Origin of the sequence: Pseudomonas sp. BCRC 81390 (assembly GCF_030341915.1) — a bacterium.
Taxonomy (GTDB): Bacteria; Pseudomonadota; Gammaproteobacteria; order Pseudomonadales; family Pseudomonadaceae; genus Aquipseudomonas.
In genome coordinates this window covers 85,536-141,702 of the sequence record NZ_JATAAG010000066.1, presented here as the reverse complement: position 1 = coordinate 141,702, position 56,167 = coordinate 85,536, and the positions used below count along the sequence as shown (strand labels likewise).

The following is a 56,167-nucleotide window of genomic DNA, read 5'->3' as shown; positions in this document are numbered from 1 at the left end:
TCGACCCGGCTCTGCAAGCGATACAGGTAAGCGAACCCCTGTTCCCAACGCTCATGGCCGGATTTGACGTTGATGTGTCCGGCGTTGGTCAGCAGCCCCGCTTCGGCGCCCCAGGCCTGGGCCAGGTACAACGCCCGTGGCACGCTCACGGCCGGGTCGTTGTCCGAGCTGACCACCTGGCTGGGGAACGGCAGCGCCTCGGTCGGGATCGGCGCGAAGTTGCGCAAGGCGGGTGCGCAACTGGGCCGCTCGACATCCGCCGGCGCCACCAGCAAGGCGCCACGTACCCGCCGCAGCAAGGCCGGGCTGGCCTGGGCGGCCCAATGGGCGACCGTGACGCAGCCGAGGCTGTGGGCAATCAGGATCACCGGCGAGCGCTCGGCAGCGATCGCCAGCTCCAGCGCCTGCACCCAGTCCTGGCGCTGCGGGGTCAACCAGTCCTGCTGCTCGACCCGCGCGCTGTTAGGCAGGGTGCGCTGCCAGTGGCTTTGCCAATGATTGTCTGGCGATCCTTGCCAGCCAGGCACAATCAGGTAACGGATCGACTCGTTGCGCATGGGGACGCCTCCAGTGAGTTTGCGTGCTTGGAGACCAGTATAGGGCGGGAGTTATATCAGTAAAGGAATAAGAAGCTATTTATTAATAACCAAAAATGAAGTTGAATGCGCTCGGTGCGTGAGCGCGTATGGCAAAAAAATGGGCCATCCCCTGCCAAGAGATAAGGCCCATAAGCACTTGCCTGAAGAGGGTTTGCCGGGGTTCAGCGGGCGGTAATCACCGCCAGCTTGCTGATGCCCGCACGTTCGATCGCCGCCATGGCCCGTGCCACTTCGCCATAGTTGACACCGTCGTCGGCCTGCAGCTGCACACGCACTTGTGCGTCCTTGTCCTTGGCGGCCTTGAGGCTGGTTTCCAGCAGATCGGGCTGGATCTGGTCCTTGTTGATGAACAGCTTGCCTTCACCATCAATGCTGACCACCAGCGGGTCCTTCTGCTCCACCGGCGCCACGGCTTCGGTCTTGGGCAAGTTCACAGGGATCGCGTTGGTCAGCAGCGGCGCGGTGACGATGAACACCACCAGCAGCACCAACATCACATCCACCAAGGGCGTAACGTTGATTTCACTGAGGACTTCGTCATTGTCCTGGGTCGAGAAGGCCATATCAGGATGCCTCCTTCACGGGCTGGGTGAACCCGCCCTGGTACGCGTGCACGGCCGGGTGCACCAGCACGCGGAAGGCACTTTTCTGCGCCAGGCTGTAGAAGTCGTGGGCGAAGTCATCCAGGTCGGCTGCAGTGAGCTTGAGGCGGCGCAGGAAGTAGTTGTAGACCAGTACCGCCGGTACCGCGACGGCAATACCCACACCGGTGGCCACCAGTGCCGCACCAATCGGCCCGGCGACGGTTTCCAGGCTGGCAGAGCCGGCCGCACTGATACCCTTGAGCGCTTCCATGATGCCCCACACGGTGCCGAAAAGGCCGATGAAGGGCGACGTGCTGCCGATACTGGCGACCACCGCCAGGCCGGTTTCCAGCGAGCGGCGCTCACGCACGATCTGCTGGCGCAGCGCGCGCTCCAGGCGGTCCTGATGGTTGATGGCGTGGCTCAAGTCGCTGGCCTGGGTATCGCCCACAGCGATGGCGGCGTAGCCGGACTGGGCCACGCGTGCAGCCGGGCCCGGCAGTTCGTGGCTGGGCTCGGCGGCCGAGTCCAGGCTCGAGGCGGCCCAGAAGCGCTGGTGGAAGCGCTTGTCCTGATGCTTCAACCGCACGAACTGCACGGCCTTGACCAGGGCCAGGCCCCAGGTGACGACAGAGAAACCAACCAACAGCCAGATGACTGCGCTTTCAACGGACTCGAGAGGGGATGCCAGCAGGCTCATGATGATGTCTTCCTGTGTTCTGCGGAAAAGTTAGCGAAGCTTGAAATCGATCGGCACACTGACCCAGCCGGTCTGGGCCACGTCGCCTTGCTTGGCCGGGACGAAACGCCAGCGCTTGACTGCCGCCAGCGCGGCGGCGTCGAGAGCATCGCGGCCACTGCTCTTCTGTATCTGGATCTGTCCGGGCGCGCCGCTGGGCAGCACTTCGACGCGCAACAGCACGGTGCCCTCCCAGCCACGGCGTTGGGCCAACTGCGGGTACTCCGGCGCCGGGTTCTTCAGGTACGCGGCGTTCGCCGATGCCGGGGTTACCGGGGCTGGCGCGGCAGGCGCGGGCGCCGGCGGTGCCGGGGCGGCTACCGGGACCGGTGGCGCAGCTTCGACCGGCTTGGGCTGTGGCTTGGGTTGTTGCTTTACCACCGGCTTGGGCACGGGTTTGGGCTTGGTTTTGGGTTTGCTGGCCAGTTCGTCGATCACTGGCGGCGGTGGCGGCTGGACCACGGGCGGTGCCGGGGCGGGCGGCGGAGGCTCGACCACAGGCGGGGCAGGCGCGGCGAATTCGATGGTCATGGGCGGCACCTGCGGCGGCACCACCGGTAGCTCGGGCGTAGGCGCCCGGCTGATCCAGTAGGCGACGGCAGCATGCAGCGCCAGCGCCAGCAGGCCCAGCGCCAGCTTGTCGCGCTGCTTGAGCCCGCTGACAGGCGTGCGTTGCAGGCGCAGCTGGCCGAGCGGGAGGCGAAGCGTGCGCCCAAGCTCGACCAGGTCACCCGGAGCGGGGCGCCATGGCTGGTCGTAGGCCTTCATGGCCGGCTGGACATTACCCATTGATAAAACTCCCAGGGTCTCGATTCAGGTCTGACTGAATCATGGAACCAGGGGGCTTATCCCTTGAAGGAATGTTTAAAATTATACTTAGAACGTAAATGAATATCCGTTTTTTGCGCTGGCTTCGAGGCCGCGGATTCCGTGGGCTGTAGCTGGGGCGGGGAAAAGCGGTGCGTCAGACGCATGCAGCATATGCGCAGAATGCATGGGTTTTTCAGGCCTGCGAAGCAGCTCCGGCCACCCGCCAGGCATGAAAAACCCGGGACAGCGCCCGGGTTTCTCATGTTCGAAGGCGGCTCAGATATCCGCCACTTTCTGCCAGACCTTCGGCCGGAAGAACAACGTCTCGCCCCGCGCCAACCCGGTCAGGCTGTCGTGGTCCTTGACCACCTCGGCCTCGATCAGCTCGCTCTGCCCTTCTACCTTCAGGGTCACCCGCGTGGTAGCGCCCAGCGGTCGAATATCGCGCACCTCGGCGGCATGGTGCCCTTCGGTCTCGTGCCGCGACAACGACACTTCGTGCGGGCGGAACAGCACATGGTGCCCTTCGCTCAAGGCCAGGCGGTTGGAGTCCCCCAGGAAGTGGTAGACGAAATCGTTGGCCGGGTGCTCGTACACCTCGCCCGGCGAGCCGATCTGCTCGATCACGCCCTTGTTCATGACCACGATGCGGTCGGCCACTTCCATGGCTTCTTCCTGGTCGTGGGTGACGAATACCGAGGTCAGGTTGATGTCCTCGTGCAGGCGCGCCAGCCAGCGACGCAGCTCCTTGCGCACCTTGGCATCCAGCGCACCGAACGGTTCGTCCAGCAGCAGTACCTTGGGTTCCACAGCCAGCGCACGGGCCAGGGCGATACGCTGGCGCTGGCCACCGGACAACTGCTCGGGGTAGCGGTCGGACAACCAGTCCAGCTGCACCATGTTCAGCAGCTCATGCACCTTTTCGGCAATCCTGCTTTCGCTCGGGCGCTCGCCCTTGGGCTTCATGCGCAGGCCGAAGGCGACGTTGTCGAACACGCTCATGTGGCGGAACAAGGCGTAGTGCTGGAACACGAAACCGACGTTGCGGTCACGCACGTCATGGCCGGACACATCTTCGCCATGGAACACGATATTGCCCTGGTCGGGGGTTTCCAGCCCGGCAATGATGCGCAACAGGGTGGTCTTGCCGCAGCCGGACGGGCCAAGCAAGGCGACCAGTTCGCCGCTGTTGATGTCCAGGTTGATGTTGTCCAGTGCCTGGAAGCTGTTGAAGCGCTTGCTGACGTTACGAACTTCGATCGACATGAATCATTCCTCCGCGGCGCTGTGGCGCAGGCGGTTAATACGGTTCTCGCTCCACTGCTTGAGCAGCAGGATGAAGAGCGCCATGATCAGCAGCAGGCTGGCCACGCTGAAGGCCGCCACGTGGTTGTACTCGTTGTAGAGAATCTCCACGTGCAGCGGCAAGGTGTTGGTCACGCCGCGAATATGGCCCGACACCACCGACACGGCGCCAAACTCGCCCATGGCCCGCGCGGTGCACAGCACCACGCCGTAGATCAGGCCCCATTTGATGTTCGGCAGCGTTACATGCCAGAACATCTGCCAGCCATTGGCGCCGAGCAGGCGCGCAGCCTCCTCCTCTTGCGTGCCCTGCTCCTGCATCAACGGGATCAGTTCACGGGCCACGAACGGCACGGTGACGAAGATGGTGGCGAGGACGATACCCGGCAAGGCGAACACGATCTGGATGTCGTGGTCCTGCAGCCATGGCCCGAACAGGCCCTGCGCGCCGAACATGAGCACGTACACCAGGCCGGCAATCACCGGCGACACCGAGAACGGCAGGTCGATCAGGGTGACCAGGAGGCTCTTGCCACGGAAGGTGTACTTGCTCACGCACCAGGCGGCGCTGACCCCGAACACCAGGTTGAGCGGTACCGAAATGACCACCGCGATCAAGGTCAGCTTCAGCGCCGACAGTGCATCCGGCTCGAGGATCGCCTCGAAGAACGTGCCGAAGCCGTTCTTCAGCGCCTGCGACACCACGATCACCAGCGGCAGCAACAGGAACAGCGCGAATACCAGCCAGCCAAGGCTGATCAGGACGCGCCGCGACGTCGCACTGCCACGGCGGGCGGCGTTGGCGGCGGCGGTTGCATTCAGGGTTGAACTGGACATGCCGGCCTCCTTCAAGGGGTTTCGATGCGGCGCTGCAGCAGGTTGATCAGCAGCAGCAGGATGAAGGAAACCACCAGCATCAATACGCCGATGGAGGTCGCGCCGGTGTAGTCGTACTGGTCGAGCTTGACCATGATCAGCAACGGCAGGATCTCGGTCTTCATCGGCATGTTGCCGGCAATGAAGATCACCGACCCATACTCACCCACACCGCGGGCAAAGGCCAGGGCAAAACCGGTGAGCCAGGCGGGTAGCAGCGCCGGCGCCAGTACATGGCGGAACACCTGCAGCGGCTTGGCGCCCAAACAGGCAGCGGCCTCCTCGACTTCACGCGGGATGTCGGCCAGCACCGGTTGTACCGTGCGCACCACGAACGGCAGGGTAACGAAGGTCAACGCCAGGGTGATGCCAAGTGGGGTGTAGGCGATCTTGAAGCCCAGGTCGGTGGCGAACTGGCCGACCCAGCCCGAAGGCGCATACAGGGCAGTCAGGGCGATGCCGGCAACGGCGGTGGGCAAGGCGAATGGCAGGTCGATCATCGCATCGATGACCTTGCGCCCGGGGAAGGTGTAGCGCACCAGCACCCAGGCCAGCAAGGTGCCGATCAGGCCGTTGATGATCGCGGCGAACAGGGCGGTACCGAAACTCAGCTTGAGCGCGGCGATCACCCGCGGTGCACTGATGACGTTCCAGAACTGCTCCCAGGTCAGCTGCGCGGCATGCACGAACATGGCGGCCAGCGGTATCAGCACGATCAGGCTGAGGTACACCAAGGTGTAGCCCAGCGTCAGCCCGAAGCCGGGTATGACGGGGGAAATGCGACGTGACATAAATATCCCTGGTTGAACGCACGAAGCCCGGGATCAATCCCGGGCCGGTGCAGGCTTGTAAATCCTGGGGCTGCCAAGCGGCCCCCGCTTTTCCGTGGCGCTTACTGTGCCTGATAGATCTGGTCGAACACACCGCCATCATTGAAGAACTTGGGCTGTGCAGTCTTCCAGCCACCGAAGTCCTTGTCGATAGTGACCAGGTCCAGTTTCGGGAACTGCTTGCCGAACTCGGCAGCCACCTTGGCGTCACGCGGGCGGTAGAAGTTCTCGGCAGCAATCTTCTGCCCGGCCGGGCTGTACAGGTGCTTGAGGTATTCGCCGGCAATTTCGGTATTGCCCTTCTTCTCGGCGTTCTTGTCGACAACTGCCACCGGCGGCTCGGCCAGGATCGACAGCGACGGCACGACGATTTCGAACTTGTCGGCGCCACCGTCCTCCTTCAGCGCCAGGAAGGCCTCGTTTTCCCAGGCCAGCAGGACGTCGCCCTGGCCGTTGTTGACGAAGGTGATGGTCGAGCCACGGGCACCGGTATCCAGCACCGGCACGTGCTTGAACAGTTCCTGCACATAGGCCTTGGCCTTGTCTTCGCTACCCCCGGTCTTCAGGCCGTAGGCCCACGCGGCGAGGAAGTTCCAGCGGGCGCCGCCGGAGGTCTTCGGGTTCGGGGTAATCACCGACACATCCTTCTTGATCAGGTCGCCCCAGTCCTTGATGCCTTTGGGGTTGCCCTTGCGCACCAGGAACACGATGGTCGAGGTATAAGGCGTGCTGGCGTCCGGCAGACGCTTCTGCCAGTCCTCGGGCAAGGTCTTGCCGAGCTTGGCGACTTCGTCGATGTCGCCGGCCAGGGCCAGGGTCACCACGTCGGCGCGCAGGCCGTCGATCACCGCACGGGCCTGCTTGCCCGAGCCGCCATGGGATTGCTGGATCTTCACCGTGTCGCCCGGGTGGGCCTGTTGCCAGTGCTTGATGAACTCGGCGTTGTACTGCTGATAAAGCTCACGGGTCGGGTCGTAGGACACGTTCAGCAGTTCGTAGTCCTTGGCGATGGCGGAACCGGCAAAAACAGCACTGGCCAGGGCGGCGAGCGCATAACGGCGGATGGACATGGTGAAGCTCCCGATTGGCATTTTTCTAGTTTTGAAGGGGTGGCGCGTCAGCCGGTCTTGTTGCCGGGCTGTTGCAGGCGGAATTTCTCCTTGCGCTCGATCTGTACGACCTGAGCGTTGTGCACAGTGATCTCCACCGCACCGAAACGCAGGTCGCGCAGGGCGCTCTGGATTTCCCGCAGAATGGTGGCTTCGTCCTGACCGTCGATGCTACGCAGAGATGCACTCATGCTCGTTCTCCTTGGAATGAAGTTGCCGGGCTGAGGTTTGAAGGGGAATTACGCCTGGCTTGAGGCAATAGTAGTGAGGCCAGGTTATTCTTAAAAATACTGTTTAAGAATGTTTATATAACCAAACCAAAAGGACGATATTGAAAGCGACAGAAGCCCCTGTGGGAGCGGGTTCACCCGCGAATGCGGCAGCGGCTCCACCATCGCATTCGCGGGTAAACCCGCTCCCACAGGGTTTGCTGTAGGGTTTCAGGAGTTTTTCTGTGGCTCGCGGATCTTGTACCAGGCCACATACAACGCTGGCAGGAACAACAGTGTCAGCAGGGTCGCCACGATGATCCCACCAATCATGGCGTAGGCCATCGGCCCCCAGAACACCTCGCGAGCGATCGGGATCATGCCCAGGCTCGCCGCCGCCGCAGTCAACAGGATCGGCCGGCGTCGATGATTGGTGGCCTCCACCACTGCATCCCATGGCGACAAGCCCTGGGCCTCGAACTCGTCGATCTGGGTTACCAGGATCACCGAGTTACGAATGATGATGCCCGCCAGTGCAAGAATGCCGAGGATCGCCACGAAGCCCATCGGTGTGCCAGTGGGCACCAGCGCCAGCACTACGCCGATAAGCCCCAAGGGTGCCACGCTGACCACCAGGAACAGCTTCTGCACACTGTGCAGCTGAATCATCAGGAAGGTCGCCATCAGGAACAGCATCAGCGGGATCACCTTGCGGATCGGGCCTTGTGCCTTGGCGCTCTCCTCCACCGTACCGCCGGTAGCCACTTCGAAGCCCACCGGCAGCTTGCTGGCAAACTCGTCGATCTTCGGCTTCAGCTGGGCCACCAGGTCGGTGGGCTGGATGTCGCCATTGACCGAGGCCTTGATGGTGATGGTCGGCTTGCGGTCACGGCGCCACACCAGCGGCTGCTCCAGCTCGTAGCGCACGGTGGCAAACGACAGCAGCGGAATCGCGGTGCCGTTGGGGGTGAGGATCTGCAGGTTCTGCAGGGTATCCGGCGAGCCACGCTCGCTGTCCTGCGCACGGGCAACCACGTCGACCAGGTAGATGTTGTCATTGACCTGGGTGATCTGGACGCCGCTGACGATGCTGTTCATCACATTGGCCACGTCTTCCGACGACAGGCCCAGCTGGCGCGCCTTGTCCTGGGCAATTTCCACCCGCAGCACCTTACCTGGCTCGTTCCAGTCGTAGATCATCTCGCCAATGTGTTCGTTCTGGTCGAGCAAGGTGGCCAGCTCGATGGCATGCTTGCGTACCTCGTCGATATTGGCGCCGCTGACCCGGTACTGGATCGGCCGGCCCACCGGCGGGCCCATTTCCAACGACTGCACGTTGGTGCCGATGCCGACGAATTCCTCGTGCAGGATCTTCTGCAGGCGCGCCATCATGCCCTGGCGCTCTTCGAAGCCCTTGCTGACGATCACCAACTGCGCGTAATACGGGTTCTGCAGCTGCTGGTCGAGTGGCAGGTAGAAGCGGATCGCGCCCTGGCCGATGTAGGTGCTCCAATGCACCAGGTCCGGGTCGTCCTTGATCCGCGCCTCGAAGCGGTCAACCACCTTGCGGGTCTCTTCGATCGAGGCGTTCTGCGGCAGGTTGAGGTCGACGAGGATTTCCGGCCGGTCCGAGGATGGGAAGAACTGGTTCTGCACGAAGCGCTGGCAGAAGATCGCCAGGGCGAACAGCAGCACGGTGCCGATGATGGTCAGCCAGCGGTTGCGCATGCACCACAGCAAGCCGTGCTCGAAGGCCCGGCCGAGCCTTCCAGGCTCGGCATCATGTGCCTTGAGGTTGCTGCTGAGCATGTGCACGCCCAACACCGGGGCAAAGAACACCGCTACGATCCACGACACCAGCAGGGCCACGGCAATCACCGCGAACAGGGTGAAGGTATATTCGCCCGCCGAGCTGGCGTTGAGGCCAATGGGCACGAACCCGGCCACGGTGACCAAGGTGCCGGTGAGCATCGGGAACGCCGTCGAGGTGTAGGCGAAGGTCGCCGCCTGCTCCTTGCTCTCGCCCATTTCCAGCCGCGTGACCATGACCTCCACGGTGATCATCGCGTCGTCCACCAGCAGGCCCAGGGCAATGATCAGCGCACCCAGCGAAATACGCTGCATGGTGATGCCGCTGTATTCCATGAACACGAACACCATGGCCAGCACCAGCGGGATCGAACAGGCCACCACCAGGCCGGCGCGCACCCCAAGGCTGACAAAGCTCACCCCGAGCACGATCACCACCGCCTCGAACAGCGCGCTGGTGAAGCCGCCGACCGCCTGCTTGACCACCACGGCCTGGTCGGAAACGGTATGCACCCCGACGCCTATCGGCAAGTCCTCGATCACCCGGTCCATGCGTTTTTTCAGTGCTGCACCGAACACCTGGATGTTGCCCCCGGCTTTCATGCCGATAGCCAGGCCCAGCGCTGTCTGGCCGTTGTAGCGGAACATCGGCGAAGGTGGGTCGACGTAGCCGCGCTCGATGTCGGCGATGTCGGCAAGGCGGAAGAAGCGGTCGTTGATCTTCAGGTTGACGGTTTGCAGGTCCTTTTCCGAGGCGAACTGCCCGGTGGTGCGCACGGAAATGCGTTCGGGGCCCGCCTCGATCACCCCGGCCGGGGTCACTGCGTTCTGCGATTGCAGGGCTTGCATCACCTGGCGCTGGTCGATGCCCAGGGCTGCCAGCTTGCGGGTGGAGAAGTTCAGGTACAGCACTTCGTCCTGGGTGCCGATCAGCTCGATCTTGCCGATGTTAGGTACGTCACGCACTTCAGCCCGCGCCTGCTCCACGTAGTCGCGCAGCTGGCGCAGGGTCAGGCCGTCGGCGGTAAAGGCATAGATCGAGCCGAACACGTCGCCGAACTCGTCGTTGAACCCCGGGCCCTGGATGCCTGCCGGGAACTCGCCACGGATGTCCTGGATCTTCTTGCGCACCTGGTACCAGATTTCCGGGATGTCCTTGGCCTTGGTGGTATCGCGCAGGTACACGTAGACCGTGGACTCACCCGGGCGGGTGTAGCTTTTGGTGTAGTCGAGCGAGTCGAGTTCCTCGAGCTTCTTCTCGATGCGGTCGGTGACCTGGTACAGGGTCTCGTCCTGGGTCGCGCCCGGCCAGCGAGTCTGGATCACCATGGTCTTGATGGTGAACGACGGGTCTTCCTCACGGCCAAGGTTGAAGTAGGAGAAGATCCCCATCAACAGCGCAACGAACATCAGGTACCAGACGAACGATTGATGCTTGAGTGCCCAGTCGGACAGGTTGAAGCTTCCTTTCATTGCGCATCCTCGTCGAAGGTGACCTTCTGGCCAGGCTTGAGGCTGTTCACGCCCGCCGTCACCACCCGCTCACCGGGCTGTACACCGGAAGTCAGGACGATGCTCTGGTCGGTGCGGTCGATCAGGGCCACGTCGCGGGTGGCCACGGTTTTCTGTTGCGGGTCGATCACCCACACCTGGGTCTTGCCATCCCGTTCGAGCAAGGCGCTCAGGGGCAGCTCGCTGCGCGGCGTCACCGCCGAACTCAGGGTCACGCTGATGGCGGTGCCCAGGTGAAATGCCGCCGGCGTGCTGGCCAGGGTCAGGCGGGCGCGGCGGGTGCGGGTGGTGGCGTCGGCCTGGGGCTCCAGTTCGCGCAGGCTGGCCGTGGTGTTTATGGTCGGGTCGAGTTGCGAGGCAACGGTAAAGGTCAGGCCTTTGTTCAACTGCTCGGCCAGGCCAATCGGCAGGTCGATCACCGCTTCCTTCACGTCCGGCCGGGCCAGGGTCACCACGGCCTGGCCGGCGGTGACGGTTTGCCCGGCTTCGGCTTTCCAGTCGGTAATCACCGCGGCATGGTCGCTGCGCAGGGTGCTGTAGTCGAGCTGGTCACGGGCCTGGCTGACGGCCGCGCGCGCCTGTTCCAATGCGGCGCTGGTGGTTTTCAGGTTGGTCTGGGCAATGTCCAGCTGGGCCTGGGCACCAACGCCGCGGTCATACAGTTGCTGCTGGCGACGGGCATCGGCCTGGGCGTTGATCCACTGTGCCTGCACCTTGGCCAGGTCGCCTTCGGCGGCGCGCAACTGGTTCTGCTGGTCGGTGGGGTCGAGCGTGGCCAGGGTGTCTCCCGGCTTCACCTGGGCGCCCACATCCAGCCAGCGTCGGGCGATGCGCCCGGACACACGAAAACCCAGGGTACTTTCGAAACGCGCCTGGATAGAGCCAGCAAAGCGGCCCAGCTGCGATTGCACCTGCGGTTCGACCTTGACCGACAGCACCGGCCGAATCGGCTCCGGCGTTTCGTCCTCGCTGCTGCAGCCGAGCAACAGCATGCCGGCCGACAGCATCATCAGCAGGTGCCTCATAGCTCACCCCCCTTGGCCTGGGCATCGATCTTCTGTACCTGCATGCCGGGGTGCAGCAACTGCCCGCCATTGACCACCACGGTTTCGCCACCTTTCAGGCCGCTGGCGACCACAATCCTGCCGGTGAGGTAACGGCTGACTTCAACCTTGCGCAGTTCCACCTTGTCGCCCTCGCCCACCACCCACACCGCGGGTTCATGTAGAGCTTTGGTCAACGCGGACCAGGGCAGCTCGATGCTGGGCCGCCCCTCGGCATTGGTAGTGGCGGTTACCGGTGCGCCAAGCTGCATCGCCGCTGGCACGTCCCTGAGGCCGACCTTGACCTGAACCGTGCCGCTTTGCTCGGACACCGTCGGGGTGATTTCGCGGACAACGCCATGCGCCTTTACCTTGGGGTCGTCCAGCAGGCTGACGATCACCCCGGCATCGCTGGGCGGCGCCACCAGCAGCGACTCATAGACGTTGAACACGGCATCGCGGTCGCCGTCGCGGGCCAGGCTGAAGATCGGCATGGTCGCTTGCACTACCTGGCCAACCTCGGCCTGGCGCTCGGTGATTACACCATCGGCTTCGGACACCAGGGCGGTGTAGCTGAGTTGTTCATTGGCATCGGCCAATTGCGCCTGGGCGGCCTTGAGTGCGCTCTGGTCGCTGCGTAGGGCGGCCTCGGCAGCGTCGTATTCGCTCTGGCTGGTGTAGCCCTTGGGCAGCAGTTTTTGCTGGCGCACGAAGGCGGCGCTGCTCTGGGTGACCCGCGCCTGGGCAGCGAACACCTCGGCCTTGGCCGAGTCGACATTGTTCTGCAGGTCTTTCGGGTCCAGGCGCGCCAGCACCTGGTTGGCCTTGACATGGTCGCCGACATCGACGCTACGCGAGATGATCTTGCCACCGACACGGAACGACAGGTCGGTCTGTACGCGTGCCTGTACGTCGCCGGTCAGGGTGACCCTGGCGGCAAAGTCGGTCGGCTGAACCTGTTGCACGCCCACCCGGGGCAGTGTCTCGGGGACTTCTTCCTTGCTACAGCCCGTGAGCATGTACAACAGCCCCAGGCAAACGACCGACAGCGGACGCAACAACGTCATGCAGGCTCCTTGCTTGCGCACAAATGATTTGTGGGATGCGACTGTCAGCGTAGTTCAGGGTTCGATAAACAGCACTGACGAGGATCAGTTCGGCATTTTCAGCGCCTGTGCGGGCCTCTTCGCGGGCTTGCCCGCTCCCACAGGAAAAGCGCATGCCTTGAGACTTGCGCTGTACCTGTGGGAGCGGGCAAGCCCGCGAAAGGGCCGGCACAGCCAAGCACATGCTTCAGCCATATCCAGAAACCATCAGCCACCCGGCCACCCCGCTTCAGCCACTACTTTCAAAGGGAGGTTCAATTTCAAGGAAGATCACAATGCCGTTAGCCGAATCCCACCTGCTTCGCCGTGGGCGCTTTTCCGAGCCAGGCAGGCTCTACATGCTGACCACCAAAACACACCTGCGGCTGCCACTGTTCCATGACTTCGAGCACGCTCGCCTGGTGGTCAAACACCTGCGGGTGTCAGATGACATTCAGGATTGCCGGTCGTTGGCCTGGGTAGTAATGCCTGACCATCTGCATTGGCTGATCGAACCTGAAAGAAGTGGCATTGGGAACACTGATGCGCAAATTCAAATCACGCACTGCCATTGCATTGCGCAAGGCAGGTGTCAGGCACAACCCGATATGGCAACCGGGTTACCACGACCATGCGCTGCGGCGGGAGGAAAGTGTGGTGCATGTAACCCGATACATTGTTGCCAATCCGTTGAGGGCTGGATTAGTCAAGAGTGTCAGGGACTATCCACACTGGGATGCAGTCTGGCTTTGAATCGGTGTCGGGGCCTTCGCGGGCTTGCCCGCTCCCACAGGGATTATCACAAGCCTGAAGGTTGTGAAGTCCCTGTGGGAGCGGGCGAGCCCGCGAAAGGCCGGGTCAGGCCGAAGCCGTAACCTGCGCCGGGCGCTTGACCTGTGGCTGCGAAGCATTCGCCGCAGCGCCCTCTTCGATCGCCTGCTGAATCGCCTTGCGGCGACGCTCTTCGGCCTGGCGGCTGAAGTACCAGACCAGGAAGGTCACCAGCGACACCGACAGCAGGATCAGGCTGGCCACGGCGTTGATCTCCGGTTTCACACCCAGGCGCACCGCCGAGAACACTTCCATAGGCAAGGTGGTCGACCCCGGGCCGGACACGAAGCTGGCCAGTACCAGGTCATCCAGCGACAGCGCGAACGACATCATGCCGCCCGCCGCCAGCGATGGCGCGATCATCGGGATGGTGATCAGGAAGAACACCTTCCACGGCTTGGCACCCAGGTCCATCGCCGCTTCTTCAATCGACAGGTCCAGCTCACGCAGGCGCGCCGACACCACTACCGCCACATACGCCGCACAGAACGTGGTGTGGGCGATCCAGATGGTGACGATGCCGCGCTCCTGCGGCCAGCCGATCATCTGCGCCATGGCCACGAACAGCAGCAGCAGCGACAGACCGGTGATCACCTCGGGCATCACCAGCGGTGCGGTGACCAGGCCGCCGAACAACGTGCGGCCCTTGAAGCGGGTGACCCGGGTCAGCACGAATGCCGCCAGGGTACCCAGCGCCACCGCAGCCACCGCCGTGTAGCAGGCGATTTCCAGCGAGCGCATCACCGAACCCATCAGCTGGGTGTTGTCGAGCAGGCCGACGTACCACTTCACCGACCAGCCGCCCCACACGGTTACCAGCTTGGAGGCGTTGAACGAGTAGATCACCAGGATCAGCATCGGCAGGTAGATGAACAGCAAGCCGAGCACCAGCATCAGCTTGGAGAAACTGAAGCGCTTCATGCCCTGCCCTCCATTTCTTTGGCCTGGCTGCGGTTGAACAGCAGGATCGGCACGATCAGGATCGCCAGCATCACCACCGCCAGCGCGGACGCCACCGGCCAGTCACGGTTGTTGAAGAATTCCTGCCACAGCACCTTGCCGATCATCAGGGTTTCCGGGCCGCCAAGCAGTTCCGGAATCACGAACTCGCCCACCACCGGGATGAACACCAGCATGCAACCGGCGATGATGCCGTTCTTCGACAACGGCACGGTGATCTTCCAGAAGCTGTTGAAGGTGCTCGAACCCAGGTCGGAAGCGGCTTCGAGCAAGCTCGGGTCGTGCTTCACCAGGTTGGCGAACAGCGGCAGGATCATGAACGGCAGGTACGAGTAGACCACGCCGATGTAGACCGCCAGGTTGGTGTTGAGGATCTGCAGCGGCTGGTCGATCAGCCCGGTCCACAGCAGGAAGCCGTTGAGCAGGCCGTTATTGCTGAGGATGCCCATCCAGGCGTAGACGCGGATCAGGATCGCGGTCCAGGTCGGCATCATGATCAGCAACAGCAGGACCGTCTGGGTTTCCTTCCTGGCATTGGCAATGGCATAGGCCATCGGGTAGCCGATCAACAGGCACAGCAGGGTGCTGAAGAAGGCCATCTTCAGCGAACCCAGGTAGGCCGAAATGTACAGCTCGTCTTCGGTCAGCAGGCCATAGTTGGCCAGGTTGAGCACGAGCTGGACCTTGTCCTCGACGTAGCTGTAGATCTCGGTGTAGGGCGGGATCGCCACGTCGGCTTCGGCGAAGCTGATCTTCAGGACGATGAAGAACGGCAGCATGAAGAACAGGAACAGCCAGATGAACGGCACGCCGATCACCAGGTGCCGCCCCTCCGGGATGATGCGCTGGAAGGCTCGCTTGAGCTTGCGAGGTTTCATGACCGCAGTACCACGCCGCTGTCGTCTTCCCACCACACATATACTTCATCGCCCCAGGTCGGCCGGGTGCCCTGGCGCTCGGTGTTGGCCACGAACGACTGGACGATCTTGCCGCTCGGCAGCTCGACGTAGAACACCGAGTGGCCACCGAGGTAGGCGATGTCGTGCACCTTGCCGCGCGACCAGTTGTGCTCGCAGGTCGGTTGCTGGGTGGTGACCAGCATCTTTTCCGGGCGCAGGGCGTAGGTGATGTGCTTGTCTTCCACCGAGGTGGTAATGCCGTGGCCCACGTAGATCTTGCGCTCAAGCTCGGGGCTGGCAATGATCGCGTGGCCTTCGGCGTCGTCGACCACTTCACCGTCGAACAGGTTGACGCTGCCGATGAACTCGCACACCAGGCGGCTGGTAGGGGTCTCGTAGATGTCCACCGGCGAGCCGATCTGGGCGATCCAGCCCAGGTGCATGATGGCGATGCGCTGGGCCATGGTCATGGCCTCTTCCTGGTCGTGGGTCACCATCACGCAGGTCACGCCCACGCGCTCGATGATTTCCACCAGCTCCAGTTGCATCTGCGAACGCAGCTTCTTGTCCAGCGCGCCCATCGGCTCGTCGAGCAGCAGCAGCTTGGGACGCTTGGCCAGCGAGCGGGCCAGGGCCACGCGCTGGCGCTGGCCACCGGACAACTGGTGCGGCTTGCGCTTGGCATACTGGGTCATGTGCACCAGCTTGAGCATCTCGGCCACGCGGGCATCGATCTCGGCCTTGGGCATCTTGTCCTGCTGCAGGCCGAAGGCGATGTTCTGCGCCACGGTCATGTGCGGGAACAGCGCATAGGACTGGAACATCATGTTGATCGGCCGCTCGTAGGGCGGCATGTCGGTGATGTCGACGCCATCGAGGAAAATCCGCCCTTCGGTCGGGCGCTCGAAACCGGCCAGCATGCGCAGCAAGGTGGACTTGCCGGAACCGGAGCCACCCAGCAGGGCAAAGATCTCACCCTTGCGGATTTCCAGGGACACATCGTCCACGGCTACCGTTTCGTCGAATTTTTTCGTGACCCGGTCGATCTTGACCAGCACCTGCTTGGGTTGCTGGCCACCCTCGAGGGCTTTTTTATAGGCACCGGAGGCAACTGCCATGAGTGAAACTCCCAACAAGATTTTTGTGCCCGCGTGGCCTGCTGTGCAGGTGCCGCCACGGGCCTGGATTTTTACTTGCCCGACTTGACCTTGGTCCAGCTACGGGTCATCAGCCGTTGCACCTTGGGTGGCAACTCTGCATTCACGAACATCTTGTCCAGCACTTCCTGCGGTGGGTAAACCGCGGCGTCAGTCCTCACGGCCTGGTCCATCAGGTCGCCAGCCTTGGGGTTCGGGTTGGCGTAACCGACGTAATCACTGACCTGGGCGATAACCTCAGGCTTCAGCAAATAGTTGATGAAGGCGTGCGCCTCTTTGACATTCCTGGCGTCCTTGGGGATCGCCAGCACGTCGAACCAGAGGTTGCCGCCTTCCTTGGGAATCGCGTAGGCCAGGTTCACACCCTTTTTCGCTTCTTCAGCGCGGGTCCTGGCCTGGAACACATCACCCGAGAAACCTGCCGCGACGCAGATGTCGCCGTTGGCCAGGTCGGTGATGTACTTGGACGAGTGGAAATAGGTCACGTACGGGCGTACCGCCAGCAACTTCTTCTCGGCGGCCTGGTAGTCCTTGGCGTTGCTGCTGTTAGGATCCAGCCCCATGTAGTTGAGCACCGCCGGCAGCATCTCGTCCGCCGAGTCGAGGAAGGCCACGCCGCACTTGGAGAGCTTCTTCATGTTCTCCGGTTCGAACAGCACGGCCCAGGAGTCGATGGTGTCCACGCCCAGCGCGGCCTTCACCTTGTCGACGTTGTAACCGATGCCGTTGGTGCCCCACAGGTATGGCACCGCGTACTGATTGCCCGGGTCATTCTTTTCCAGGCGTTTCATCAACGCCGGGTCGAGGTTGGCGTAATTGGGCAGCAGGCTCTTGTCGAGCTTCTGGAACGCGCCCGCCTTGATCTGCTTGCCGAGGAAATGATTGGACGGCACCACCACGTCATAGCCGGTGTTGCCGGCCAGCAGCTTGCCTTCCAGGGTTTCGTTGGAATCGAATACGTCTTGCACGGGCTTGATGCCCGTTGCCTTCTCGAAGTCCGCGAGGGTGGTCGGGCCGATGTAGTCGGACCAGTTGTAGAAGTGCACCGTAGGCGCCGCTTGGACGCTGCATGCCAGCGTCAGGCCCGCACCAGCCATCAAGGCCTTGCGGAATACAGAAATGGACAAGTGGGTGCTCCTTTACAATCAGTGGCCGGGTAGCGACAGTGCTGCCGCACACGCAAAACCGGCGCGCAACTTACCTTCGCAGCTTCGATGCCGCAATCATCAATTGCCTTTTACTGGCTCTGGGCCGGGTATCCCGGCCCAGAGGTGCTGCACCGGGCTTACTTGCCCGACTTGATCTTGGTCCAGCTACGGGTGATGTCACGCTGGGCCTTGGCTTCAGGAGCAGCGATGGCATACAGCTGTTTCTTCACTTCAGCTGGCGGATAGATGCTTGGATCGCTGGTGATTTCCTTGTCCACGAATTGGGTGGCGGCAGCGTTGCCGTTCGGGAAGCGCACAGCGTTGGTGATCTCGGCCATGATTTCCGGCTGCATCAGGAAGTTCATGAACTGGTAGGCAGCGTCTTTATGCTCGGCATCCTTGGGGATGGCGACCATGTCGTAGAAGGTACCGGCACCCTCTTTCGGAATCACGTACTCAACCTTGACCTTGTCGCCGGCCTCGTGAGCACGGGCCTTGGACTGTTCCAGGTCACCCGAGTAACCGACGGCTACGCAGATGTTGCCGTTGGCCATGTCGCCAATGTACTTGGATGAGTGGAAGTAGGTGATCGAAGGACGAATCTTGAGGAACAGTTCCTCGGCGGCCTTCAGGTCTTCCTTCTTGGTGCTGTCGGTCGGCTTGCCCAGGTAGTGCAGCGCAGCCGGGAGCATTTCGGTCGGCGCGTCGAGGAAGCTCACGCCGCAGCTCTTGAGCTTGGCGATGTTCTCAGGCTTGAACACCACATCCCACGAATCGATCTTGTCCACGCCCAGCGCAGCCTTGACCTTCTCCGGGTTGTAGCCGATGCCGATCGAACCCCACATGTACGGGAAGGCGTGCTTGTTGTCCTTGTCGCTGGCATCGCCAACGGCCTTGAGCAGGTCCGGGTCGAGGTTCTTCCAGTTCGGCAGCTTGGAGCGGTCCAGTTCCTGGTATACGCCAGCCTTGATCTGCTTGGCCAGGAAGTTGTTGGACGGCACCACGATGTCGTAACCCGACTTGCCGGCCAGCAGCTTGGCCTCGAGGGTTTCGTTGCTGTCGAACACGTCGTACTTGACCTTGATACCGGTCTGCTTCTCGAACTTGGCGATGGTGTCCGGCGCGATATAGTCCGACCAGTTGTAGACGTTCAACACCTTGTCTTCAGCCTGAACAGCGGTGGCCATGGCACCCATCAGGGCTGCGGCCAGCAACGTCTTGCCCATTTTATTCATGCGTAATGCTCCGGAATTTTTATTTAGCCATCTGTTCAGTAGCCAGGACCTACGGTGCAGAGCGCGCGGCGACTGAAACAGCCGCTAGTCTGGCAAGGTACAAGGCTCTGTTTCAACAAAAGCAGGGCCTTGTAACCACTTAATGTCACACCGCTAGCCTAGCAAACGCCTAGCGAATCGCCTCCAGCGTCAAGTCGAGGCATTTGCGCGCCTTTTCCACCAGCTCATTGATCTCGGCGTGGCTGATGACCAGCGGTGGTGCGATGATCATGGTGTCACCCACCGCACGCATGATCAGGCCGTTTTCAAAACAGAACGTGCGGCAGATCATGCCTACGCCCTTGCCTTCATGACGACTACGGGTGGCCTTGTCCTTGACCAGCTCGATCGCGCCGAGCAAGCCCAGGCCGCGCACTTCGCCCACCAGCGGGTGGTCCTGCAGCTCACGCAGACGCTTTTGCAAATACGGTGCCGCTTCGCTGCGCGCCTTCTCGACGATGTGCTCGTCGCGCAGGATGCGCAGGTTTTCCAGGCCCACTGCAGCGGCCACCGGGTGTCCGGAGTAGGTGAAACCGTGGTTGAAGTCGCCACCTTCGCTCAACACCTGGGCCACCTTGTCACGGACGATCACACCGCCCATGGGGATGTAACCGGAAGTCAGGCCCTTGGCGATGGTCATCAGGTCCGGCTTGAGGTCGTAGTAGTCGGAGCCGAACCACTCGCCGGTACGGCCGAAGCCGCAGATCACTTCGTCGGCGACGAACAGGATGTCGTACTTGGCCAGGATCTCCTTCACCTTCGGCCAGTAAGTGTCCGGCGGGATGATCACGCCGCCGGCGCCCTGGATCGGCTCGGCGATGAAGGCAGCGACGTTGTCTTCGCCAACTTCGAGGATTTTCTTCTCCAGCTGCTCGGCCGCCCACACGCCGAACTGGTCCGGGGTCATGTCGCCGCCTTCGCCGAACCAGTACGGCTGCGGAATATGCACGATGCCGGGAATCGGCAGGCCGCCCTGCTCGTGCATGCCGCTCATGCCACCCAGGCTGGCACCGGCCACGGTGGAGCCGTGGTAGCCGTTGATACGGCCGATGATGGTCTGCTTCTGCGGCTTGCCTTTCAGGGCCCAGTAGTGGCGGACCATGCGCAGCACGGTGTCGTTGCCTTCGGAGCCGGAGCCGGTGAAGAACACATGGGTCATGCCTGCCGGCGCCACGTCGGTGATCGCCTTGGCCAGCTCCAGCGCCGGCGGGTGGGCGGTCTGGAAGAACAGGTTGTAGTACGGCAGCTCGCGCATCTGCTTTTCTGCTGCCTGCACCAGTTCTTCACGGCCATAGCCCACCGCCACGCACCACAGGCCAGCCATGCCGTCGAGAATCTCGTGCCCCTCGCTGTCCCACAAATGCACACCCTGCGCCTTGGTGATGATGCGCGGCCCCTTCTCCTTCAACTGCTTGTAATCAGAAAAGGGTGCCAGGTGGTGCTCGCCGCTCAGGTTCTGCCATTCACGGGTTTGCGGGTTGTTGACGCTCATGTGCCTCTCCAGTATCCGGCGGCCGCGCGGGCGGCCTCAGGGTTGATCAGACAGCGAACAGCAGGAACTCACGCTCCCAGGAGCTGATGACGCGTTTGAAGTTTTCGTGCTCGGCGCGCTTGGTGGCGACGTAGCCGGTGATGAATTTCTTGCCCAGGTACTGCACCAGCGCGCGGCTGTTTTCCATGCGCTCCAGGGCGTCCTCGATCGTCAGCGGCAGGCGCAGGTTGCGGCGCTCGTAGCCACGCCCCTGCACCGGCGCACTGGCCTGGATGCCTTCGACCATGCCGATGTAGCCACACAGCAGGCTCGCGGCGATCGCCAGGTAGGGGTTGGCGTCAGCGCCTGGCAAGCGGTTCTCGACCCGGCGGCTCTGTGGGCCGGCGTCCGGCACGCGCAGGCCGACGGTGCGGTTCTCTTCGCCCCATTCGACGTTCACTGGCGCCGAGGTGTCGGGCAGGAAGCGGCGGAACGAGTTGACGTTGGGCGCGAACAGCGGCAACGCCTCGGGGATGAATTTCTGCAGGCCACCGATGTAGTGCAGGAACAGCTCGCTCATGCTGCCATCTTCATTGCTGAAAATGTTCTTGCCGGTGGCCAGGTCGACCACGCTCTGGTGCAGGTGCATGGCACTGCCAGGCTCGCCGGTCATCGGCTTGGCCATGAAGGTGGCGGCCACGTTGTGCTTGAGTGCGGCCTCGCGCATGGTGCGCTTGAACACCAGGATCTGGTCGGCCAGGTGCAGGGCGTCGCCATGACGGAAGTTGATCTCCATCTGCGCCGTGCCGTCTTCATGGATCAGCGTGTCCAGGTCCAGCTGCTGCAGTTCGCACCAGTCGTATACGTCTTCGAACAGCGGATCGAATTCGTTGGCGGCTTCGATCGAGAACGACTGGCGGCCAGTTTCCGGGCGACCCGAACGGCCTACCGGAGGCTGCAGAGGGAAGTCCGGGTCTTCGCTACGCTTGGTCAGGTAGAACTCCATCTCCGGCGCGACAATTGGCTGCCAGCCCTTGTCAGCGTAGAGCTTGAGGACTTTCTTCAGTACGTTGCGCGGCGACAGCTCGATCGGGTTGCCCTTCTTGTCGTAGGTGTCGTGGATAACCTGCGCGGTCGGCTCGATGGCCCACGGCACCAGGAACACAGCCTTCTCGTCGGGGCGGCAGATCATGTCGATGTCCGCCGGGTCGAGCAGTTCGTAATAGATGTCGTCGTCGACGTAGTCGCCGGTCACGGTCTGCAGCAGCACGCTCTCGGGCAGGCGCATGCCTTTTTCGGCGATGAACTTGTTGGTAGGCGAAATCTTGCCGCGCGTGATGCCGGTCAGGTCGCTGATCATGCATTCGACTTCGGTGATCTTGTGCTCTTTCAACCAATCGGTGAGCTGGTCGAGGTTGTTACTCATAAATACCTCAGGAGGTAAGGTGGGCCGCGCACTGATTCTGGATGGAGTAGATTGCTAAAGCAAAAACCCCCGCGCAGAGCCACACTGGATACACTGAAAAAAGGTGCATCCGTAATGAGTTCGAAGGGCAGGAAGACGAAACGAAGGGCGGCAAGCCGCTGCGAGGGCGAGTCCGGGGCTGCCAAACGTCAATTATTGCGGCCATGGCGGCCACGCCATTGACGAAGCTTGCAAAATTGACGGAGTTACCCGACAGCACTGCGCAGGCAGTGCTTTCAGGTCGCGACAAGCGGACCATGTGACCCTCGTATTATTGTGTTCTGGGTTGAGTCCGAGCTTAGCCTTGTTCATTTTTTTACACAACACCTCCGTAAAAAATAAAACACGGCTTGTCGGAGATAGCCCTTCGAGCGGGAAATAGCGGATAATGGCTTGCCCCGATATGCAGCAAATCTGCCGTCGATGAGCCATTTCAGGGCATCATGGGGTTGGCTTGACATCAGTTTGGGTTTTCGATTGACTGGTCCTGCAAGCCCCCCTTGATTGATATTTTTAACAACAAAGGTGTTGCATCATGTCGGTACCCCCGCGTGCCGTTCAGCTTAACGAAGCGAACGCGTTCCTTAAGGAACATCCTGAGGTTCTCTACGTTGACCTTCTGATTGCAGATATGAATGGTGTGGTGCGTGGCAAGCGCATCGAGCGCACCAGCCTCCACAAGGTTTACGAGAAGGGCATCAACCTGCCTGCCTCCCTCTTCGCCCTGGACATCAACGGTTCCACCGTGGAAAGCACAGGGCTTGGCCTGGACATCGGCGATGCTGACCGTATCTGCTACCCGATCCCTGGCACCCTCTCCAACGAACCCTGGCAGAAGCGCCCGACCGCCCAGCTGCTGATGACCATGCACGAACTCGAAGGCGAGCCGTTCTTCGCCGACCCGCGTGAAGTCCTGCGCCAGGTCGTGAGCAAGTTCACCGAGATGGGCCTGACCATCTGTGCCGCGTTCGAACTGGAGTTCTACCTGATCGACCAGGAGAACGTGAACGGCCGCCCGCAGCCGCCGCGCTCGCCAATCTCAGGCAAACGCCCCCAGTCGACCCAGGTCTACCTGATCGACGACCTCGACGAATATGCCGACTGCCTGCAGGACATCCTCGAAGGCGCGAAGGAACAAGGCATCCCGGCCGACGCCATCGTCAAGGAAAGCGCCCCGGCGCAGTTCGAAGTCAACCTGCACCACGTGCCCGACCCGCTCAAGGCCTGCGACTACGCCGTACTGCTGAAGCGGTTGATCAAGAACATCGCCTACGACCATGAAATGGACACCACCTTCATGGCCAAGCCCTACCCGGGCCAGGCAGGCAACGGCCTGCATGTACACATTTCCGTGCTGGACAAAGATGGCAACAACATCTTCACCAGCGAGGATCCCGAGCAGAACGCCGCGCTACGTCACGCTGTCGGCGGTGTGCTCGAGACCCTGCCCGCGTCCATGGCGTTCCTGTGCCCGAACGTCAACTCGTACCGTCGCTTCGGTGCGCAGTTCTACGTACCGAACGCGCCAAGCTGGGGCCTGGACAACCGCACCGTGGCCTTGCGCGTGCCGACCGGTTCGCCGGACGCCGTGCGTATCGAGCACCGCGTGGCCGGAGCCGATGCCAACCCATACCTGATGATGGCTGCCGTGCTGGCTGGCGTGCACCATGGCCTGACCAACCAGATCGAGCCGGGTGAACCGATCGAAGGCAACTCGTACGAGCAGCTGGAGCAGAGCCTGCCGAACAACCTGCGCGATGCACTGCGCGAGCTGGACGACAGCGAAATCCTCAACAAGTACATCGATCCGAAGTACATCGACATCTTCGTCGCGTGCAAGGAGAGCGAGCTGGAGGAATTCGAGCATTCGATTTCCGACCTCGAGTACAACTGGTACCTGCATACCGTGTAAACGAAAACGCCGCCCCCAAGGGCGGCGTTTTTGTTTGAGATCGGTGTTGCCTGCTTCGCGGGCTTGCCCGCTCCCACAGGGTAATCACAAGGTTTGAAGCCTGCGGTGTACCTGTGGGAGCGGGCGAGCCCGCGAAGAGGCCAATACAGGCTTACAGCGGCTTCTCGAAGATTTTCGAATTGCGCTGGTAGTTGTACAGCGAAGCACGCGCCGCCGGCAGCCGTTCCACGCCACTCGGCGCAAACCCGCGCTCGCGGAACCAGTGCGCGGTGCGCGTAGTCAGCACGAACAGGGTCTTGAGCCCCGCCTGCCGCGCCCGGCCCTCGATGCGCGCCAACAGCTCATCGCCGCGCCCGCCGTGGCGATACTCCGGGTTCACCGCCAGGCACGCCAGCTCACCGGCGTCGGAATCGGCAATCGGGTACAACGCCGCGCAGGCGATGATCATGCCTTCGCGCTCGACCACACTGAACTGTTCGATTTCCCGCTCCAGCACCTCGCGTGAACGGCGTACCAGGATGCCCTGCTCTTCCAACGGGCTGATCAGCTCCAGCAGGCCGCCGACGTCATCGATGCTCGCCTCGCGCACCACTTCGAACTGCTCCTGCGAAACCAGCGTACCGCCACCACCACGGGTGAACAGCTCGGTCAGCAGGGCACCGTCCTCGGCATAGCTGACGATATGGCTGCGCGCCACCCCGCCTTTGCAGGCTTCGGCCGCAGCATCCAGCAGTTCGGCCTGGTAGTCGCTGCCCAGGCGCTGCAAATGCGGGGCGACCTGCTGTGGGCGCAGCTCGCGCACCAGCTTGCCGTCCTCGTCCAGCAGGCCTGGCTCGGCGCCGAACAGCAGCAACTTGTCGGCCCCCAGTTCAATGGCAGCACGGGTGGCCACGTCTTCGCAGGCCAGGTTGAAGATTTCCCCCGTGGGCGAATAGCCCAGCGGTGACAACAGCACGATGGAGCGCTCGTCGAGCAGGCGGCTGATGCCCTTGCGGTCGACCCGGCGCACTTCGCCAGTGTGGTGGTAGTCCACCCCTTCAAGCACCCCGATCGGCCGCGCCGTAACCAGGTTGCCGGACGCCACGCGCAAGCGCGAGCCCTGCATCGGCGAAGCGGCGATGTCCATCGACAGACGCGCCTCGATCGCCAGGCGCAGGGCACCGACCGCATCGATCACGCAATCCAGGGTGGCGGCATCGGTGATGCGCAGGCCACGGTGGTAGTGCGGGGTCAGGCCACGATCGGCCAGGCGGCTTTCGATCTGCGGGCGTGAGCCATGCACCAGCACCAGGCGCACGCCGAGGCTGTGCAGCAACACCAAGTCGTGGACGATGTTGCCGAAATTAGGGTGTTCCACGCCATCGCCAGGAAGCATGACCACGAAGGTGCAGTCGCGATGGGCATTGATGTACGGGGAGGCATGACGCAGCCAGTTGACGTAGTCGGGCATGACAGGGCCTGTGGATAAGTGGACGGAGAACGGCGATACAGGGGGCGTTCAGGATCATCGTCGGAACAGGCTTGCGGTCACGCGCGGTCTCCTCTAGGCAGGGACGAATCAACTCGGTTGACGTTTAGTTCAGGCAGTAATGCCGGATCAGGTCACGCAATAGACGCACGGTAGGCTCGATTCGTGACATTTCAAGGTATTCGCCGGGCTGGTGGGCACAGGCGATGTCGCCAGGGCCCAGCACGATGGTCTGGCAGCCCAGCTGCTGAAGATAAGGTGCTTCGGTGCCGAACGCCACTGCTTCGGCGCGATGGCCGGTGAGGCGCTCCGCCACCTGCACCAGTTCGGCGTCGGCCGCCTGCTCGAATGGCGGCACCTCCGGGAACAACGGCGCATAGTCGATGCGCACCTCGAAGCGCTCTGCCACGGGCGCCAGCTTATCGCCGATGGCCGCGCGCAGTTGCGCCACGTCCATGCCTGGCAGCGGGCGCAGGTCGAATTCCAGGGCGCACTGGCCGCAGATGCGGTTGGGGTTGTCGCCGCCATGGATGCAGCCGAAGTTGAGGGTCGGGGTCGGCACGCTGAATTGCGGGTTGCGGTAGCGTTGCTGCCATTGCTGGCGCAGGCCCATCAGCTCGCCCATTACCGCGTGCATGGCCTCCATGGCACTGCGGCCCAGGCTTGGGTCCGAGGAATGGCCGCTGCGCCCCAGGATGTCGATGCGGTCCATCAGGATGCCTTTGTGCATGCGGATCGGCCGCAGGCCAGTGGGCTCACCGATCACCGCCGCCCGGCCGAGCGGCTGGCCGGCTTCGGCCAGGGCGCGGGCCCCGGACATCGAGCTTTCTTCATCACAGGTGGCGAGGATCAGCAGCGGCTGCTTGAAGTCGTGCTCCAGCAGCGGGATGAGCGCTTCGATGACCAGGGCGAAGAACCCCTTCATGTCGCAGCTGCCCAGGCCGACCCAGCGGCCATCGACTTCGGTCAGCCGCAGCGGGTCGCTGGCCCACAGCTGGTCGTCGTACGGTACGGTGTCGCTGTGCCCCGCCAGCACCAGGCCGCCTGGGCCGCTGCCGCGGCTGGCCAGCAGGTTGAACTTGCCGGGGCTGACCTGGCGGATGTCGCAGTTAAAGCCAAGGTCGCCCAGCCAGCCGGCCAGCAGGTCGATGACCTGACGGTTGGACTGGTCCAGTGCTGGCTGGGTGCAACTGACCGAGGGCGCGGCGATCAAGGCGGCAAACTGGTCTTTCAACGTTGGCAACGGCATGCCCGTACTCCTCGGAAACGTGCCCCATCATAGGACTATCCGCTGTCTGGAATAAACCGTTGGCGGCCGACTGCTGTAGACTCTCCGCCAACCACGCCCCTCCTTCGAGCCTGTGATGCACAAAGAAACCGAACTCAAGCTCCGCGCCAGCCGCGAGACCCTTGCCGCCCTGCGCGAGCACCCTCTGCTGAAAAAGCGCAACAAGTCCGGCTGGCAGACCCGCGAACTGCTCAACCAGTACTTCGACACCCCCGAGCGCGAGCTTTCCGCCGCCCGTGTCGCCCTGCGCCTGCGCCGCGACGGCGAGGCCATCATCCAGACCCTCAAGTGCCGCGGCCAGAGCGTCGCCGGCCTGTCCGAGCGCAATGAGTACGAATGGCCACTGGACAAGGTCAAGCTCGACCTGAAAAAGCTCGACGCCACCTGCTGGCCCGCGCAACTGGCCAACCTCGACAAGAAAACCATCAAACCGCTGTTCACCACCGACTTCAGCCGTGAATACGCCGAAATCGCCTGGGGCCGTGGCAAGAGCAAGGTGGTGATCGAGGCGGCGCTTGACCAAGGCCTCGTAATCGCCGGCAAGCGCAAGGAAGAGATCTGCGAGCTGGAGCTGGAACTGCGCGAAGGTGAACCGCAGGCCCTGCTGGAACTGGCTGCCGAGCTGGCCGCCAGCCTGCCGCTGATGCCCTGCGATATCAGCAAGGCCGAGCGTGGCTACCGCCTGCTGGAGCCGGACAGCTACGAGCTGGGCCTGCCAAACGCCGAGCTGGAAGCCGAAACCGCCGTGGACGATGCCTATGCCGCACTGGCCTGGCAACTGCTGGGCAGCAGCCAGCGCCTGGCCGAGCAGTACCGCCACAACGGTCACTGGCGCCTGCTGCAGGACTGGGTCGAGTGCCTGAGCGAGCTGCGTGCTCTTACCGCCAGCCTGGGCCAGGCCGCCCCACGCGCCACCACCCGCGAGCTGCGCAGCAGCCTCGATGCCCTGCTGGAAGACTGGCGCCCGCTGGTGCAGGCCGGTAACGATGACGAAGATATCCGCCGCGCGGCACCCGAGCAGTTCGCCGAAGAGCTGGAAGACGTGCGTTGGGGCCAGTTCTCGCTGGAAACCTCGCGCTGGCTGCTGGCCCGTGCCTGGACCGTTGAACGCAAAGGCCGTGGCGAACGCCAGGGCAAGGCGCAACTGGCCAGCTGGCTGGCACACCTGCTGGGTGAAGAGGGCCGTGCGTTGAAGCTGCCGCTGTACACCCAGCGCCCGGAAGACCTGGCCGAGCAATTGCCACGTATCGAGCAGCTGCTGGCCTGGCTGCACCATGCCCGCCAGGTGCTGGAGGCGCCACAGATGGACCGCCTGTATGGCGACCTGAAGAAACTGCACGAGCTGGCCGAGCAGCCGATCAGCGATGAGGTTCTGGAAGCCCGTGTCGAGCAGGCCCGGGTAGTCGACCAGAGCCGCGGCTGGAAGCACTTGCTCAAGGCTTGAGCCCTTCTGATTCGTAGGAACGGCCTTGTGTCGCGAAAAAGGGGGGGGCGAAGCGCCCCCACGATGCAAGCATCAAGCTGATATCGCCGGGGCCCCTTCGTGCCCCCTTCGCGACGCAAGGCCGCTTCCACAGGGGTCAACGGCCTTGAAGCGGCTTCACCGCGACAGTGGCAGGCTGGTGGTGGACTTGATCTCCGACAGCGCCACGATCGAGTTCACCTCCTGGATACCCGGCACGTTCGACAGTTTTTCGAAGAAGAACCGCTCATAGGCCTCGATATCCGACGTGACGATCCGCAGCAGAAAATCCACCGACCCCATCAGCACATAGCACTCCAGCACCTCTGGAAACCCGCGGATCGCCTCGGTGAACTCGGTGAAATTGGAGCGTCCGTGAGCATTCAGCTTCACTTCGGCGAAGATTTGCGTATTCAGGCCGACCTTCTTGCGGTCCAGCAACGTCACCTGCCCGCGGATTACCCCCTCCTCCTTCAGACGCTGGATGCGTCGCCAGCACGGCGATTGCGACAGCCCCACGCGTTCTGCGATCTGTGCGCTGGAGAGCGAAGCGTCCTCCTGCAAGAGTTCGAGGATACGGCGGTCGTAGGCATCCAGCTCGCTATGCATTGACTATTCTCCAAAGCGTTTTCGAATGAATATTTCTATTCGTATACAACGCAAAATGGGTGAATCATAGCGAAAAAATACCGCTGCCAACCTGCAAAAATTCTCCCACATCTGTGGAGACCAGCATGAACGCACAACCCCGAACCGACGCCTGGGCCGCCACCAATGCCCATAGCACCGTGCACTACCGCCTGCAGGCCGAGGCCGAGCCTGACAGCCTGTGCCGGGTGCTCAACCTGTTTGCCCTGCAATTCCTGACCCCGCACAGCGTGCAGGTCAGCCAACAGGATGACTGGCTGGATATCGAAGTCGGCATCGGCGGGCTGAGCTGGCACCGGGCCGAGGTGATCGCGCAGAAGCTGCGCAATCTGGTGTGCGTGGGCGAGGTGAGCCTGACCAACCTGCAGCGGGTGGAGCTGGCAGTGGTCTGAACGGTTCGCTGTTCTGCGGAAACTGGTTTACCTGCGAAGGGGTACCACAGGCCAGTAAACGGCAAGATTCAGAAACCCTTCACTCCAGCCACTTTCCAGCGGCCGGCTAGGCTTGATCAGCACTTCTTCATCAAGCACGGACGCGCCAATGCACACCCCCGACAATCCGGCACTCGACCTCAGGCGGGTGCTCCAGGCCCTGCTCGCCGACCAGCACCTGCACGCCAACGACACGCTGCCAGTACTCGAACACGCCAACACCCACCCCGGCGCCCACCCACTGGAGCAGATCGCCGCCTGCGCCCTGGAGGACCGCCAGCACCCCGGCCAGCCCCTGGACCTGGATCGCCTTTGCCGATGGTTGGCCGACAAGGTCGGCCAGCCCTACCTGCGCATCGACCCGATGCAACTTGACCTGACGCAGATCAGCGGCCTGATCTCCCCTGCCTTCGCCCAGCGCCATGGCATTCTCATCGTCGCCGCCGACGACAGCGGTGTCACAGTCGCCAGCGCCCAGCCGTACCAGGATGACTGGCAGGCCGACCTGGCCCGTAGCCTGGGCCGGCCGATACGTCGCGTGCTGGCCAGCCCGTTGCAGATTCGTCAGGCAGGGCAGTCATTCCACCGGCTGGCTCAGTCGGTCAAGGGTGCGCAAAACCAGCAGTCGGCCAGCCTCGGTGAACTCGAACAACTGCTGGAACTGGGCAAGCGCCAGGCCGAGGCCAGCGCCGACGACGCCCATATCGTGCATATCGTCGACTGGCTGCTGCAGTACGCCATCGAACAGCGCGCCAGCGATATCCACCTGGAACCCCGCCGCGAGCAGGGCCAGCTGCGCTATCGCATCGATGGTCTACTGCACTGCGTGTATGCCTTCCCCGCCGGGGTTACCCTGGCCCTGGTCAGCCGCCTGAAACATCTGGCGCGCATGGACGTCGCGGAAAAACGCCGGCCGCAGGATGGCCGCCTGCAAAGCAGCCTGCCGGGTGGCGCCGAGGTGGAACTGAGGCTGTCGACATTGCCAACACCGTTCGGCGAGAAACTGGTGTTGCGCCTGTTCGACCCGCACCAACTGCAGGAAGGTTTCGATCGCCTTGGCCTGGAAGGGCCGCAACTGGCCCAGTGGCATGGCCTGCTGCGACAGCGCCAGGGCATCATCCTGGTCACCGGGCCGACCGGTTCCGGCAAGACCAGCACGTTGTATGCCAGCCTCAAGCTGCTGGCCACGCCACAAGTCAACCTGTGCACCATCGAGGACCCTATCGAGCGCCTGGAGCCTGCCTTCAACCAGTTGCAGGTGCAGCCCGCGCTGGACCTCGGCTTTGCCAACGGTGTACGGGCACTGCTGCGTCAGGACCCAGATATCATCATGATCGGCGAAATTCGCGACCGAGAGACGGCCCTGGTAGCGGTTCAGGCGGCGCTGACCGGTCATCTGGTGCTGTCCACCCTGCATACCAACGATGCCTGTAGTGCAATCACCCGCCTGCAAGAGCTGGGCGTAGCCGACTACCTGATCAAGGCGACGCTGGTCGGTGTGATGGCCCAGCGCCTGGTGCGCACCTTGTGCGCGGATTGTCGCGGCGCACTGACTGCGACCGGCGGCCAGCCATGCCGTACCTGCCGGGGCACCGGGTTTCACGGCCGCACCGGGTTGTTCGAACTGCTGGTGCCCAGCGACAGCCTGCGAGCCCTGATAGGCCCAGGCAGCGATCTGGCCAGTTTGCGGCGCCAGGCAAAGGCCGATGGCCTGCTCGACCTGCGCGCTTGCGGGGAAGCCAAGGTGGCCTGTGGGCAGACCCGGGAAGAGGAAGTGCTACGGGCCTGTTCGTGAGAAAAAACGCCTTGTATTCAAGGAACTTACCCCTTTACCGCCACTCCAACCGCGCATCTTCAACCCCCACCCCTTTCGAGGTGTTTCAACATGCGTCTCAAAACCGCCATCGCCGCCGCTGCCTTGCTTTCGCTGCCTGTTGGCTCGGCCATGGCCGATACCTTCTGGCGTAACGTGATGACCACCGGTGCCACCACAGCATCGAGCTACCTGACCTCGGGGGACCACAAGCTGGTGATGGCGGCGCAGGACGACGCCGGCAGCTTCGTGGCCAGCGAAGGCGCGATTCGTGGGCCGTTCCTGGAAGCGGCAATTCGTCAGGCCCGCGCAGAGAACCCGGGCCTGCAGGCCAGCGACATGGAACTGGCCAATGCCATTCTGGCCAAGAACGCGGTAGCCGAGTAACCGCGTCGCCTGCTTCGCGGGTGAACCCGTTCCACAGGTACTGCACAATATTCAAAACTTGTACACTTCCTGTGGGAGTGGGTTTACCCGCGAAGAGGCCGGCACAGGCAAACCACAATCAGCGGTAAGCCTCCACCGGCACACAAGCACAGAACAGATTCCTGTCCCCATAAACATTGTCGACCCGGTTCACCGCCGGCCAGTACTTGTGCTGGCGCACGTGAGCACTGGGCGCCACCGCCTGCTCCAGGCTATAGGGCCTGTCCCACACCCCGAGCACGTCTGCCAGCGTATGCGGCGCATGCTTGAGCGGATTATTTTCCGCCGGCCAGTTGCCCTCCTGCACTTCGCCGATTTCCGCGCGAATCGCCAGCATCGCCTCGACGAACCGGTCCAGTTCGGCCTTCGACTCACTTTCGGTCGGCTCGACCATCAGCGTGCCCGGCACCGGGAAGGACATGGTCGGCGCATGGAAGCCGTAATCCATCAGGCGCTTGGCCACGTCCTCTTCGCTGATGCCGGTCAGTGCTTTCAGCGGCCGCAGGTCGAGGATGCACTCATGCGCCACCCGCTGGTTGCGACCACGGTAGAGCACCGGGAAGGCACTGCTTAACTGACTGGCCAGGTAGTTGGCCGAAAGGATCGCCACTTCGCTGGCATCAGCCAGCTGCGGGCCCATCATGGCGATGTACATCCAGCTGATCGGCAGGATGCTCGCACTGCCCCAGGGGGCGGCGCTGACCGCATGGTTGTTCGGGTCCAGGCCCGGCACCGGCACCACCGGGTGGCTGGCGACAAACGGCTTGAGATGCTCGCGGATGCCGATCGGGCCCATGCCGGGGCCACCACCGCCGTGAGGGATGCAAAAGGTCTTGTGCAAGTTCATGTGGGAAACGTCGGCGCCAATATCCGCTGGGCGAGCCAAGCCCACCTGGGCATTGAGGTTGGCACCATCCATGTACACCTGACCGCCGTGCTGGTGCACCACTTCACAGATTTCGCGAATGCCCTCTTCGTATACACCGTGGGTCGACGGGTAGGTGATCATCAGGCACGACAGGCGGTCTGCGGCGGCTTGCGCCTTGGCCTTGAGGTCGGCCAGGTCAACGTTGCCATGGTCATCGCAATCAACGATCACCACCTCCATGCCGGCCATCTGCGCCGAGGCCGGATTGGTACCATGGGCTGACGACGGGATCAGGCACAAGGTGCGTTGCGGCTGGTGACGGCTGCGGTGGTAGCGGGTGATGGCCATCAGCCCAGCATATTCGCCCTGGGCACCGGAATTGGGCTGCATGCAGATGGCATCGAAGCCGGTAATGGCGCACAACCAACTCTCCAGTTCGTCGATCATCGCCTTGTATCCGGTGGCCTGGGCGGCCGGGGCAAACGGGTGCAACTGGGCAAAGCCCGGCCAGGTGATAGGGATCATCTCGCTGGTGGCGTTGAGCTTCATGGTGCACGAGCCCAGCGGGATCATCGACTGGTTCAGCGCCAGGTCCTTGTTTTCCAGCTGCTTCAGGTAGCGCAACATCTCGGTTTCGCTGTGGTGCAGGTTGAATACCGGGTGAGCGAGGAACGGCGTGCGCCGCACCAGGCTCGCTGGAATCCCTTCGGGCAGGGCGAGTTGGTCGAGCGCGGCAATGTCCAGCCCGTGGTCCACACCCAGGAAGATGTCCAGCAAGCGCAGTACCGTCTGCTCCGTGCAGGTCTCGTCGAGGCTCACACCGAGACGCCCGCGGCCGAGAATACGCAAGTTGATCTGCGCAGCTTCGGCGCTTTCGATGATGGCCGCCTGGGCGCCGCCTACCTCCACGGTAAGCGTGTCGAAGAAATGCTGGTTGAGCCGTGGGATGCCCTTGGCTTCGAGGCCCGCTGCCAGGATGAAGGTCAGCCGATGCACGCGCTGGGCGATGCGTTGCAGGCCCTCAGGGCCGTGGTAAACCGCGTAGAAGCCGGCAATGTTGGCCAGCAGCACTTGCGCCGTACAGATGTTGGAGTTGGCCTTTTCGCGGCGGATATGCTGCTCGCGGGTTTGCAGCGCCATGCGCAGGGCGGTGTTGCCACGGGCATCACGCGACACGCCGATGATGCGCCCCGGCATGGCCCGCTTGTAGTCGTCGCGACAGGCAAAGTAAGCCGCGTGGGGGCCGCCGTAACCCATTGGCACACCAAAGCGCTGGGTCGAGCCCAGTACCACGTCGGCACCCAGTTCGCCCGGCGGCGCCAGCACCACCAGGCTGAGCAGGTCCGCTGCCACGCAGGCCAGTGCATGCTGGCTGTGCAACTGCTCGATCAGCGGGCGCAGGTCGCGTACTTCGCCATGAGTGTCGGGGTACTGCAGCAAAGCACCGAACACCGTGTGTTTGCCAAGGTTGTCCACAGAGTCGACGATCAACTCGAAGCCGAACCCCTCGGCGCGGGTTTTGAGTACCGACAGGGTCTGCGGGTGGCAATGTTCGTCGGCAAAGAAAGCGTTGCTCTTGTTTCGCGCCACCCGCTTGGCCAACGCCATGGCTTCGGCGGCAGCAGTAGCCTCGTCGAGCAGCGAGGCATTGGCCAGGGCCAGCCCGGTAAGGTCGATGACCATCTGCTGGAAGTTCAGCAACGCCTCCAGCCGGCCTTGGGCGATTTCGGGCTGATAGGGGGTATAGGCGGTGTACCAGCCGGGGTTTTCCAGCACGTTGCGCAGGATGACCGTCGGCGTGATGGTGCCGTGGTAGCCCATGCCGATCAGGCTGGTCCAGACCTGGTTCTGTTCGGCGTAGCCGGCGAGTTTGGCCAGGGCGGCTTGTTCGTCCAGCGCAGGGGGCAAGTCGAGCGGGCGATCGAGGCGGATGTCCGGGGGTACGGTCTGCTCGATCAGCTCACTGCGGCTGGCAACGCCAAGCGCACTGAGCATAGCCTGCTGCTCTGCGGCATCGGGGCCCAGGTGGCGACGCAGGAAAGGGTTGGGCTCTTGCAGTTGATGCAGGGATGGCGACTGGGACATGACGACGCTCTCTTCCTAGGCCAGCTCTCATGGAGACTTACAAGTCTAGGAAGGGATTGCCGACTGTGCGGGGAAACTTGCTGGCAGGCCCGCCCTCTTCGCGGCTAAAGCCCCCCACAGGAATAACCCCAGCTTTGAACATTTGAGCAAGACAGTTGCTCCCACAGGGACCGCACAGGTATCAGCCGCTGTGCAGTAGCTGTGGGAGCGGCTTTAGCCGCGAAGAAGGCGACGCGGTATCACTCGCCGATCGCGGCTGCGTAGCCGGCCGCATCCAGCAGCTTGTCCAGCTCGGCCGGGTTGCTTGGCTTCAGTTTGAAGATCCATGCCCCGTAAGGGTCTTCATTGAGCAGTTCAGGGCTGTCGGCCAGCTCTTCGTTGACCGCGATCACTTCGCCACCCACCGGGGCGTAGATGTCCGAAGCGGCCTTCACCGATTCGACCACACCCGCAGCGTCGCCAGCGCCAAACGCCTTGCCGACCTCGGCCAGTTCAACGAACACCACGTCACCCAAGGCTTGCTGGGCGTGGTCGCTGATGCCGACGGTCACGGTGCCGTCGGCTTCCAGGCGGGCCCACTCATGGCTCTCGGCAAAACGCAGGTCGCTAGGGATATCGCTCATGTCTTGAATTCCTCGATTGGCTCAGCGGTACACCCGCCGGTTAATAATGGTTCAGATCAGGATTTTGCCGTGGCGCACGAAGGTCGGTTTGACCACCCGCACCGGGTACCACTTACCGCGAATTTCCACCTCGGCCCGGTCGCCGGTGGCCATGGGTACGCGTGCAAGGGCAATGGACTTGCTCAGCGTAGGCGAGAAACTACCACTGGTGATCTCCCCTTCGCCAATTCCCGCCACCCGGACCACCTGGTGGGCACGCAGCACACCGCGCTCTTCCAGCACCAGGCCGACCAGTTTCTCCTGCACACCGTGTTCGATTTCTGCCAGCAGGCCGGCGCGGCCGATGAAGTTGCGCTCGGCAGGCTCCCAGGCGATGCTCCAGCCCAGATTGGAAGTGAGCGGGGTATGTGTTTCGTCGATGTCCTGGCCGTACAGGTTCATGCCGGCTTCCAGACGCAGGGTATCGCGGGCGCCAAGGCCACTTGGGGCAATACCCGCGCCGACCAGGTCGTTGAAGAAGGCCACAGCCTGCTCGCCAGGAAGGATGATCTCCAGGCCGTCTTCACCGGTATAACCGGTGCGGGCAATGAACCAGTCGCCTTCGGCAACGCCCTCGAACGGGCGCAGTTCGCGAATCAGCGCGGCGCGCGCGGGGCTGAGCAAGGCGGCCACCTTCTCGCGTGCATGCGGGCCCTGGATGGCAAGGATGGCCAGGTCGGGGCGGACCCGGAAGTCCACGGCATAACCGGCACGTTGTGCTGCCAGCCAATCGAGTACCCTGGCCCGGGTGGCGGCGTTGGTGACCAGGCGGTAGCCGGTTTCGGTGCGGTAGACGATCAGGTCGTCGATGACCTTGCCCTGCTCCTGCAGCAACGGGCTATACAGCGCCTTGCCGATATCGTCGAGACGGGCCACGTCGTTGGCCAGCAGGCGCTGCAACCAGACAGTGGCGTCGCTGCCGTCGACATCGATAACGGTCATGTGGGAAACATCGAACACCCCGCAATCGCTGCGCACCTGATGGTGCTCCTCGACCTGCGAGCCATAGTGCAGGGGCATGTCCCAGCCACCGAAATCGACCGTCTTGGCGCCCAGCGCCAGGTGCAGGTCATACAAAAGCGTGCGCTGTCCCATGGGTTTCTCCTTCCGGGCGTGGCGAAGCGGCGGCGGTCGATGACGTTGGGTCGTCAGCTCTTCTTGTGTAGGACCCGCCGCGCGAGTGCCGCGCATTGTAGCCGCAAGGGCGCGGGCTGACACCCTTAGTGACTGTGACCGGGTCGACGAGCCGAACGGCGGATCAGGCCGATGACCGGCAGCAGTCCCACCAGCACCAGGGTCAGCGCTGGCAGCGATGCACGCGCCCACTCACCCTCGCTGGTCATCTCGAACACCCGCACGGCCAGGGTGTCCCAGCCGAACGGGCGCATCAGCAGGGTTGCCGGCATTTCCTTGAGTACATCGACGAACACCAGCAAGGCGGCACTGAGGGCACCCGGTACCAGCAGTGGCAGATACACCTTGAAAAACAATCCCATGCCGCCGACACCCAGGCTGCGCGATGCCTCGGGAAGTGACGGACGGATACGCTCCAGGCTGCTTTCCAGCGGCCCGTAGGCCACCGCGATGAAGCGCACCAGATACGCCAGCAGCAAAGCGGCAAGGCTGCCCAGCAACAGCGGCTTGCCGGCCCCACCCAGCCAGCTGGACAACGGGATGACCAGCTGGTTATCGAGGTGGCTGAAGGCCAGCATGATCGACACCGCCAGCACTGACCCGGGCAAGGCATAGCCCAGGTTGGCCAGCCCGACTCCAGCGCGAATAGTCCCCGTCGGCGCCTGGCGCCGTGCGAAGGCCAGCAGCAGCGCCACGCTTACCGTGACCAGTGCCGCCATGCCGCCCAGGTACAGGGTATGCAGTACCAGGCCGACGTAGCGCTCGTCCAGGTCATGCCGGCCACGCTGCCAGAACCAGGTCAGCAGTTGCAGCAGCGGGATGATGAAAGCGCAGGCGAACACCAGCAGGCACCAGCCACTGGCCAACAACGCCTTGACCCCGCGCAGGTGGTACAGCGCCTGCCCGCGCGGCCGCTCATTGCCGCTGCGGCTGGCGCCCCGGGCCCGGCGCTCGCCGTACAGCACCAGCATCACCGCCAGCAACAGCAGGCTGGCCAACTGGGCTGCGCTGGACAGGCTGAAGAAGCCGTACCAGGTCTTGTAGATGGCGGTGGTGAAGGTGTCGAAGTTGAATACCGCCACGGCACCGAAGTCCGCCAGGGTTTCCATCAGCGCCAGGGCAATCCCTGCGCCGATAGCCGGCCGCGCCATGGGCAGCGCCACGCGCCAGAAGGCTTGCAAGGGAGACAGGCCGAGCACCCGGGCGGCCTCCATGAGGCCCTTGCCCTGGGCCAGGAAGGCAGTGCGCGCCAGCAGGTAGACATAGGGGTAGAACACCAGCACCAGCACGACGATCACCCCACCGGTGGAGCGCACCCGCGGCAGGCGCATGGGCCCGAACACTTCGCGCAGGGCACTCTGTACCGGGCCGGCGAAGTCCAGCAGGCCGACAAAGACGAACGCCAGCACGTAGGCAGGGATGGCGAACGGGAGCATCAGCGCCCAGTCCAGCCAGCGCCGGCCGGGGAACTCGCAGAGGCTGGTCAGCCAGGCCAGGCTGACGCCCAGCAGCGTGACGCCGGTGCCTACACCCGCCACCAGCGTCAGGGTATTGCCCAAGAGGCGGCTCATCTGGGTGTCGAGCAGGTGCGACCAGATCTGCAGGTCGACCGACTGCCACGACAGCAGCAGCACGCTCAGGGGCAGAAGCACCAGGGCGGCGGTCAGGGCGACCGGGAGGTACCAGCGGCGTTGGGCGGTGTGCGGCAACTAGAATGTCTCTACGGATGATTTGCGACCGCCTTGCGGTCGTTCGCGGGCATGCCCGCTCCCACAGGGACCCCACATGCGTCGACGGCAGTGGGCAACCGGTGGGAGCGGGCGTGCCCGCGAAAAGGCCTGATAAGCCCCGGAAGGATAAAGCCTGGCGCTTAGTTCCAGCCAGCCCGGTCCATCAAGCGAATCGCTTCAGCCTGGCGCTTGCCGGCGATTTCCACCGGAATGCTGTCCGCCTTGAAGCTCCCCCACGCTGCCACTTCGTCCGATGGCTTGACCTTCGGGTTGGCCGGGAACTCCTGGTTGATATCGGCAAACAGCTTTTGCGCCTCTTCACCGGTCATCCACTCCACCAGCTTCTTCGCCGCCTCCGGGTGTGGCGCATGCCTGGTCAGGCCGATGCCGGACAGGTTCACGTGCACGCCACGGTCGCCCTGGTTGGGCCAGAAGATCTTCACCGGCAGTTTCGGGTTCTGCTGGTGCAGACGGCCATAGTAATAGGTGTTGACCACGCCCACGTCGCACTGGCCAGCCTCGATGGCCTGGATTACTGCGTTGTCATCGGAGAACACGTCGGTGGACAGGTTGTTGACCCAGCCTTTGACGATCTGCTCGGTCTTCGCCTCACCGTGGGTCTCGATCAGGGTGGCAGTCAGCGACTGGTTGTACACCTTCTTCGCCGTACGCAGGCACAGGCGGCCCTCCCATTGCTTGTCGGCCAGCGCTTCATAGGTGCTCAATTCCTCCGGCTTGACCCGCTCGGTGGAATAGATGATGGTGCGCGCGCGCAGGCTCAGGCCGGTCCAGTCATGCGACGACGCGCGGTACTGCGGCGGGATGTTCTGGTCGATGATTGCGGACTTGATCGGCTGCAGGATGCCCATCTGCTCGGCCTGCCACAGGTTGCCGGCATCGACGGTCAGCAGCAGGTCGGCCACGCCGTTGTCACCCTCGGCCTTGATGCGTTGCATCAGCGGGGCTTCCTTGTCGGTGATGAACTTGATCTTCACCCCGGTCTTGGCGGTATAGGCATCGAATACCGGTTTGATCAGCTCGTCGATGCGCGAGGAGTACACCACCACTTCGTCCGCCGCCTGGGCAGTGCCGCCGAACAGGGTCAGGGCCAGGGCGGCCAGTAGGGGCTTGCGTGGCAACATGGAAAGCGCTCCTCGGATCGTATGAGAGGCGCAAATGGTAGTGAATCCCATTTTCCCGCTCATCTACCTAGCCGTTACTGGATGTTGCAGAGGGATAACAGTTGCGAGGCTCCTGTGGGAGCGGACAAGCCCGCGAACACCGGCAAAGCCGGTGCCATACACCGCGTTGCCTGTTTCGCGGGCTTGCCCGCTCCCACAGTTTTCAGCAATCTCATGCCTTGGCGAGATCCGGCAGATCACCGGTCAAACCCAGCGCCTGGCGCACGAACAGCGCCTTGGCCTCCGGCATCTGCTGCACCAGCTTCAAGCCAGTGTTACGTAACCAGCGCAACGGCAGCGGATTGGCCTGGAACAACCGCTCGAACCCTTCCATCGCCGCCATCAGCGCCAGGTTGTGCGGCATGCGCCGACGCTCGTAACGGCTGAGCACCTTTACATCCGCCAGCCGCTCGCCACGCTCGCAGGCATTGACCAGCACCTCGGCCAGCACGGCAGCATCGAGGAAGCCCAGGTTGACACCCTGCCCGGCCAACGGGTGAATGGTGTGCGCAGCATCGCCGATCAAGGCCAGGCCTTCATCCACATAGCGCTTGGCATGGCGCTGGCGCAACGGCACGCACAGCCGCGGGTCGGCCTGCAGCACATCCCCCAGGCGCCCCTCGAAAGCCTGCTGCAGGGCCTTGACGAAAGCCACTTCGTCCAAGGCCATCAACTGCTCGGCATGCTCCGGCGTGGTCGACCAGACGATCGAGCACCAGTCCTGCTGGCCATCGCGGGTCAACGGCAGGAACGCCAACGGCCCTTCATCGGTGAACCGCTGCCAGGCCGTGGCCTGGTGCCTGGCGCTGCAGCGCACGCTGGTGACGATGGCATGGTGCAGGTAATCCCACTCGCGGGTTTCGCAGCCAGCCAGGCGCCGCACTGCCGAGTTGGCGCCGTCGGCCGCAATCACCAGCGGCGCGCGCAGCCGGCGGCCATCGGCCAGGCTCAGCAGCCATTCATCGCCTGAGCGGCGCAGCTGTTCGAGCCGCGCATTGGCCAGCAGACCGATATCGCTGTCATGCAGGCGCTCCAGCAGGCCATCCTGCACCACCCGGTTCTCGACGATATGGCCAAGTACCTGGGCATGCACGCTGGCGGCCGAGAAGTGAATCTGGCCGGTACCGCTGCCATCCCATACGTGCATGTCCGAGTAAGGCGTGGCACGCCGCCGGGCAATGCCATCCCAGGCGCCCAGGCGCTCGAGGATGCGCTGGCTGGCCGCCGACAGCGCACTGACTCGCGGTTCGAACGGGGCCTGGGCATCGAACGGCTTGACCGCCAGCGGGCCGCCGTCGAGCAAGAGGACTTGCAGGCCGCTGTGGCGTAACGCCAGGGCCAGGGCGCTGCCGACCATACCGGCACCGACAATCAACAGATCTGCGCGCATTTCCATGCCTTACGCCAGCCTCGCTTGCGGCTTGAGCCGCACATAAAGGGTTTTGTCGACACGCGCCACCAGCTCGCCGGCGCCGTCGCGAATATCGACCTGCAACCGCGGCAGGCACTTCTTGCCGGTGGCGGTCTGCTGACGGATCTCGTCCAGCAACGCGTCATCGACGTGGAGTTCGGCATACACCGGGCCTTTGCCCGGTGAAATGAAATCGATACTGGCGGCCTTGTCCCAGACAATGTAGTCGCGCCCCAGCTGCTCGATCAGCAAGAGCATGTAGAACGGGTCGACCATGCCGTACAGGCTGCCGCCGCACTGGGTACCGACGTAGTTGCGGTTCCAGCGGGTCAGCTTCATCGCTACCTTGACGCTACGCAGGTCAGCGCTGATGTGCTGCACGCGAATACCGGCGCCGAGGTGCGGCGGGAACAGGTTCAGGCGCCAGCGCAACAGGCGCGCGCGGCACGCCAGCCGGCGTGCATCAGCGGTCATGCCTGCCCCCGCGAATCTGGGCGGGTACCCAGGCCCATGGCCTGGCGGGCAAACCAGCTTTTCGCCGGCGGCAGCAGGTCGAGCCCGAGCAGCCCGAGGTTGCGTCCGGCGGCCAGCAACGGCTGGCTGCTGCCAAACAGGCGGGTAACCTGATCGGAAAAACCGATGGTCAGGGCCTGGTCCAGGCGCTGGCGCTGTTGATAAGCCTGCAAGGTGGTCAGGTCGCCAGGCCGCTGCGGGCCGGCCAGCAGTGCCTCGGCCAGCGCCTGCACGTCACGCAGCGACAGGTTGAAGCCCTGCCCGGCGATGGGGTGCAGGCTGTGCGCGGCGTTGCCCAGCACCACCAGATGCGGCCGCACCTGCTCCTCGGCCTCGATCAGCGACAGCGGATAGAGGTGCCGCGCACCGACCTGGCGCAGCGCGCCCAGGCGGTAGCCGAACACTGCCTGCAACTCACGCAGGAACTGGCGCTCGTCGATATCGGCCAGGCGCCGCGCATCCATGCCCTGGCGCGTCCAGACCAGGGCGCAGCGGTTTTCCGGCAGCGGCAGCAAGGCCATGGGGCCGTCTTCGGTGAACCGCTCGAAGGCCTGGCCGCCGTGGGCCTCGCCCGGGGTGACATTGGCGATCAACGCGCTTTGTTGGTAAGGCGTGTGGCGCACATGGATGCCCAGCTGTTCGCGCAGGCCGGAGCGGCCGCCGTCGGCGAGCACCGCCAGGTCACATTCCAGCGGGGTGTCATCGTTCAGCAGCAACCGGTAACCACCTTCGATTGCCTGCATCGAGGTCACTTCCGCCGGGCAGCGCCAGCTCACAACTTCGCTGTCCAGCCCTTGCCACAGGCATTGGCCCAACCAGGCGTTTTCCACCACGTAGCCCAGCGCCGGCACACCCTCTTCCTGGGCATCCAGGCGAGTAGCGCCGAAGCGCCCGCGGTCGGAAACGTGAATCTGTCGGATCGGCTCGGCGCGGCGCTCGATCGCCTGCCACAAGCCCAACTGCTGGTAGATCTGCCGGGTGCCGAACGACAGCGCCGACGAACGCGCATCGTAGCTGGGCTGAAAGTTGTCGCCGGGGGCGAACGGCTCGATCAGCAGGACTTTCCAGCCGCGCGCCTTGGCCCCGGCCTGCAAGGCCAGGGCCAGGCTTGCCCCGACCAGGCCGCCACCGATGATCGCCAGATTCACCCGGTTCATGCGGCGTCCTTGCGCGCAGCCTGCATCAGCGCCTCGATCTCGACGACCGTGCGCGGCACGCCCGAAGTCAGGATTTCACAGCCTTGCCTGGTCACCACCACGTCATCCTCGATTCTTACACCGATGCCGCGCCACTTCTTCGCCACGGCCTGATTGTCGGCGCCGATATAGATGCCCGGCTCGACGGTCAGCGCCATGCCGGGTTCAAGCACCCGCCATTCGCCGCCAACCTTGTACTCACCCACGTCATGCACATCCATGCCCAGCCAGTGCCCGGCGCGGTGCATGTAGAAGGCGCGATAGGCCTCACTGTCGATCAGCGCCTGCACGTCGCCTTCGAGCAGGCCCAGTTCCACCAGGCCCTCGGTGATGACCCGCACGGTCGCCTCGTGGGCGTGGTTCCAGTGCTTGCCCGGAGCAATTTCGGCAAACGCCGCGGCCTGGGCCTTGAGCACCAGCTCGTAGATGGCCTTCTGCTCGGGCGAAAAACGCCCGCTGACCGGGAAGGTACGGGTGATGTCGCTGGCGTAGCAGTCGATCTCGCAGCCGGCATCGATCAGCACCAGGTCGCCATCCTTGAGCGGGGCGTCGTTCTGCTGATAATGCAGGATGCAGGCATTGCGCCCGGCCGCGACGATCGAGCCGTAGGCCGGCATCTTCGCCCCACCCTTGCGGAACTCGTAATCCAGTTCGGCTTCCAGGCTGTATTCATGCAGCCCGGCCCGACAGGCCTGCATGGCCCGCACGTGGGCGCGTGCCGAAATGTCTGCGGCAGCGCGCATCACCTTCACTTCCGCCGCTGATTTATACAGACGCATGTCGTGCAGCAGATGATCCAGCGCAACGAACTCGTTCGGCGGCTGGGCGCCCAGGCGTGCCTTGGAGCGGATCACGTTGATCCAGTCCATCAGCCGGCGGTCGAATTCAGGGTTGCTGCCCATGGCGCTGTAGACCCGCTCACGGCCTTCGATCAGGCCCGGCAGGATCTCGTCGATATCGGTGATGGGGAAGGCATCGTCGGCGCCGAAGTCGCGCACCGCGCCCTCCTGGCCGGCGCGCAGGCCGTCCCACAGCTCGCGCTCGGGGTTGCGTTCACGGCAGAACAGCACGTATTCGCCATGCTCGCGCCCCGGAATCAGCGCAATCACTGCCTCCGGCTCCGGAAAGCCGCTGAGGTACTGGAAGTCGCTGTCCTGGCGGTACACATGCTCGACGTCGCGGTTACGAATGGCAACCGCAGCGGCGGGCAGGATGGCGATGCTGTTGGGGACCATCTGCGCCATCAGCGCCTTGCGCCGACGGGCATATTCGGCCTTGGGAATGTGGCTCATGGGCAGACTACCCCGGTTGATCAGTGCAGCGATGGCTTGGGCGCGGGGGCGGCCGGCTTGGCCAGCTCGGAGAACAGCAGCAGCGGCGCCACACGCAGGTATTCCATGACCTCCATGTAGTCGCTCTCGCCATCCTCGGACTCTTCGAGAGCTTCCTGGACCTGGGAAATGGCCACCAGGTCCTGCAGCACTTCCTTGGCCTCGCTGGACAGGTCCTTGCCCCCGGCATTCAGACCGAACCCGGTAATGAAGCCCTGGCACCACTGGCCCAGTGCGGTGGCACGGTCGCCCAGGGCGGCGTCGTCGGAAGGCAGCAGCAGGACGATTGCCATGTCGTCGCTGGTCAGCTCGCCCTTGACCATTTCCTGCAGGCCGACCAGGGCGTTGCGCACCGTGTCGCCAGGCTCGGTTTCCAGCAGCTGGGCGGCATCGGCCAGCCAGCCTTCGGCGTCGAAGCCGGCACCGGCGCAACTGCGGCCGATCAGCAGGCCGTGCAGTTCGGCCGGGGTGACAGGATGGCCATTGCTGGACAGCAGCATGGCGAAGGCAACGTAAGGCGATTGGGTATTGGGCATGGGCAGCTAGGCGCCAGACGGCGCAATGACTAGAATGGAGACCTTGTATCCTAGCACCGGCAGGCGCGCCAAGACCATCGGCACTGGCCGTTGCCGCCCGGCGAGAGGCATCATCATCGCCACGGTGACTCAACGACGGAGCGAATCGAGTGCAACCCACGCAAGAGAACGACCTGCAGGCACTGATGAGCCGATTCGAGTTGCTGATCCAACGCGTCGAGCAACTAAAACGGCAAAATGCACTCCTAGTAGCTCAGGAAAAATCCTGGCGCGAAGAGCGCGCCCACCTCATCGAAAAGAACGAGATCGCCAGGCGCAAGGTCGAGTCGATGATTTTACGCCTCAAGGCTCTGGAGCAAGACTCATGAGTTCAAGCAATAGCGTCACCGTGCAGATCCTCGACAAGGAATACTCGATCATCTGCCCGCCGGAAGAGCGCAACAACCTGGTCAGCGCGGCGCGCTACCTGGACGGCAAGATGCGCGAAATCCGCAGCAGCGGCAAGGTGATCGGCGCCGACCGCATCGCGGTCATGGCGGCGTTGAACATCACCCACGAAATGCTGCACCGCCAGGAAGACCGCAACGATGCGCCGGCCGGCGGCACCACCCGCGAACAGGTGCGCGACCTGCTGGAGCGGGTCGACCAGGCGCTGTCCGACGATGCGGATACCAAAATCGGCTGAGGTTGTTATACTGGCGCCACTCCCTGGGGGATGCGCCAGTCGGTTATGTCCCTGAGCCGATACGCACAACCACGGGGGTTGCACGCTGGGGCCGGTGTGCATGTCCGCCCGACGGAAAGCCTTAACGCCCCCTGCAATCTCCACCTTGAACTTTCGGGTTCAAGGGCTACACCGATAGCGGTCTTATCGGGGAGCCTGAATTCTCTTGCCCGCCTCTACCGGCGGGCAATTCGTTTTGGTCGGCCATGCCGACCAACGCACTTGGGACCGCTCGTGCCATGACCGACACCGCGCCGCTCACCCGCCCCCAGCTTCGTCGCCTGCTGCGCAATGCCCGCCGCGCCCTCACCCCGGCCCAGCAACGCCAGGCCGCTGTCGGCCTGTACCGCCAGCTGGCGCAACACCCGCTGTTCCGCCGGGCCCGGCACATTGCCCTGTACCTGCCCAATGACGGCGAGATCGACCCGGCCCTGCTGCTGCGCGAGGCCCAGCGCCGTGGCAAGCGAGTCTACCTGCCGGTACTCCACGCCTGGCCACGCACACGCATGGTATTCCAGCGCTTCGACCAGGGTGAAAAACTCAAGCCCAACCGCTTTCGCATTCCCGAGCCTGTCACCGAGCGCAAGCGCCAGCGCCCGATCTGGTCGCTGGACCTGATCCTGCTACCGCTGGTCGGTTTCGACGAAGTGGGCGGGCGCCTGGGAATGGGCGGCGGCTTCTATGATCGCAGCCTGGCCTACCAGGCGCGTCGCCAGACCTGGAAAAAGCCATTGCTGTTAGGGCTGGCGCATGAATGCCAGAAGGTCGAGCGGCTGGCGCAGGCCAGCTGGGATGTACCACTGCAGGGCACGGTCTCGGACCGCGGCTGGTACCTGGCGCCACGTTGACGGGCGCCAGCGAGGGGTATCAACGTTGTGGCTGGCTGGCGTCGACCGGCATCTGGTAGGCGTTGTCCAGCTTGCGCTCCCAGAACCCTTGCGCATAACCGGTAGTGACCACACCCAGGCCGAAAATGAACACCAGGACCCACAGCAAGTCTGGCTTGTTGCGTTGATTCATCGAAGATTGCCCCCCCGGCAAACTGTTCAGTACTCGGCGATTTTCTGGGTACCGCCGGAGCATCGCGCTTTTAACGGGGCGCATTTTCCGACAACCTGCGTCCACACGCAAACCTTGACGTCAACCGGCTGTCGGTTTCGTGCAACAGGTTATTTCAAACTTTTTCAGGAGCACTTTCATGGCCTACTGGCTGATGAAGTCCGAGCCCGACGAGCTCTCCATCGAAGCCCTTGGCCGCCTCGGCGAAGCGCGCTGGGACGGCGTGCGCAACTATCAGGCACGTAACTTTCTGCGCGCGATGAGCGTTGGCGACGAGTTTTTCTTCTACCACTCCAGCTGCCCGCAACCGGGCATTGCCGGCATTGCCAGAATCACCCGCGCGGCCTACCCGGACCCGACCGCGCTGGATCCGCAAAGCCCTTATTACGACGCCAAGGCCACGCCGGACAAGAACCCGTGGAGTGCGGTGGATGTGGCCCATGTGCAGACGCTGCCACGGGTACTGGAACTGGGCCGGCTGAAGCAACAGGCCGGCCTGGCCGAACTGCCGCTGGTACAGAAGGGCAGCCGTCTGTCGGTGATGCCGGTGACTGCGGAGCAATGGGCGGTGATTGTCGCTTTGCGTTGAAACTGCAGCTAAGGTCATGAACCAAAGGGGGCCGCCTTGTGGCCCAGTCATGGATTTGACCAATGTCAACACGCCACGCATGGCCGCAGGCCATGATGCAGTGTGCATGACCGCAAGGATGCAGAACAATGAACCGATACGCCCCCAGAATCTTCGCCACCGCGCTGCTCGCCCTGCTTGCGGCAGCCGCTGGGCTGGGGTACTGGAAGTCGCTGCATGACCAGTTGCCTGAAGGTCTGAGCATGGGCAATGGCCGCCTCGAAGCCACCGAAGTGCAAATCGCCAGCAAGATCCCCGGCCGCCTGGCCGAAGTGCTGGTCGACGAAGGTGACAAGGTAACCCGCGGGCAATTACTTGCACGTATCGACACACGCACCCTGGAAGCCCAACGCAGCCAGGCCGAAGCCGAAGTGCTGCGCGCCCGCGAAAACTACGCCGCCGCCCAGGCCAGCGTGCAGCTGCGCCAGAGCGAACTGCTGCTGGCCAGCCAGGAACTCAAGCGTGTGCGCGAGATTTTCCAGCGCAAATACGCCAGCCAGCAGTTGCTTGACCAGCAACAGGCGCGCTTCGACACGGCAAACGCAGCGGCGGTCGCCGCCCGTGCCCAGTTGGCCGCCATCAAGGCTGCCATCGGAGCTGCCGAAGCCCAGGTGGCGCAGCTCACCAGCGAAATCGACGACAGCAGCCTGCGCGCGCCGATCAACGGCATCATTCAGCTGCGCCTGGCCGAACCCGGTGAAGTACTGGGTGCCGGCGGCCGGGTATTGATGCTGATCGACCCCAGCGACCAGTACATGAACCTGTACCTGCCGGCCTCTACCAGTGGCCGTCTGACCGTCGGCGATCAAGCGCGCATCGTGCTCGACGCCCTGCCCGAGCGGGCGCTGCCAGCGAAGGTCGCCTTCGTCGCGGCCAAGGCCCAGTTCACACCCAAACAGGTGGAAACCCGCGACGAGCGGCAGAAGCTGGTGTTCCGGGTCAAACTGCGCCTGAGTGACCCGGGCGCCGTACCGCAGGCCAAACCGGGCATGCCAGGCGCCGGCTATGTACGCACGGCTGAGGTGGACTGGCCGGCCAACCTGCAATGAACGCCCCGGCACTGCTGGCCGAACGCATCAGCCACTGCTACGGCAACAGGGCGGCCTTGCAAGCCCTCGGCTTCAGCCTGCCGGCTGGCACCCGCTGCGCACTGATCGGCCCGGACGGGGCTGGCAAATCGACCCTGCTGGGCCTGATCGCCGGGGTCAAGCGCCTGCAACAGGGCGAACTGCAGGTGTTGGGTGGTTCGATCCGTCAGCGGCGCCATCGCGCGGCGCTGTACCCCAAAGTGGCGTTCATGCCGCAAGGGCTTGGCAACAACCTTTATCCGGAACTGTCGATCAGCGAGAACATCCGCTTTTTCGCCACCCTGTTCGGCCTCGGCCGCCGTGAATGCGAGCAGCGCATGGCCAACCTGCTGCAGGCCACCGACCTGCAGCGCTTCGCCGAGCGCCCGGCGGGCAAGTTGTCAGGCGGCATGAAACAGAAACTGGGCCTGTGTTGTGCGTTGATCCACGAGCCGGACCTGCTGATCCTCGATGAGCCGACCACCGGCGTCGACCCGCTGTCGCGGCGGCGCTTCTGGGAGCTGATCGAAGAGGTTCGCGCGCAGCGCCCACAACTGACCCTGCTGGTGGCCACCGCGTACATGGAAGAAGCCGAACAGTTCGAGCACTGCCTGATGCTTGATGGCGGCCGCCTGCTGGCCGCCGGGCCTAGCCACGAATTGGCTGCGGCCACGCCCAGCGGCAAGCTGGACGATGCCTTCACCCATTACCAAGGTGCGGGCAAGGCACAACACCCGCCGCTGATCATCCCGCCACGCCCGGTGTCTGACGGCCCGGTGGCGATCGAAGCCCACGACCTGACCTTGCGTTTTGGCGACTTCACGGCGGTGAACAAGGTCAGTTTCGCTATTGGCCGCGGAGAAATTTTCGGCTTTCTCGGCTCCAACGGCTGCGGCAAGACCACCACCATGAAAGTGCTCACCGGCCTGATGCCGGCCAGCGAGGGCAGCGCCAGCCTGCTCGGTCGCCCGGTGGATGCCAGCGACCTGGCCACGCGCAAGCGGGTCGGTTTCATGTCGCAGAGTTTTTCGCTGTATGGCGAGCTCAGCACACGGCAGAACCTGACCCTGCATGCGCGCCTGTTCGACCTGCCCAAGGCAGAGAGCGCCCAACGCATCGATGAGCTGATCGAGCGCTTCGACCTCGGCGCCATCGCCGACCAGCCGTCCAGCGCCCTGCCCCTCGGCCTGCGCCAGCGCCTGTCGTTGGCGGTCGCGGTATTGCACCGCCCGGAAGTGCTGATCCTCGACGAACCCACCTCCGGAGTCGACCCGGCCGCCCGCGATGATTTCTGGCGCCTGCTGGTAGAACTGTCGCGCGAGCAGGGCGTGACCATTTTCCTGTCCACCCACTTCATGAACGAAGCGCAGCGCTGCGACCGCATCTCACTGATGCATGCCGGTCGGGTACTGGCCTGCGACACGCCGGATGCCCTGCAACGCCAGTACCAGGGCGACACCCTCGAAGACGCGTTCGTGCGCTGCCTGGAACAGGCCCAGGAGCTTGCCCCGCAGGCCACCGACAGCACCGTGCTGGAGCAGGCCGCCACGCCTGCACCGGCGCTACGCCAAGGCTTCAGCCTGCGACGCCTGCTGGCCGTGGCCAGCCGAGAGGGCAAGGAACTGCTGCGCGACAAGGTACGCCTGGCCTTCGCCTTGTTGGGCGCGATGTTCATGATGGTGATTTTCGGTTATGGCATTTCGCTGGATGTGGAAAACCTCGCCTTCGCCGTATACGACCAAGACCAGAGCCCGCAAAGCCGCGCCTACCTCGAAGCCTTCCGTGGCTCGCGCTATTTCGCCGAGCAACCGCTGATCCGCGATTCCCGCGACATGCACCAGCGCCTGCAGCGCTCGGAGATCAAGCTGGCGCTGGAGATTCCGCCCGGCTTTGGCCGCGACCTGTATGCCGGCCGCCAACCGGTGGTGGCCGCCTGGCTCGACGGTGGCATGCCGTTCCGCGCCGAAACCAGCCGCAACTACGTGGAAGCCGTGCACCAGGCCAACCTCGAACAACTGGCGAAGGCCAGCAAACAGCCACAGCCACGCCAGGACCTGGTACGTCTGGAAACACGTTTTCGCTACAACCAGGACGTGGTCAGCGTGAACGCCATCGGCCCGGGTGTGATGGCACTGATCCTGGCCTTCATCCCGGCCATGCTTACCGCGCTGGGCATCGTCCGCGAGAAAGAGCTTGGCGCCATCACCAACTTCTATGCCACACCGCTCACCCGCCTGGAGTTCCTGCTCGGCAAGCAGATGCCCTACCTGGCCGTGAGCCTGGTCAACCTGGCGCTGCTGGTAGCGATGAACCGCTGGCTGTTCGCCGTACCGCTCAAGGGCAGCGTGCTGGCCCTGGCCTGTGGCGGCGTGGCCTACCTGCTGGCGACCACCAGCCTGGGCCTGCTGATCTCGGCATTTACCCGCACCCAGATCGCCGCCATCCTCGGCACCATGATCATCACCAGCCTGCCGACCATCCAGTTTTCCGGCCTGATCGTGCCACGCTCGTCGCTGGACGGTGCGGCGGCAGTGATGGGCCAGCTGTTCCCGGCGGGCTACTTCCTGGACATTGCGGTCGGCACCTTTACCAAGGCGCTGGGCCTGCGCGAACTGTGGCCGCAATGCCTGATCCTGCTGGGTTTTTTCACCGTATTCACTGGCCTCAGCCTGGCCATGCTGAAGAAGCAGGAGGCCTGACATGTCGCACTTCAGCCACACCCTGCGCCTGGGCCTCAAGGAACTGACCAGCCTGCGCCATGACAGCGTGTTGCTGCTGTTCCTGCTGTACGCCTTCAGCGTGGCCATCTACATGCCGGCCGCCGGTTCGGTGATCGGCGTGCACAATGCCAGTGTCGCGGTAGTCGACGAAGACCACAGCCTGCTGTCGCGCAAGCTCGGCGAAGCCTTGCAACCGCCCGAGTTCCAGCCCGCCGTGCCGCTGGCCCCGGAGCGCCTGGACCAGGCCATGGACAGCGGCCAGTACACTTTCGTCATCAATGTGCCGGTGAACTTCCAGAGCGACCTGCTGGCCGGGCGCTCGCCGGAGCTGCAGATCAACGTCGATGCCACCGCCATGAGCCAGGCGTTCATGGGCGCCGGCTATATCGGCCGCATCTTCGAACGCGAGCTGCTCGAATACGGCCAGCGGGCGGAAGCACAGAGCCCGATCGCGATCAATGCCAAGGCGCTGTTCAACCCCAACCTGGAGGGTGGCTGGTTCCTGGCGGTGATCCAGATCGTCAATAACATCACCATCCTGGCGATCATCCTCACCGGCACCGCACTGCTGCGCGAGCGCGAACACGGCACCCTCGACCACCTGCTGGTGCTGCCGCTGACCGCACTGGAAATCATGCTGGCAAAAATCGCCAGCAATGCGCTGGTGGTGGTGGTCTGCACCTGGATTTCGCTGGTGGTGGTGGTCAAGGGTGCACTGGGCGTGCCGCTGTCCGGCTCGATGGGGCTGTTCCTGGCGGTGACCGCGCTGTACCTGTTCGCCAGTACGGCCTTGGGCATTTTTCTCGCCACCCTGGCGCGCTCGACGCCGCAGTTCGGCCTGTTGGCGATCCCGGTGATCATCCCGATGCTATTGCTGTCTGGCGGCAGCACACCACTGGACAGCATGCCGCAGTGGTTGCAATGGGTGATGCAGGGCTCGCCATCGACGCACTTCGTCAGCCTTGGCGCGGCTATCCTGTTCCGTGATGCCGGGTGGACAGTGGTATGGCCGGACATCCTGGCGCTGACCGTGATCGGCCTGGTGTTCTTCAGCGTGGCCCTGGTGCGGTTTCGCCGCAGCCTGGCGTCCTGAATGTAGCCCTGGGCCTACGCGGCCCTTATGGGAGCCGGTTTGCCGATCACTGCACGATCAGGTTGTTGAACAAGAGGTCTTCAACGATCGGTTTGCCCTCTTCCGCTTCCATCACCTGCTGCACCTGCTTCAGCGCTTCCTGGCGCAGATGCTCCTTGGCCTCGACATTGCTCATGCTTTCCACCGACTGCTGGGTGAACAGCGCCACCAGCTGGTTGCGGATCAGCGGCTCGTGATGCTTAACCGCCTTGGCGGCTTCGTCGCCGGTTACGCGCAGGGCCACATCGGCCTTGTACACGCGCAGCCGCGGGCTGCCATCGAGGGCATAGTTGCCGACAAAGGGCGGGCTCAGGCTGACGTAGGCGACCTTGGGCGCCCCTTCCTTGGCTTCCTCGGCCATGGCCGCAGCCGGCAGCAGCAGCGCCAGCACCATCAAGATCCACGCTTTCACGAATTCGCTCCTCAATACAGTTGTCGCCAGCTTACCCAGCACACCGCGCAAACCCAAGCCCGGGCTTATGCCGCGCCATCAGGACCGGCCATGCTCGTTGACCGCTCAGGCGGCCCTCCTACACTTATCGGCCACTACCCGCAAAGGAATAGCCCTGATGAAAGCTGTGTTGTGCAAAACCCTGGGCCCGGCGCGCGACCTGGTGCTGGAAGAGGTGGCCAGCCCGGTGCCGAAGAAGAACGAGATCCTGCTGGATGTGCAGGCTGCCGGGGTCAACTTTCCCGATACCCTGATCATCGAAGGCAAGTACCAGTTCCAACCACCGTTGCCATTCTCCCCAGGTAGTGAGGCGGCAGGTGTGGTGGCCGCGGTCGGGGAAAAGGCCGGCGCCTTCAAGGTCGGCGACCGGGTCATGGCACTCACCGGCTGGGGTGCGTTCGCCGAACAGGTGGCGGTACCGTTCTATAACGTGCTGCCGATGCCGCCGAGCATGGACTTCACCACTGCTGCCGCATTCGGCATGACCTACGGCACCTCGATGCATGCCCTGCGCCAGCGTGGCCAACTGCAGGCAGGCGAAACCCTGCTGGTACTGGGCGCGTCCGGCGGGGTCGGCCTGGCAGCGGTGGAAATCGGCAAAGCCATGGGCGCGCGCGTGATCGCGGCCGCCAGCAGCGTGGAAAAGCTGGCCGTAGCCAAGGCGGCCGGGGCCGATGAGCTGATTGATTACAGCCAGGCCAGCCTGCGTGACGAGATCAAGCGCCTGACCGGCGGCCAGGGCGTGGACGTGATCTATGACCCGGTGGGTGGCGGGCTGTTCGAGCAAGCGGTGCGCGGGCTGGCCTGGAACGGCCGACTGTTGGTGGTGGGCTTTGCCAGCGGGACCATCCCACAACTTGCAGCCAACCTGGTGCTGCTCAAGGGCGCAGCGGTGCTGGGGGTGTTCTGGGGGGCGTTCGCGCAACGCCAGCCACAGGACAACGCGGCCAACTTCCAGCAACTGTTTGCCTGGCATGCCGAAGGCAAGCTGAAGCCGCTGGTGTCGCAGACTTATCCACTGGCTGAGGCGGGCGCGGCCATTGAAAGGCTGGGGCAGCGGCAGGCTGTGGGTAAGTTGGTGGTGCTGGCGAGGTAACGCTGCAGAACCTGAGCCGTAGTTCCGGCCCTTCGCGGACAGGCCCGCGAAGGGGATCGGTAAAGTTGTCAGACTTCGCGCAGGTTATGGCAACGGCGGAACCGTGCCTCGAGGTTACGATCGGGCATCTGATGACTACGCAAGGCATTCAAGGTCTGCTCGACATAGTCACGCGTAGTGCCATAGCGCCCCTTGGCGCTGGCCAGGATCTGGCTCAGCAAGGTGTCGGGCAGGTTCCCGGCATAGCACGGCAGGTGCCGTTCCAGCACAAAACCCAGGGCCTGCACCTTGCTGCCATCACCCAGCCGGCAATTGAGCCAGTGCGGCCGATACGCCGGGTACGGCATCTCGCGTTGCCACAGGGCCATCAGCGAGTCGTCCAGGTTGCTTTCATCCAGCCGGTAGGCAAAGCCGCTGCAGGAGCCACCCCGGTCCAGACCGAACACCAGCCCAGGGGTTTCCGGGGTGCCACGGTGTTCGTGCGACCACAGATACAAGCCCCGATGGTAACCGTGTACCCGGGCGCGCTGGCGCTCCACGGAGTTGCACTCCGGTCGCCAGATCAAGGAACCATAGGCAAACAGCCAGACCGGCCCACCCTGATGGCGAGACATGGTGCTCTGCATGGAGTTGTACAGTTGCTCACGGGTCAGTTGCTGACCGAAGTCGAGCGAAGGAGGATAACTAACTTTCCAGGACGAACTTTCAAGTGCCGACATAAGCTGCCGCCATGATTCCCTGTGAACTACACATATAACGGAAAAACGATTCGAGGCAGTCGTACTGTACTGCCTGTGCCAGCCCTGTCGCCGGCAAGCCAGCTGCCACAAGGGAGACATGCATAACCTAAGGCAGACCGGTGCGTCAGCTCAAGTATATGTCGAAATTTTCATCGGGCATTCCGACGATTGGGAATAATTATTCCAGGCGGCGCGAAAGTTATTGGCCAAGGCGGTAACAATTACCGCCTTATACCCGCACTTTGAAACTTCGGTTATTAACCGCGTGGCGCGTAGGCAAACACATCTGCGCGCATGCGGTGCGCATCCATGCCAGCTTCGACCAGGGCGTCGAGGGTGGCATAGATCATGTTCGGCGAGCCGCTGGCATACACATGCACGGCATTGAGGTCGGCGATGTCTTCGCAGACCGCCTCATGCAGCATCCCGCAACGGCCCTCCCAGCCGCAGAGGTCGCTGACGACCTGATGCAGGAACAGGTTGGGCAGGCGCTGCCATTCGTCCCAGTGTTTGATCTGGTAGAAGTCTTCCGGTCGGCGCACGCCCCAGTACAGATGCACCGGGTGACGGAAACCCTGGGCCCGGCAGTGCTCGACCAGGCTGTGCATCTGGCCCATGCCCGTGCCGGCGGCGATGAGCACCAGCGGCCCGTCAGGCAGCTCGGCCAGGTGGGTGTCGCCAAACGGCATTTCGATGCGCGCCAGGCGGTCGCGCTGCAACTGGGCGATCAGTTGCACGGCGCTGGGCTCGCGCGCCAGCACATGCAGCTCCAGCTCACGCCCGGAATGGGGGGCGGAAGCCAGCGAAAACGCCGCCTGCTTGCCGCCGTCGCGCTCGATCATCAGGTATTGCCCGGCGTGATAGCGCGGCGTCCTGCCGGCCGGTGCGAGCAAACGCACGCGCCAGACATCGCCACCCACCTCGACGCACTCGCTGACACTGCACGCCAGCTTGCGCACCGGCAGCTCGCCCAGGGCGAGCACACCATCCCAGAGCAATACGCAGTCCTCCAGCGGTTCGGCAATGCAGGTAAACAGTTCACCATGGTCACGGACCGCGCCGTCCTGGCGAACCCGGCCTTCAACCAGCAATGCGGCGCAGACATGGCAATTGCCATTGCGGCAGCTGTTCGGGCAGTCATAGCCCAGCCGCCGCGCTCCATCCAGGATCCGTTCCCCGGGTTCGAGTACCAGCACCGCCCCGGACGGCTGCAACGTTACCTGCATCAATCTATTCCCAACTGATCCCACAGCTCATCAATACGGCGGGTAACGGCTTCGTCCTTGACGATGACCCGCCCCCATTCGCGCGTCGTCTCGCCCGGCCACTTGTGTGTGGCGTCCAGGCCCATCTTCGATCCCAAGCCCGATACCGGCGATGCAAAGTCCAGGTAGTCGATAGGCGTGTTGTCGATCATTACCGTATCACGCTTGGGGTCCATGCGCGTGGTGATGGCCCAGATCACATCGTTCCAGTCGCGGGCGTTGATATCGTCGTCGGTGACAATAACGAACTTGGTGTACATGAACTGTCGCAGGAACGACCACACACCCAGCATTACGCGCTTGGCGTGGCCTGGGTACTGCTTTTTCATGGTGACCACCGCCATGCGGTACGAACAGCCCTCCGGTGGCAGGTAGAAGTCGACGATTTCCGGGAACTGCTTCTGCAGGATCGGCACGAACACTTCGTTCAGCGCCACGCCGAGAATCGCCGGCTCATCCGGCGGACGCCCGGTGTAGGTGCTGTGGTAGATCGGTTTCTGCCGGTGGGTGATGCGCTCGACGGTGAATACCGGGAAGCTGTCCACTTCGTTGTAGTAGCCGGTATGGTCGCCATACGGGCCTTCCGGGGCCATCTCGCCCGGGTGGATCACGCCTTCCAGGACGATTTCCGCAGTGGCCGGTACCTGCAGGTTGCTGCCCCGGCACTTGACCAGTTCGGTACGGTTGCCGCGCAGCAGGCCGGCGAAGGCATACTCGGAGAGGGTATCCGGCACCGGGGTCACGGCGCCGAGGATCGTGGCCGGGTCAGCGCCCAGGGCCACGGCGACCGGGAACGGCTGGCCAGGGTTTTTCTCGCACCACTCGCGGTAGTCCAGGGCGCCGCCACGGTGGCTGAGCCAGCGCATGATGACCTTGTTGCGGCCGATCACCTGCTGGCGGTAGATGCCCAGGTTCTGACGGTCCTTGTTCGGGCCGCGGGTGACGGTGAGCCCCCAGGTGATCAGCGGCGCCACGTCGCCCGGCCAGCAGTGCTGGATCGGCAGCGCGCCGAGGTCGACATCGTCGCCCTCGACCACCACCTCCTGGCACACCGCGTCCTTGACCACCTTGGGCGCCATCGACACGACTTTCTTGAAGATCGGCAGCTTCGCCCAGGCATCCTTGAGGCCCTTCGGCGGCTCGGGCTCCTTGAGGAAAGCCAGCAGCTTGCCGATTTCGCGCAGTTCGTCGACCGACTCGGCGCCCATGCCCATGGCCACGCGCTCCGGGGTGCCGAACAGGTTGCCCAGCACCGGGATGTCGAAGCCGGTGGGCTTTTCGAACAGCAATGCGGGGCCCTTGGCACGCAGGGTGCGGTCGCAGACCTCAGTCATTTCCAGCATAGGGGAGATCGGAACCTGGATGCGCTTGAGTTCGCCGCGCTGTTCCAGGCCACGGATGAAGTCGCGCAAGTCGCGATACTGCATGCAGGAGCCTCATGTTGGCCGTATCGGTCGGGGTGCAGAGTGTAGCGC

Annotated in this window: 50 protein-coding genes, 1 other RNA gene and 1 pseudogene (1 of these 52 running past the window's edge); 15 read left to right on the top strand and 37 right to left on the bottom strand. The window is 63.5% G+C overall.

All coding sequences use genetic code 11. The features are described from left to right. The 12 genes from QSV36_RS17295 to QSV36_RS17240 all read right to left on the bottom strand — a co-directional run. Positions 1–557: the 5' portion of an alpha/beta hydrolase gene (locus QSV36_RS17295; protein ID WP_289133493.1), read on the bottom strand. It extends 25 nt beyond the left edge of the window; 557 of the gene's 582 nt are visible here — the first part of the coding sequence; its start codon is at positions 555–557; its stop codon lies beyond the left edge, outside the window. A gap of 203 nt (positions 558–760) precedes the next feature. Continuing rightward, positions 761–1,162, bottom strand: a complete 402-nt coding sequence (locus tag QSV36_RS17290; protein WP_289133492.1) for an ExbD/TolR family protein — start codon at positions 1,160–1,162, stop codon at positions 761–763. A gap of 1 nt (position 1,163) precedes the next feature. Then, positions 1,164–1,883, bottom strand: a complete 720-nt coding sequence (locus QSV36_RS17285; protein ID WP_289133491.1) for a MotA/TolQ/ExbB proton channel family protein — start codon at positions 1,881–1,883, stop codon at positions 1,164–1,166. 30 nt (positions 1,884–1,913) lie between these two features. Next, complete coding sequence (locus QSV36_RS17280; protein WP_289133490.1) at positions 1,914–2,711, bottom strand: energy transducer TonB; 798 nt, start codon at positions 2,709–2,711, stop codon at positions 1,914–1,916. 297 nt (positions 2,712–3,008) lie between these two features. Then, positions 3,009–3,998, bottom strand: a complete 990-nt coding sequence (locus QSV36_RS17275) for a sulfate/molybdate ABC transporter ATP-binding protein (RefSeq protein WP_114171931.1) — start codon at positions 3,996–3,998, stop codon at positions 3,009–3,011. A 3-nt stretch (positions 3,999–4,001) separates the two neighbouring features. Next, the gene (cysW, locus tag QSV36_RS17270) at positions 4,002–4,874 is read right to left on the bottom strand and encodes a sulfate ABC transporter permease subunit CysW (RefSeq protein WP_225779670.1); all 873 of its coding nucleotides are present in this window, start codon (positions 4,872–4,874) and stop codon (positions 4,002–4,004) included. 11 nt (positions 4,875–4,885) lie between these two features. Further along, positions 4,886–5,704, bottom strand: coding sequence for a sulfate ABC transporter permease subunit CysT (gene cysT / locus QSV36_RS17265; RefSeq protein ID WP_289133489.1), 819 nt, complete (start codon positions 5,702–5,704; stop codon positions 4,886–4,888). Positions 5,705–5,805: 101 nt separating this feature from the next. Beyond that, the gene (locus tag QSV36_RS17260) at positions 5,806–6,813 is read right to left on the bottom strand and encodes a sulfate ABC transporter substrate-binding protein (protein WP_289133488.1); all 1,008 of its coding nucleotides are present in this window, start codon (positions 6,811–6,813) and stop codon (positions 5,806–5,808) included. Between the two features lie 47 nt (positions 6,814–6,860). Next, positions 6,861–7,043: a sulfur starvation response protein OscA gene (gene oscA, locus QSV36_RS17255; RefSeq protein ID WP_003258557.1), complete on the bottom strand. Its 183-nt coding sequence runs from the start codon at positions 7,041–7,043 to the stop codon at positions 6,861–6,863. 249 nt (positions 7,044–7,292) lie between these two features. Beyond that, positions 7,293–10,343 (bottom strand): efflux RND transporter permease subunit, encoded by a 3,051-nt coding sequence (locus tag QSV36_RS17250; RefSeq protein ID WP_289133487.1) that lies wholly within the window; start codon positions 10,341–10,343, stop codon positions 7,293–7,295. Beyond that, the gene (locus QSV36_RS17245) at positions 10,340–11,407 is read right to left on the bottom strand and encodes an efflux RND transporter periplasmic adaptor subunit (protein WP_289133486.1); all 1,068 of its coding nucleotides are present in this window, start codon (positions 11,405–11,407) and stop codon (positions 10,340–10,342) included. Before QSV36_RS17245 ends, QSV36_RS17250 begins: the two co-directional genes overlap by 4 nt. After that, positions 11,404–12,492, bottom strand: coding sequence for an efflux RND transporter periplasmic adaptor subunit (locus QSV36_RS17240; protein WP_289133485.1), 1,089 nt, complete (start codon positions 12,490–12,492; stop codon positions 11,404–11,406). Before QSV36_RS17240 ends, QSV36_RS17245 begins: the two co-directional genes overlap by 4 nt. A gap of 314 nt (positions 12,493–12,806) precedes the next feature. Between QSV36_RS17240 and QSV36_RS17235 the strand changes: the two are divergent. After that, positions 12,807–13,263: pseudogene (locus QSV36_RS17235) on the top strand (REP-associated tyrosine transposase). 105 nt (positions 13,264–13,368) lie between these two features. On the opposite strand, the gene QSV36_RS17230 reads toward QSV36_RS17235, so the two are convergent. From QSV36_RS17230 to QSV36_RS17200, 7 genes are all read right to left on the bottom strand, one after another. Continuing rightward, a complete protein-coding gene (locus QSV36_RS17230; protein ID WP_289133484.1) occupies positions 13,369–14,262 on the bottom strand; it encodes an ABC transporter permease subunit in 894 nt (297 codons plus the stop codon). Then, entirely contained in the window at positions 14,259–15,140 is an 882-nt protein-coding gene (locus tag QSV36_RS17225) for an ABC transporter permease subunit (protein WP_225780768.1), read from the bottom strand. The genes QSV36_RS17230 and QSV36_RS17225 overlap by 4 nt, the downstream gene beginning before the upstream one ends. 35 nt (positions 15,141–15,175) lie before the next feature. Then, positions 15,176–16,318: a polyamine ABC transporter ATP-binding protein gene (potA, locus tag QSV36_RS17220; protein WP_186672017.1), complete on the bottom strand. Its 1,143-nt coding sequence runs from the start codon at positions 16,316–16,318 to the stop codon at positions 15,176–15,178. Between the two features lie 71 nt (positions 16,319–16,389). After that, a complete protein-coding gene (locus QSV36_RS17215; protein WP_289133483.1) occupies positions 16,390–17,484 on the bottom strand; it encodes a polyamine ABC transporter substrate-binding protein in 1,095 nt (364 codons plus the stop codon). A gap of 158 nt (positions 17,485–17,642) precedes the next feature. Further along, entirely contained in the window at positions 17,643–18,740 is a 1,098-nt protein-coding gene (locus QSV36_RS17210; RefSeq protein ID WP_289133482.1) for a polyamine ABC transporter substrate-binding protein, read from the bottom strand. 169 nt (positions 18,741–18,909) lie between these two features. Then, on the bottom strand, positions 18,910–20,271 hold the full coding sequence (locus tag QSV36_RS17205) for an aspartate aminotransferase family protein (RefSeq protein ID WP_289133481.1): 1,362 nt from the start codon (positions 20,269–20,271) through the stop codon (positions 18,910–18,912). A gap of 46 nt (positions 20,272–20,317) precedes the next feature. Continuing rightward, on the bottom strand, positions 20,318–21,676 hold the full coding sequence (locus tag QSV36_RS17200; RefSeq protein WP_289133480.1) for a glutamine synthetase family protein: 1,359 nt from the start codon (positions 21,674–21,676) through the stop codon (positions 20,318–20,320). A 574-nt stretch (positions 21,677–22,250) separates the two neighbouring features. Here QSV36_RS17200 and QSV36_RS17195 point away from each other — a divergent pair. After that, a complete protein-coding gene (locus QSV36_RS17195) occupies positions 22,251–23,627 on the top strand; it encodes a glutamine synthetase family protein (RefSeq protein ID WP_225779682.1) in 1,377 nt (458 codons plus the stop codon). A gap of 151 nt (positions 23,628–23,778) precedes the next feature. Here the strand turns inward: QSV36_RS17195 and argA are convergent, their stop codons facing one another. Continuing rightward, the gene (argA, locus tag QSV36_RS17190) at positions 23,779–25,077 is read right to left on the bottom strand and encodes an amino-acid N-acetyltransferase (RefSeq protein ID WP_170033615.1); all 1,299 of its coding nucleotides are present in this window, start codon (positions 25,075–25,077) and stop codon (positions 23,779–23,781) included. 124 nt (positions 25,078–25,201) lie between these two features. Beyond that, a complete protein-coding gene (argE, locus tag QSV36_RS17185; RefSeq protein WP_289133479.1) occupies positions 25,202–26,344 on the bottom strand; it encodes an acetylornithine deacetylase in 1,143 nt (380 codons plus the stop codon). A 115-nt stretch (positions 26,345–26,459) separates the two neighbouring features. Here argE and QSV36_RS17180 point away from each other — a divergent pair, with 115 nt between their 5' ends. Then, positions 26,460–27,827, top strand: a complete 1,368-nt coding sequence (locus tag QSV36_RS17180; protein ID WP_289133478.1) for a CYTH domain-containing protein — start codon at positions 26,460–26,462, stop codon at positions 27,825–27,827. Between the two features lie 156 nt (positions 27,828–27,983). Here QSV36_RS17180 and QSV36_RS17175 read toward each other — a convergent pair whose 3' ends face one another. Continuing rightward, entirely contained in the window at positions 27,984–28,454 is a 471-nt protein-coding gene (locus tag QSV36_RS17175) for an Lrp/AsnC family transcriptional regulator (protein WP_043198918.1), read from the bottom strand. A gap of 125 nt (positions 28,455–28,579) precedes the next feature. On the opposite strand from QSV36_RS17175, the gene QSV36_RS17170 reads away from it, so the two are divergent. The 3 genes from QSV36_RS17170 (at position 28,580) to QSV36_RS17160 (ending at position 31,124) form a co-directional block, all read left to right on the top strand. Then, complete coding sequence (locus tag QSV36_RS17170) at positions 28,580–28,885, top strand: ACT-like domain-containing protein (RefSeq protein ID WP_289133477.1); 306 nt, start codon at positions 28,580–28,582, stop codon at positions 28,883–28,885. A gap of 148 nt (positions 28,886–29,033) precedes the next feature. Continuing rightward, a complete protein-coding gene (locus QSV36_RS17165) occupies positions 29,034–30,719 on the top strand; it encodes a GspE/PulE family protein (RefSeq protein WP_289133476.1) in 1,686 nt (561 codons plus the stop codon). Between the two features lie 90 nt (positions 30,720–30,809). Then, a complete protein-coding gene (locus QSV36_RS17160) occupies positions 30,810–31,124 on the top strand; it encodes a DUF2388 domain-containing protein (RefSeq protein WP_289133475.1) in 315 nt (104 codons plus the stop codon). Between the two features lie 118 nt (positions 31,125–31,242). Here the strand turns inward: QSV36_RS17160 and gcvP are convergent, their stop codons facing one another. From gcvP to QSV36_RS17110, 10 genes are all read right to left on the bottom strand, one after another. Next, entirely contained in the window at positions 31,243–34,116 is a 2,874-nt protein-coding gene (gene gcvP, locus QSV36_RS17155; protein ID WP_289133474.1) for an aminomethyl-transferring glycine dehydrogenase, read from the bottom strand. 239 nt (positions 34,117–34,355) lie between these two features. Then, complete coding sequence (gene gcvH, locus QSV36_RS17150) at positions 34,356–34,739, bottom strand: glycine cleavage system protein GcvH (RefSeq protein WP_289133473.1); 384 nt, start codon at positions 34,737–34,739, stop codon at positions 34,356–34,358. 51 nt (positions 34,740–34,790) lie between these two features. Then, positions 34,791–35,873: a glycine cleavage system aminomethyltransferase GcvT gene (gene gcvT / locus QSV36_RS17145; RefSeq protein WP_289133472.1), complete on the bottom strand. Its 1,083-nt coding sequence runs from the start codon at positions 35,871–35,873 to the stop codon at positions 34,791–34,793. A gap of 125 nt (positions 35,874–35,998) precedes the next feature. Further along, positions 35,999–37,621, bottom strand: coding sequence for an ABC transporter permease (locus tag QSV36_RS17140; RefSeq protein WP_289133471.1), 1,623 nt, complete (start codon positions 37,619–37,621; stop codon positions 35,999–36,001). 161 nt (positions 37,622–37,782) lie between these two features. Beyond that, positions 37,783–38,784 carry an extracellular solute-binding protein gene (locus QSV36_RS17135; protein WP_289133470.1) on the bottom strand — a complete coding sequence of 334 codons (1,002 nt, stop codon included), beginning with the start codon at positions 38,782–38,784 and terminating at the stop codon, positions 37,783–37,785. Between the two features lie 211 nt (positions 38,785–38,995). Beyond that, positions 38,996–40,213, bottom strand: coding sequence for a 2-octaprenyl-3-methyl-6-methoxy-1,4-benzoquinol hydroxylase (locus tag QSV36_RS17130; protein ID WP_289133469.1), 1,218 nt, complete (start codon positions 40,211–40,213; stop codon positions 38,996–38,998). 9 nt (positions 40,214–40,222) lie between these two features. Then, positions 40,223–40,708 carry a DUF4442 domain-containing protein gene (locus QSV36_RS17125; protein WP_289133468.1) on the bottom strand — a complete coding sequence of 162 codons (486 nt, stop codon included), beginning with the start codon at positions 40,706–40,708 and terminating at the stop codon, positions 40,223–40,225. Further along, the gene (gene ubiH / locus QSV36_RS17120; RefSeq protein ID WP_289133467.1) at positions 40,705–41,904 is read right to left on the bottom strand and encodes a 2-octaprenyl-6-methoxyphenyl hydroxylase; all 1,200 of its coding nucleotides are present in this window, start codon (positions 41,902–41,904) and stop codon (positions 40,705–40,707) included. The genes QSV36_RS17125 and ubiH overlap by 4 nt, the downstream gene beginning before the upstream one ends. Next, on the bottom strand, positions 41,901–43,235 hold the full coding sequence (gene pepP / locus QSV36_RS17115; protein ID WP_289133466.1) for a Xaa-Pro aminopeptidase: 1,335 nt from the start codon (positions 43,233–43,235) through the stop codon (positions 41,901–41,903). Before pepP ends, ubiH begins: the two co-directional genes overlap by 4 nt. Before the next feature lie 20 nt (positions 43,236–43,255). Then, positions 43,256–43,810 carry a YecA/YgfB family protein gene (locus QSV36_RS17110; RefSeq protein WP_225779697.1) on the bottom strand — a complete coding sequence of 185 codons (555 nt, stop codon included), beginning with the start codon at positions 43,808–43,810 and terminating at the stop codon, positions 43,256–43,258. Between the two features lie 185 nt (positions 43,811–43,995). On the opposite strand from QSV36_RS17110, the gene QSV36_RS17105 reads away from it, so the two are divergent. The 4 genes from QSV36_RS17105 to QSV36_RS17090 all read left to right on the top strand — a co-directional run bounded on the left by QSV36_RS17105 (position 43,996) and on the right by QSV36_RS17090 (position 45,382). After that, complete coding sequence (locus QSV36_RS17105; RefSeq protein ID WP_170034340.1) at positions 43,996–44,178, top strand: TIGR02449 family protein; 183 nt, start codon at positions 43,996–43,998, stop codon at positions 44,176–44,178. After that, positions 44,175–44,495: a cell division protein ZapA gene (locus QSV36_RS17100; protein ID WP_003259368.1), complete on the top strand. Its 321-nt coding sequence runs from the start codon at positions 44,175–44,177 to the stop codon at positions 44,493–44,495. Before QSV36_RS17105 ends, QSV36_RS17100 begins: the two co-directional genes overlap by 4 nt. Before the next feature lie 17 nt (positions 44,496–44,512). Next, positions 44,513–44,692: non-coding RNA, 6S RNA (gene ssrS / locus QSV36_RS17095), on the top strand. 81 nt (positions 44,693–44,773) lie between these two features. Then, entirely contained in the window at positions 44,774–45,382 is a 609-nt protein-coding gene (locus QSV36_RS17090) for a 5-formyltetrahydrofolate cyclo-ligase (protein WP_289133465.1), read from the top strand. Between the two features lie 19 nt (positions 45,383–45,401). Here QSV36_RS17090 and QSV36_RS17085 read toward each other — a convergent pair whose 3' ends face one another. Further along, positions 45,402–45,554, bottom strand: coding sequence for a hypothetical protein (locus QSV36_RS17085; protein ID WP_170033651.1), 153 nt, complete (start codon positions 45,552–45,554; stop codon positions 45,402–45,404). A 178-nt stretch (positions 45,555–45,732) separates the two neighbouring features. Here QSV36_RS17085 and QSV36_RS17080 point away from each other — a divergent pair, with 178 nt between their 5' ends. The 4 genes from QSV36_RS17080 (at position 45,733) to QSV36_RS17065 (ending at position 51,101) form a co-directional block, all read left to right on the top strand. Next, positions 45,733–46,182 carry an EVE domain-containing protein gene (locus QSV36_RS17080; protein ID WP_289133464.1) on the top strand — a complete coding sequence of 150 codons (450 nt, stop codon included), beginning with the start codon at positions 45,733–45,735 and terminating at the stop codon, positions 46,180–46,182. 128 nt (positions 46,183–46,310) lie between these two features. Beyond that, on the top strand, positions 46,311–47,270 hold the full coding sequence (locus QSV36_RS17075) for an HlyD family secretion protein (protein WP_289133463.1): 960 nt from the start codon (positions 46,311–46,313) through the stop codon (positions 47,268–47,270). After that, positions 47,267–49,987, top strand: coding sequence for a ribosome-associated ATPase/putative transporter RbbA (gene rbbA, locus QSV36_RS17070; protein WP_289133462.1), 2,721 nt, complete (start codon positions 47,267–47,269; stop codon positions 49,985–49,987). Before QSV36_RS17075 ends, rbbA begins: the two co-directional genes overlap by 4 nt. 1 nt (position 49,988) lies before the next feature. Then, a complete protein-coding gene (locus QSV36_RS17065; RefSeq protein WP_289133461.1) occupies positions 49,989–51,101 on the top strand; it encodes an ABC transporter permease in 1,113 nt (370 codons plus the stop codon). Between the two features lie 46 nt (positions 51,102–51,147). On the opposite strand, the gene QSV36_RS17060 is transcribed toward QSV36_RS17065, so the two are convergent. Beyond that, complete coding sequence (locus QSV36_RS17060) at positions 51,148–51,552, bottom strand: flagellar basal body-associated protein FliL (protein WP_289133460.1); 405 nt, start codon at positions 51,550–51,552, stop codon at positions 51,148–51,150. A 157-nt stretch (positions 51,553–51,709) separates the two neighbouring features. On the opposite strand from QSV36_RS17060, the gene QSV36_RS17055 reads away from it, so the two are divergent. Next, positions 51,710–52,687: an NADPH:quinone oxidoreductase family protein gene (locus QSV36_RS17055; RefSeq protein WP_289133459.1), complete on the top strand. Its 978-nt coding sequence runs from the start codon at positions 51,710–51,712 to the stop codon at positions 52,685–52,687. A 68-nt stretch (positions 52,688–52,755) separates the two neighbouring features. Here QSV36_RS17055 and QSV36_RS17050 read toward each other — a convergent pair whose 3' ends face one another. From QSV36_RS17050 to ubiD, 3 genes are all read right to left on the bottom strand, one after another. Then, positions 52,756–53,406, bottom strand: a complete 651-nt coding sequence (locus QSV36_RS17050) for a gamma-glutamylcyclotransferase (protein WP_289133458.1) — start codon at positions 53,404–53,406, stop codon at positions 52,756–52,758. A gap of 278 nt (positions 53,407–53,684) precedes the next feature. Further along, positions 53,685–54,653, bottom strand: a complete 969-nt coding sequence (locus tag QSV36_RS17045; protein ID WP_289133457.1) for a CDP-6-deoxy-delta-3,4-glucoseen reductase — start codon at positions 54,651–54,653, stop codon at positions 53,685–53,687. Then, positions 54,653–56,119: a 4-hydroxy-3-polyprenylbenzoate decarboxylase gene (gene ubiD, locus QSV36_RS17040; protein WP_289133456.1), complete on the bottom strand. Its 1,467-nt coding sequence runs from the start codon at positions 56,117–56,119 to the stop codon at positions 54,653–54,655. The genes QSV36_RS17045 and ubiD overlap by 1 nt, the downstream gene beginning before the upstream one ends. Positions 56,120–56,167 lie beyond the last annotated feature (48 nt).

Excerpts from the sequence above, each read along its gene's own strand:
- QSV36_RS17290 (WP_289133492.1), bottom strand. The coding sequence starts at position 1,162 with ATGGCCTTCTCGACCCAGGACAATGACGAAGTCCTCAGTGAAATCAAC.
- QSV36_RS17285 (WP_289133491.1), bottom strand. The coding sequence starts at position 1,883 with ATGAGCCTGCTGGCATCCCCTCTCGAGTCCGTTGAAAGCGCAGTCATC.
- QSV36_RS17280 (WP_289133490.1), bottom strand. The coding sequence starts at position 2,711 with ATGGGTAATGTCCAGCCGGCCATGAAGGCCTACGACCAGCCATGGCGC.
- QSV36_RS17275 (WP_114171931.1), bottom strand. The coding sequence starts at position 3,998 with ATGTCGATCGAAGTTCGTAACGTCAGCAAGCGCTTCAACAGCTTCCAG.
- cysW (WP_225779670.1), bottom strand. The coding sequence starts at position 4,874 with ATGTCCAGTTCAACCCTGAATGCAACCGCCGCCGCCAACGCCGCCCGC.
- cysT (WP_289133489.1), bottom strand. The coding sequence starts at position 5,704 with ATGTCACGTCGCATTTCCCCCGTCATACCCGGCTTCGGGCTGACGCTG.
- QSV36_RS17260 (WP_289133488.1), bottom strand. The coding sequence starts at position 6,813 with ATGTCCATCCGCCGTTATGCGCTCGCCGCCCTGGCCAGTGCTGTTTTT.
- oscA (WP_003258557.1), bottom strand. The coding sequence starts at position 7,043 with ATGAGTGCATCTCTGCGTAGCATCGACGGTCAGGACGAAGCCACCATT.
- QSV36_RS17250 (WP_289133487.1), bottom strand. The coding sequence starts at position 10,343 with ATGAAAGGAAGCTTCAACCTGTCCGACTGGGCACTCAAGCATCAATCG.
- QSV36_RS17245 (WP_289133486.1), bottom strand. The coding sequence starts at position 11,407 with ATGAGGCACCTGCTGATGATGCTGTCGGCCGGCATGCTGTTGCTCGGC.
- QSV36_RS17240 (WP_289133485.1), bottom strand. The coding sequence starts at position 12,492 with ATGACGTTGTTGCGTCCGCTGTCGGTCGTTTGCCTGGGGCTGTTGTAC.
- QSV36_RS17230 (WP_289133484.1), bottom strand. The coding sequence starts at position 14,262 with ATGAAGCGCTTCAGTTTCTCCAAGCTGATGCTGGTGCTCGGCTTGCTG.
- potA (WP_186672017.1), bottom strand. The coding sequence starts at position 16,318 with ATGGCAGTTGCCTCCGGTGCCTATAAAAAAGCCCTCGAGGGTGGCCAG.
- QSV36_RS17210 (WP_289133482.1), bottom strand. The coding sequence starts at position 18,740 with ATGAATAAAATGGGCAAGACGTTGCTGGCCGCAGCCCTGATGGGTGCC.
- QSV36_RS17205 (WP_289133481.1), bottom strand. The coding sequence starts at position 20,271 with ATGAGCGTCAACAACCCGCAAACCCGTGAATGGCAGAACCTGAGCGGC.
- QSV36_RS17200 (WP_289133480.1), bottom strand. The coding sequence starts at position 21,676 with ATGAGTAACAACCTCGACCAGCTCACCGATTGGTTGAAAGAGCACAAG.
- QSV36_RS17195 (WP_225779682.1), top strand. The coding sequence starts at position 22,251 with ATGTCGGTACCCCCGCGTGCCGTTCAGCTTAACGAAGCGAACGCGTTC.
- argA (WP_170033615.1), bottom strand. The coding sequence starts at position 25,077 with ATGCCCGACTACGTCAACTGGCTGCGTCATGCCTCCCCGTACATCAAT.
- argE (WP_289133479.1), bottom strand. The coding sequence starts at position 26,344 with ATGCCGTTGCCAACGTTGAAAGACCAGTTTGCCGCCTTGATCGCCGCG.
- QSV36_RS17180 (WP_289133478.1), top strand. The coding sequence starts at position 26,460 with ATGCACAAAGAAACCGAACTCAAGCTCCGCGCCAGCCGCGAGACCCTT.
- QSV36_RS17175 (WP_043198918.1), bottom strand. The coding sequence starts at position 28,454 with ATGCATAGCGAGCTGGATGCCTACGACCGCCGTATCCTCGAACTCTTG.
- QSV36_RS17170 (WP_289133477.1), top strand. The coding sequence starts at position 28,580 with ATGAACGCACAACCCCGAACCGACGCCTGGGCCGCCACCAATGCCCAT.
- QSV36_RS17165 (WP_289133476.1), top strand. The coding sequence starts at position 29,034 with ATGCACACCCCCGACAATCCGGCACTCGACCTCAGGCGGGTGCTCCAG.
- QSV36_RS17160 (WP_289133475.1), top strand. The coding sequence starts at position 30,810 with ATGCGTCTCAAAACCGCCATCGCCGCCGCTGCCTTGCTTTCGCTGCCT.
- gcvP (WP_289133474.1), bottom strand. The coding sequence starts at position 34,116 with ATGTCCCAGTCGCCATCCCTGCATCAACTGCAAGAGCCCAACCCTTTC.
- gcvH (WP_289133473.1), bottom strand. The coding sequence starts at position 34,739 with ATGAGCGATATCCCTAGCGACCTGCGTTTTGCCGAGAGCCATGAGTGG.
- gcvT (WP_289133472.1), bottom strand. The coding sequence starts at position 35,873 with ATGGGACAGCGCACGCTTTTGTATGACCTGCACCTGGCGCTGGGCGCC.
- QSV36_RS17135 (WP_289133470.1), bottom strand. The coding sequence starts at position 38,784 with ATGTTGCCACGCAAGCCCCTACTGGCCGCCCTGGCCCTGACCCTGTTC.
- QSV36_RS17130 (WP_289133469.1), bottom strand. The coding sequence starts at position 40,213 with ATGCGCGCAGATCTGTTGATTGTCGGTGCCGGTATGGTCGGCAGCGCC.
- QSV36_RS17125 (WP_289133468.1), bottom strand. The coding sequence starts at position 40,708 with ATGACCGCTGATGCACGCCGGCTGGCGTGCCGCGCGCGCCTGTTGCGC.
- ubiH (WP_289133467.1), bottom strand. The coding sequence starts at position 41,904 with ATGAACCGGGTGAATCTGGCGATCATCGGTGGCGGCCTGGTCGGGGCA.
- pepP (WP_289133466.1), bottom strand. The coding sequence starts at position 43,235 with ATGAGCCACATTCCCAAGGCCGAATATGCCCGTCGGCGCAAGGCGCTG.
- QSV36_RS17110 (WP_225779697.1), bottom strand. The coding sequence starts at position 43,810 with ATGCCCAATACCCAATCGCCTTACGTTGCCTTCGCCATGCTGCTGTCC.
- QSV36_RS17105 (WP_170034340.1), top strand. The coding sequence starts at position 43,996 with ATGAGCCGATTCGAGTTGCTGATCCAACGCGTCGAGCAACTAAAACGG.
- QSV36_RS17100 (WP_003259368.1), top strand. The coding sequence starts at position 44,175 with ATGAGTTCAAGCAATAGCGTCACCGTGCAGATCCTCGACAAGGAATAC.
- QSV36_RS17090 (WP_289133465.1), top strand. The coding sequence starts at position 44,774 with ATGACCGACACCGCGCCGCTCACCCGCCCCCAGCTTCGTCGCCTGCTG.
- QSV36_RS17085 (WP_170033651.1), bottom strand. The coding sequence starts at position 45,554 with ATGAATCAACGCAACAAGCCAGACTTGCTGTGGGTCCTGGTGTTCATT.
- QSV36_RS17080 (WP_289133464.1), top strand. The coding sequence starts at position 45,733 with ATGGCCTACTGGCTGATGAAGTCCGAGCCCGACGAGCTCTCCATCGAA.
- QSV36_RS17075 (WP_289133463.1), top strand. The coding sequence starts at position 46,311 with ATGAACCGATACGCCCCCAGAATCTTCGCCACCGCGCTGCTCGCCCTG.
- rbbA (WP_289133462.1), top strand. The coding sequence starts at position 47,267 with ATGAACGCCCCGGCACTGCTGGCCGAACGCATCAGCCACTGCTACGGC.
- QSV36_RS17065 (WP_289133461.1), top strand. The coding sequence starts at position 49,989 with ATGTCGCACTTCAGCCACACCCTGCGCCTGGGCCTCAAGGAACTGACC.
- QSV36_RS17055 (WP_289133459.1), top strand. The coding sequence starts at position 51,710 with ATGAAAGCTGTGTTGTGCAAAACCCTGGGCCCGGCGCGCGACCTGGTG.
- QSV36_RS17050 (WP_289133458.1), bottom strand. The coding sequence starts at position 53,406 with ATGTCGGCACTTGAAAGTTCGTCCTGGAAAGTTAGTTATCCTCCTTCG.
- QSV36_RS17045 (WP_289133457.1), bottom strand. The coding sequence starts at position 54,653 with ATGCAGGTAACGTTGCAGCCGTCCGGGGCGGTGCTGGTACTCGAACCC.
- ubiD (WP_289133456.1), bottom strand. The coding sequence starts at position 56,119 with ATGCAGTATCGCGACTTGCGCGACTTCATCCGTGGCCTGGAACAGCGC.